The following is a 57671-nucleotide window of genomic DNA, read 5'->3' as shown; positions in this document are numbered from 1 at the left end:
CAGGTTGTTATCGGTCATGCCAGAGAAGTAATGATCGCTTCTGACGCGGTGTTACTTGCTTCTGGGACAGCTACCCTAGAAGCCATGTTATGTAAGAAAAATATGGTCACCGCCTATAAACTTAGCGGTTTAACTTATCAACTGATGAGGTGGTTATATAAAGCCAAATATTTTGCTTTGCCTAATGTGTTAGCCGGTGAAAAGTTGATCCCTGAGTTATTACAAAACGACGTGACGCCAGAAACAATTAGTGAATTATTATTACCAATGTTAACTATACAAAATGACGATGCGCAACAAGCATTAATTACTAAATTCGAATCCTTGCACCAATCACTTAAAAAAGATGCTGACGTCCAGTCTGCCAGCGCTGTGGCTAATTTGATTGAGCAACAGCCATGAGCCAATTAACAGCCACGAGTCAGCTATTGGCTGGAGTGGATGAAGTAGGGCGAGGACCACTAGTGGGCGACGTAGTAACCGCGGCCGTTATCCTTGATCCACAACATAAAATTGCGGGGCTGGCCGATTCGAAGAAATTATCTGAAAAGAAACGTGATATTTTAGCTGCCGAAATTAAACAATATGCTTTAGCTTGGTCAATTGGCCGCGCCAGCCCGCAAGAAATTGATGAACTCAATATTTTGCATGCCACAATGCTTGCCATGACCCGTGCGGTGCAAGGTTTGTCGATCCAGCCGACTCATGTAATGGTTGATGGTAATCGTTGTCCAAAATGGGATTATTCAAGTGAAGCCATAATTAAAGGTGATGGTTTAATTGCCGAAATATCGGCAGCCTCTATTATTGCAAAAGTAACGCGAGATAAAGAAATGTTAGTTTTGGATGAGCAATACCCAGAGTACGGTTTTGCCAAACATAAAGGTTATCCCACGGCCTATCATCTAGCTAAGCTCGCCGAGCTTGGACCATTACCTCAATATCGAATGAGTTTTAAGCCGGTGCAGCAGTCCCTTGTTATGCGCGACGGCCAGTTAGCAGGCTCTTAAATGACAGAACAATTACCGCAAACAGAAGTTAACTTTGTACATTTACGTGTGCATAGTGATTATTCGATGTTGGATGGGCTGAATAAGGTCAAACCACTTATCGCCCATGTTAAAAAGCTTGGTATGCCTGCGGTGGCTATTACTGACCAGATGAATATGTGTGGTTTAGTTAAGTTTTACCGTCAGGCTCATGCTAATGGTATCAAGCCTATTATCGGCGTGGATTTTTGGGTGCAAAGCGACGAATTAGAAGGTGCTTTGTTCCGCCTTACTTTGTTAGCAATGGACAACAAAGGCTACAAAAATATTACTCTGTTGGTTTCCAAAGCGTATTTGCGGGGCAGTATTAAAGACAGAGCCGTGATCGACAGAGATTGGTTAGTCGAACACACCGAAGGCGTGATTATATTATCAGGAGGTAAATCAGGCGATTTAGGCATGATGCTGACTAAAGGTAATATGGATATTGCTCAGAATATCACTCAGTTTTATCAACAACATTTTGAAAATCGCTTTTATTTGGAATTGACCCGAACCGGAAGAGCCGGTGAAGAAGACTATATTCATCGGGCGGTAGATTGGGCACAACAGTTCGACTTGCCAGTGGTGGCCACAAACGAAGTGTGTTTTGTGGACAGACAATATTTTGATGCACACGAAATTCGTGTGGCTATCCATGATGGTTTTACATTAAACGATCCCCGCAGACCTAAAGAATACTCCGAACAGCAATACTTACGCACAGCTGAAGAAATGGTAGAGATATTCTCTGACATCCCTGAAGCCATACAAAATACAGTAGAAATTGCCAAACGCTGCAATGCCACAGTACAACTAGGTACTTACTTCCTACCTGACTTCCCCACTGACGGCATGGATATCAAAGACTTTTTGGTCAAGGTATCTGAGGAGGGGCTAGAAAGACGCTTAGCGTTTCTGTTCCCAGATGAGCAAGTGCGTATAGCAAAACGCCCTGAATATGATGAGCGCTTAGAGATCGAGCTTAAAGTAATAAACCAAATGGGTTTCCCTGGTTATTTCTTGATCGTAATGGAGTTTATTCAGTGGAGTAAGGACAATAATATTCCTGTTGGTCCGGGCCGTGGGTCTGGTGCCGGTTCACTGGTGGCTTATGCATTGGATATCACCGATCTTGATCCTCTTGAATATGATTTGTTATTCGAACGATTCTTGAACCCTGAACGGGTATCTATGCCGGATTTCGATGTCGATTTTTGTATGGATAGACGTGATGAGGTTATTGATCACGTGGCCGAAATGTATGGCCGTGATGCGGTATCGCAAATTATTACCTTTGGTACTATGGCGGCAAAAGCCGTGGTGCGAGATGTAGGGCGAGTTTTAGGTCATCCGTATGGCTTTGTTGATCGTATTTCCAAACTTATTCCGCCCACTCCGGGCATGACCCTAGAAAAAGCTTTTGTTGAAGAACCTCGTTTACCTGAATTATACAATCAAGACGAAGACGTCAAAGAACTTATCGACATGTGTCGAATTCTAGAAGGTTGCACCCGTAACGCCGGTAAACATGCCGGTGGTGTGGTGATTGCGCCAACAGTGATTACTGATTTTGCTCCGCTTTATTGTGATGATGAAGGTAAAAACCCGGTCACTCAATTCGATAAAAACGACGTTGAGACCGCAGGTTTAGTTAAATTTGATTTCTTGGGGCTACGTACACTGACTATTATTCAGTGGGCGATTGATATGATCAAATCGGGCAAGGGCATTGATGTAGATATCGCGTCTATCCCGTTGATTGACCCAAAATGTTTTAGGGTTCTGCAAAATGCAGAAACCACTGCGGTTTTCCAGCTTGAATCCCGTGGTATGAAAGAGTTAATTAAACGCCTCAAACCAGACAGCTTTGAAGATATTATCGCACTGGTAGCACTTTTCAGACCCGGCCCATTACAATCAGGCATGGTTGATAACTTTATCGACCGTAAACATGGACGTGAAGCCGTTTCATACCCTGACGCTGAATATCAGCACGAGTGTTTAAAAGAAATTTTAGAACCCACCTATGGCATTATTTTGTATCAAGAGCAGGTTATGCAGATTGCTCAGGTGATGTCTGGTTATAGCTTAGGTGGTGCCGATTTATTACGCCGAGCTATGGGTAAGAAAAACCTCGAGGAAATGGAGAAACAGCGGGAGTCATTTGAGACTGGAGCCAAAGAAAACGGTATTGATCCTACTCTTGCGATCAAAATTTTTGATCTAGTAGAAAAATTTGCGGGTTATGGTTTTAACAAATCACACTCCGCCGCTTACGCTTTGGTGTCTTATCAAACGTTATGGTTAAAGACCCATTATCCCGCTGAGTTTATGGCCGCTGTTATGTCTGCAGATATGGATAACTCAGACAAAATTGTGACTTTGGTTGATGAATGTAACCGCATGGGCATAACCATCTTGCCTCCCGATGTTAATGCCGGGAGCCATAAGTTTACTGTTGATGAAGAAGGGCGCATTGTTTACGGCATTGGTGCAATCAAAGGTGTCGGTGAAGGCCCTATAGAAGCGATTATTGAAGCTCGGGGTGAAACTGGCAAGTTCAGAGATTTATTTGATTTTTGTGCCAAAATTGACCTTAAACGAATTAATAAGCGCATCTTAGAAAAATTAGTGTTGGCAGGTGCATTAGATAATTTGGGTCCACATCGAGCGTCATTAATGACTTCATTACCTGATGCTTTAGCGGCCGCTGGTCAACATGCTAAGGATAAGACGTCGGGACAATCAGATATGTTTGGTTTGTTGACCACTGAGCCAGAGCAAGTACAACAGGCCTTTGCTGATGTACCGCCTTGGCCTGAGAAAGTCTGGTTAGATGGTGAAAAAACCACCTTAGGCCTATATCTTACCGGGCATCCGATTAATCAGTACCTTAGTGAAATCAAACATTATGCGCCTTGCCGCTTAGTTGACCTTAAACCAACTAATAGAGACCAAACCGCTTTTGCAGTGGGGTTAGTATTAGGTGTTAGAGTGATGACCAACAAACGAGGTCGTCGTTGGGCGTTGGTAACACTCGATGATAAAAGCGCTAGACTGGATGTCAGGTTTTTTCCTGATATGCTTGAGCAATACGAAGAATTGCTGCAAGAAGACAAAATATTAGTGATAAGTGGACAGGTCAGCTTTGATGAGTTCTCTGGCGGCAATACAATGTCGGCTCGTGATGCTATGGACTTAGTCCAAGCCCGTGAAAAAAATGCCAAGGGTTTACAGGTGCATTTAGAATCAAGCTGGTGTAATCCCTCAACAATAGCTAAACTGCAAACAATTTTACAGCCTTATCAAGGTGGAAGTTGCCCAGTTCAGGTACATTATGTGCATCCAGACGCAAAAGTAGATTTAACCTTGGGCGCGCAGTGGTATGTTACTCCCCAAGATGAGTTACTATATGACTTACAACAGCTGTTAGGGAAACCTCAGGTTGACTTAGAATTTCACTAACTCGTTTATACAAGCGAGAATGTAAAAGCCGAAAAGCTGTAAACAATTATTATTAGGTGTTCAATGAGTGTAAATTTTTTAGAATTCGAAAAACCTATCGCCGAATTAGAAGCGAAGATTGAAGAGTTAAGGCTAGTCAATCAAGGGGGAGAATTCGATGTCAATATCGAAGAAGAGATCACTAAACTTCGAGAGAAAAGTGCCGAATTAAGCCGCAAAATTTTTGCCGATCTAGGCGCTTGGCAAGTTTGCCAACTAGCCCGTCATCCAATGCGGCCTTATACCTATGACTATGTCGAGCGAATCTGCACTGAGTTTGATGAGCTAGCAGGTGATCGTGCTTTTGCAGACGATAAAGCCATAGTGGGCGGTTTGGCTAAAATTGATGGGCAGCCAGTGATGATTATTGGTCATCAAAAAGGCCGTGATACCAAAGAAAAAATTAAGCGTAATTTTGGTATGCCTAAACCTGAAGGTTATCGTAAAGCCCTACGTCTAATGGAAATGGCTGAACGTTTCAACTTACCGATCATTACTTTTATCGATACCCCAGGTGCCTATCCAGGCGTGGGCGCAGAAGAGCGTGGTCAAAGTGAAGCTATCGCGCGTAATCTTAAAGTGATGTCGGGCTTAAAGGTGCCTATCATTTGTACTGTGATTGGCGAAGGTGGTTCAGGTGGTGCATTGGCAATTGGTGTAGGCGACAGAGTGAATATGCTGCAATACAGCACTTACTCGGTTATTTCACCAGAAGGTTGTGCTTCTATTTTGTGGAAAAGCGCCGATAAAGCGCCACAAGCTGCTGAAGCTATGGGTGTTAGTGCTGGGAAAATTAAAGAATTAGGATTGATCAACCAGATTGTGAGTGAACCCTTAGGTGGCGCCCACAGAGATCATGACGGTATGGCGGCTAATTTAAAGGCTACGCTTAAACAGCAATTAGCACAGCTTACTAGTTTATCTACTGAAGAATTGTTAGCGCAACGTTATGAACGATTGATGTCTTTTGGTTATTGTTAAATAATCAGAACTATGTAGATTGAAGTTAATTTTATAGAGCCATCTTTTAAGATGGCTTTTTTATTGGAAAACATGATTAAAAATGTCGCTACTCAATATACTCAAAGAACAATTATCTGCTGAGCCGCTTTTGTCGGCGACACATATAGTTGTTGCCTACAGTGGTGGCGTGGACTCCCATGTTTTGTTGCACGCTCTGCATAGTCTAAGACAACAAGAACCGCGTAACTTCCAGCTTAACGCTATTCATATTCATCATGGTTTAAGTCAACATTCAGACCAGTGGCAAGCACATTGTGAACAGGTATGTGCCAGCTTAGATATCGAATTTCAAACCGCTAATGTCGAAGTACAGAGCGCTCCAAGACAAAGTCTTGAAGCGCAAGCCAGAGAAGCGCGATACAACAAGTTAGTTGCATTGGCGCCAGCTAACAGCCAAGTGGTACTTGGACAACATCAAGACGATCAACTCGAAACTTTTTTATTGCAGCTTAAACGAGGGGCTGGGCCTAAAGGTCTGTCAGCTATGAATCGTGCTTGGGTTGTCCATTGTCCATTACAATCAGGCAAACAGGTAGGATTTTACCGACCATTATTAGATACCACTCAACAAATGATTTTAGATTATGCACAGCAGCACAATTTAAAATGGTGTGAAGATGAGTCTAACCAAAATACTGATTTTGAACGTAACTTCTTACGTCATGATGTGTTACCTATTTTACAAAATCGTTGGCCTGAAATTGCGCGCTCGGTAGCTAGAAGTGCCGCTTTATGTGCCGGACAACAAAGTCTATTAGATGAAATTTGTCATGAAAAACTCAAACCATTAAAAGCTTCTGCAGACAGTTTACATCTCCCCGCTCTTAAACAATTGAGTCAATCCTGGTTGCACCAATTAGTGCGTTATTGGTTGTCTGAATTGGGCATTCAAAGTCCATCAGAAGCGGTGTTAAAGCAACTTAAGCCTGAAGTATTGGACGCTGCTGCAGACGCAACGCCTATTTTACAGTGGCAAGGTTGGCAGTTTAGGCGCTTTGATCAGCAGTTATTTGTGATTAAAGCTAAGCCTGTTATTGATAATCAAGTATTGGTTTGGCAAGGGGAGCAGCAGATGCTTCTTCCTGGCGGTATTGGGGTATTGCATTTTGAGCCATGCTCTCAAGCAGATGCCGAAAGTCCGACATTCGACCCCATTGCTGGGGATCTCACCTTGCAATTTGGTGGTTACTCACAACGTTTTACCCCTAAAGGGGCAGGGCACAGCAAACCATTAAAACAATGGTTTAAACAGTGGGGAATTCCCCCTTGGGTGCGCAATCAAGTTGTATTATTGAAACAAAATGAACAACTGTTAGGGATCTTGATACAAGGGGCGTGGCATCCTGCACAAGATTATATTCTAGGTACCAGGGATGCAGTGGTTATTGAGTTTAGTAGCCCCTCAGAACAGAAGGGCTAATTTGAGTTTTATCTGTAAAAATTAAGCAACTGACTGATTAAAACGTGCGCGGGCTATTTTAGTGGCTTCTAACATGTTTTTTAGTGCTGGCGTGACCTCATCCCAGTTTCGGGTTTTTAAACCACAGTCAGGATTCACCCATAAGTTTTCTACAGGTATTTTAGTGCTAGCTTGTTCAAGCAGCGCCAAGATGGCTTCTACACTGGGAATATTAGGTGAATGAATATCATATACGCCTGGCCCTATTTCATTGGGGTATTGGTAACTATCAAATACCCCTAATAACGCCATATCTGAGCGAGATGTTTCTATAGTGATCACGTCCGCGTCCATCTGTGCAATTTGTTTGATGATAGCGTTAAAGTCTGAATAACACATATGGGTATGTATTTGTGTGTTATCTGCCACCACGTTAGAGCAGACTTTAAATGCGTTTACTGAGTTATCTAAATAGGCTTGCCAATGTTGCTTATGCAAAGGTAATCCTTCACGAAATGCAGCTTCGTCTATTTGTATTATTTTGACCCCTGATCGCTCTAAGTCTTGTACTTCTTCACGTATCGCCAGAGCAATCTGCATGCAGGTATCTGCCCGTGCTTGGTCGTCTCGTACAAATGACCAGTTCAAGATAGTGACAGGTCCAGTCAACATGCCTTTAACTGGTTTGTTGGTTAGGGATTGGGCATAGTTAATCCAGTCTACCGTCATGGCTGATTGGCGCGAAACATCACCAAAAATAATAGGTGGCTTGACGCAACGGGAACCATAACTTTGTACCCAACCTAACTGACTAAAAGTAAAGCCGTTTAACTGCTGACCAAAGTATTCCACCATGTCATTACGTTCTGCTTCACCATGCACCAATACATCCAAACCGAGGGCTTCTTGTTTTTGAATACAAGCATGTATCTCAGCTTTAATCTTTTCTTGATATTGAGTCTGGTTTATCTGACCGGTTTTAAATTGTTTACGAACCGCACGAATATCGCCAGTCTGAGGAAATGATCCAATAGTAGTAGTAGGTAAAAGTGGTAAATTTAACTCTTGTCTCTGCTGTACCTGTCTTTGCGCAAAAGGACTACGTTGTGCTTGAATAATGTTATCTATCTGCTCCATGTTTTGGGCAACTTGTGCATCGTTAACTAATGCCGAATGATGACGGGTTTGAATACTAAGTGCATTGTTTTGTAAGGCTTCAGCAATACACTCTCGACCTTGTAATAATGCTTGGTTGATAAGCTGTAATTCATCCAGCTTATCAACAGCAAAGGCTAACCAGTTTTTCACTTCTTCGGGGAGTTTGTTTTCACGCTCTAAAGAAATAGGTACGTGTATTAAAGAGCAGGATGGGGCTATCCAGAGTTTTTGTCCACGGCTGAGTTGTAGAGGCTCTAAAATATCAAGTTTAGCGGTTAAGTCAGATTTCCAAATGTTACGTCCATCGATAATGCCTACTGATAATACTTTATCATTAGGTAGCATCTTCTCTATTCGCGAGACTTCATCAGGTGCTCGCACCGCATCTATATGTAGCCCATCAATAGGTAACTGGCAGGCTAAGGTTAGGTTCTCTTTAAGTTCACCAAAATAGGTGGTGAGTAATAGTTTGGTTTTTCTGCTGATTAATGACTGATAAGCGAATTTAAATGCCCATTGCCAATCATCAGTTAATTCTGTAGCTAAAATAGGCTCATCAATCTGTACCCATTCCACCCCACATTTAGCAAATTCGCCAAGTAACTCAGTGTAAAGGGGCAGTAACTTCTCTAGATAAGCCAATTGGCTACTGCCATCTTTGGTTTTGCTTAACCACAAATAGGTAAGGGGCCCAATGATCACCGGTTTAGGATTATAGCCTTGTTTTCTACTCTGAATAACCTGCTGAATAAGTGGTTTAGGGTTAAGGCTAAAGCGTACTTCGTCATTTAACTCCGGCACTATGTAGTGATAATTGGTATCAAACCATTTGGTCATCTCAGCAGCGCTGATGGCACAACATGAGTCGTTTTTGGGCTGGGCGCCTCTTGCTACAGCAAAGTAGCTTTCAAGTTGACTGCTGTGGTCAGTGTTTTCTAAGTGTTTCACTTTTGCAGGAATATGCCCAAGTAGAAAACTGCTGTCTAAGACATTATCGTATAACGAAAAGTCACCAATCTGTGCGTAATCGAGATACGACTGTTGAGCCAGTCGTTGTTGTTTTACCTGCTCGGCCTTCGCAAGTAGTGTGGGTTCGTCTATTTCTTTACGCCAGTATTTCTCTAAAGCAAATTTAAGTTCGCGGTTTTCACCTATACGTGGAAAACCTAAGTTATGTAATATCGCCATCTTTTATCTCGGTCATTCATTTGGATGGCAAAACAATAGCGAGTCTGATTGATTTAAAATAATGGTTTATTTTCAAGTAACCATGAATTTTATTCATGTATCATGATGTTGTTTTAACCAATTAGGCATGAATATAAATGTTAGAGCGTTCTCATTTAGTCATTATCCGTACTGTTCACGAGTTGGGCACTCTCACTGAGGCTGCAGAAAAACTCTGTTTGTCACAATCAGCATTGAGTCATGCCATTAAAAAACTAGAAAATTATTTTGGGACAGCTGTGTGGATAAAAGAAGGTCGTCGCCTTCGCCTGACCCAAGCGGGTCAGACCTTACTCAACTTGGCGCAAAGGTTGTTACCTCAGTTTGAACACAGTGAACAAATTATTAGTAATATTGCTGGTGGTGGACAAGGCTGTTTAAGAATTGGCATGGAGTGTCATCCTTGTTATCAATGGCTACTGAATATTGTTGGTCCGTTTTTAGAGCAATTCCCAGATGTAGACTTAGATGTAAGGCAACGCTTTCAATTTGGCGGTATGGGGGCACTGTTAGGGTACGATATTGATATGTTAGTCACGCCAGATCCCCTATACAGCCTAGCGTTAGAATATTTACCGGTATTTGATTATGAACATGTGTTGGTGGTGCCAAAATCCCATGCTTTAGCCAATAAACCTTGGGTAGAGCCTTGTGATCTGAGCAACGAGGTTATTATTACCTATCCTGTTGAACCCTCTAGGTTGGATATATTCAGTCAGTTTTGTCACCCTGCTGGCATAGCCATTAAAAAACATGTGCAAATAGAGGCAACGGAGATCCTGTTACAAATGGTAGCTGCGGGTAGAGGGTTTTCAGCATTGCCAAAATGGTTAGTTGAAAGTTATCAAGAAAGTTTAGGTATTTGTCCGCTCAGATTAGGTAAAAAAGGTTTATATAAAACAATTCATCTTGGTTTTAGAAAAAATGAACAGCGCCCCGCATACCTAAATCAGTTTATTCAAATGGCTAGAGAAAATAAAACAGAGTTTTTAACTGCTATTACCTAAGTGGAGTAAATTTTTCTTAGATAAAAGGTTAATCCTGAAGTACGCCAGCCTTATCAATCCGTTCATTGTACTCATTTACCTTAGTTTGTTGAACTTCAGATAATGTGGCTTCTTCTAACGTCTCTAAGCATTTTTCTACACTAAGGGTTTCTTCATCGGATAGTCCGTCTTCCTCGGCTAATATAGCCAGCACTTTTAATAGAGTAATAGTAATGTTGGGATTATTAGGCGATAATTGTGCGGCTTGACACAGCAAATTATAAGCTGGTTTATAGCGCTTGTTTTTGTAGTAGGCGGAAGCCATTTCACCCAATTCTTTTGGGCTATAACGAATGTCTTGTCGCTCTTTTGATTCTTGCTCTAAATATTCGCTCAACACTTTACCTGTAAAAGAGTCATTCTCAACATCATCTTTCATCTGTTCAAGCAAACGCATCGACTGTTCCCATAAGCCAACTTCATGAAAGGCTTTTACTTTATCTAGATTATCTTCAAAATTTTTCAGGGCACTAGCGCGTGAATGTTCTAACATCACTTGTTCTGCCTGCTTTTTATTTTGTCGCAAATTCAGGCGTCTTACTTCGATAATAGTGAGTTGGTCGGCAAGATCTGAGGTGGAGCCAAATTCTTGTTTTAAGCGCTCTATTGATTTTTCAATGCTAACTAATACCTTATCTGATTCAGTATCAGATAAGGTTGCCGCAAGATCTAAACCAGAGCGAATAACATTTAATTGTAGATCAGGTGAATCATGAATTGAGTTTTTTGCGTATTTAGCGATATTTTTGGTGGCTAAATATTGCCCAACTTTATCATGATTTAATCTTGCTAAATTCCACGATTTTCTATTACGTTCAATACTTCGGGGAGCTAATTTTGTGGCCTCTTGAATAATTTCGTAACCTTGCTGGTAGTCTTCATTATCAATATGATATTCCGCCAGTAGATCGTAGGTAGCAAATTTTGTATCGTCTCTTTGTAATAACTCTGTTGTTAGTTCGGTGGCTTCATCAATCTTGTTTTGTTTGAGTAAGGTGGCCGCTAACCCAAGCTGAACCCAAGCGTACGAATAACTTTTAGCTAGTTTCTGATAAAATTCTTGGGCTGCTTGATACTCTTTTATATTAAATAAGCTTTTGCCAATTAATCGATTAATATGCGGATAATACATGGTCAAAGAGGGATCTTCTAACTGGCGTTCGGCGTAGTAGATAACCTTTGGGTATTCATTTTGGTCAAAATAATAACGCAAGGCGTAAAGTTTTTTCTCGATAGTGAGGATGTGATGAATACGTTTTATTACTTTGGAACGATCCAAAGGTTTGACCCAAAAATCAGTGGGCTCCATTTCCACTACGCAGTTGACTAAACCTTGGCTGGTGTCCGCGCTTAGGAAAATGACACAAGTGGTTTTGGTGATGTAACCTTTGTACTTCATTTCTTCTAGTAAGTTAAAACCATCTTTGTCACTTTTGACGTCAAAGGCAATCAATACCATGTCGAAACGTGTTGTTTGACATAATCTTAAAGCAGAGTAAGCATTGTGGGCACTTTTTACCTGTTTAATACCCGCATCAAGTAAAGCGCCCCTAATCACAGTATGCACCAAAGCCTGAGCATCTATTATCAGCACTTCAATATCGGCATTCGGCTTCTGCGCAGGTATTTTGAGCAAGTATTCAGTCCTTTGTTTTTTGTTATATCAATCAACAGTTTAAACTCAATAGCTAATCTATTATTGTCGGTAGTGATTGTCTAGTAAATAATCACGATCCCTTAAAATACGCAGTTTTTCACTTTAGAAACAAAAACGTATTTGAGCCTATTGAGAGTGCCGCTTAAATACAAACTTGGTTTCGAGTTTTTCACCATCATTGTCTATTACCACAAAGACATGCATCTCATTGTGACTAATCAATTTGTAGGTATAACCTTCAAAATAAACGGCATTGTCAGTTAGCCTTACCAACTTAAAGTCCATACTCTGATCTTTTTCTTCCCAACCAATGAGATCTTGACCAAAATGTTTAAGTTGTAACAGTAAACTGCCTTGATGTTCTGATATTGTCATTAACTCATAAAACTTCACTTGGTTGTTTTCAGTAAACTTGAAAGAAGCCATCATCGAGCCCGCCATGGGGTGTGACCAAATCTCTTCAAACTGACCTCCCCAAATTTGGCCTTGCCAGTAGCCGGATATCCACTTTAGATCTTCAATCGAAGCTGCTGGTGAGTTTTGTTGTTCGGCTAGGTATTCGGTTTGAGGGGGAGTCGTGTTTTCCGCGAAAGCTGTGTTTAAAGGGCCAATGAAAGTTAGTAAAAATAAGCAACGAACATAAAAGGTAAACATAATTAATCTCACAAAAAATGAATGGTAACTATATGACGAATTAGCAAAGTTGGTTACGACAGATTTCAAATAAAGTGGTTGGCTTTTTAATAGATATTTTAGACTAATGTGCTTTGCATACTGGCATCTTTAGCATTTCTGATTTAAATCTCTTTGGATCAGTCGCTTACACATTAGTGATAATCCTAATCCAAGCTCGACTTTTTTGTCGAATATTTTAATGAACAATAAAAAAGCGCCTTTCGGCGCTTTAAGCTAGTTGGACATTTTTAAACTGAATACTATTTTGCGAACTTTTTACGTGCCGCAAAACCAAGTAAGCCGGTAAGCAATAATGCCATTGTTTGTGGTTCTGGAACTGCAGTAGCGCCGGCACCAACAATAATCTGTATTGAGGTACTTGCCGCTAGTCCACCGTTTGCGTCAAAAGCAGATAAGGAAATGTCATAAATGCCATCTACTGTAGGATCAAATCCTGGAATATACCAATGTGGCTTCCAGGAATTTTGTGCAACATTGTTTGACGAAATTAGTCCTGCGTAAGTTGCAGCGTCATTGCTTGCAGATTCAACTCCTGCACTTTGGGCTGTTGTGTTGTTACCAATCGAATGATCCCAAGCTACAACGCCACTACTAGGGTTAGGGTTAACATCATTGATTGGATCAAAAGTGAAAAAAGCAGCCGTTGCAGAAGGATCTGTGTCAAGTCCCAAGATGTAAGTGTAGCCATTCAAAAATCCACCATTACCATCAAAATTTGAATTGATTGACCATTCGAAGCTCCAAACACCCGTTGGGGAAGATTGAGTTGGGGCAACACCTACATCAAAACTATAAGTACCGTCACCGTTACTATTAAAAGTATTTTCTGCGGCTCCTGTGGCATTGTGGCGTATCTTACCGCGCAAACCTAACTCAAAACCATTCGCCTGATCAACAGTAAAACCGCCATTAGAGATGCCACTACCCATGATAACGTTTGAGGTTAGGTTAGTATCGTAAAGAAGAGTTGCAGATGCGGATGCAGACAACATACTTCCAAGAAGTAACGCTGCAATTTTTAATTTTTTCATGTTTTTTCCTTAAGTTTTTATAATTATAAATTAAAGTTCAATACCACTTAACTGAGACCGATCAAAATCAATGGAAACAAGCAAAAAACACACCATAAAAATTAAAACTTTATATTTTAATAGGTTAGAAATAATACATGCACTTTTTTTAAATAAAATGTAAATTTTCCCGACAGTTTTACTGCTAATAAAGCAGTTTTTTAAAAAACATCTACATTCTTCAAAACTATTTTGGGGGCGCTCGGAAGTCAGTTGGAGTTATTACAACATTAAGTAATCGGATAACAGATCTTCTAGACGTTTCGCAAACTAATTCAAATGACACAACATCTTTAATTTCAGGAATGAAGCGTTTTTTGGGCAAGCTCTTTAAGGCATTTTGGGATGAAAAATAATACCATGACATTTTTCGAAGATTTGAATATGCCTATCTTTGTGTCTATATTACTCGCGACTAGCAGCGGGTAGACAGATGGTTACAATACCAAATAACCATCAATAATGAATAAGCGGCCCGAGGGGTATTGGGATAAAGATTGTTAGATAAATTACCAGAGGAATCAATAATATATGTTAGTACGTTATTTTTTATTTTTTATCTTTATTCATTCGATGAACGCGATTGCGAATACTGAAACTATGCAAGTATACAGATGGACGGATAATTCTGGGGTAATCCATTTATCTGAATTCCCCCCTGAAGATAAAAATAATTCATTTAATGTAGAAAAAATTCAAGTACCAATCCCAGTTTCTGAGCCTCCCAAAGGACAAAGTAACAGTGCACGGATGGCAAATATTAAGAAGTATATCGACGATAGAAAAGTAGCTAGAGAATTACAGATAAATACTGTCAATACTGCAAAAACAAATAAAAATAATTGTAAACTCGCACAAGAGAACTTAGCACTTTATCAAAGTGGTCAAAGAATTAGAACAAGTGTTAATGACAGTAGTGCAATTCAAATATTATCGGAACAAGAGCGCATCAAACGCGTCAAACGATCAGAAAAAAATGTCCAATCTTATTGTCGTAAATAGTGAGACAGCTCTATCCAAGATGATGAAGTCTTGATTTCGTTGGCTTATTTATTCCTCTATATTCAAACTACTGATTTCTTGTTCTGTTTGAGCCACTAGTTGCTCCATGGTTTTACCATGAGGGACGGGTCTTTTACTCTGGGGATCCACTTGAACAAACACAATATCATCAGCGAGGCAGATGGTATTTTTAGTAGCTTTATTACGTACCAAGCAAGAAACGGTAATAGAAGTACGGCCGACATTTTTGGTTTCCAGACCAAATTCCACCACGTCACCCTGAATAGCTGGGGACTCAAAGCTAATTTCACCTATATGTTTAGTCACCAAACAATTGGTTTCTAACTGACATATCGCATAAATCGCAGCTTCTTCATCAATCCATTCCAAAGCGCGGCCACCAAATAACGCATTGGCATAATTCAAATCATTGGGCATAACTAATCGGCGGGATAAAAAGCGCATGGGTATTCCTAAATAAATTTTAATGCAATTAGGCATTATATTACCTACTAAACCAGTCAGCTGAAATTAATGCTTCAATCTAAGGTAGAATAAAGGCTAGCAGGGCGTTTTGAAAAACCTTACTAAGCTTAGATAATCTTTGATTGGCGCAGTTTGCCAATGACGCCAGTGTCATAATCTAACAACTCAGTTAACACTTCATCAGTATGTTCCCCTAGATTCGGTGGTGCCTGATGGTAAACAATAGGGGTACGCGACAAATTGATGGGGTTGCTGACAGTGGGTACTTTGCCATTTTCTGGGTGGGTGAGTTCATTTAACATTTTACGGTGTTTTATTTGTGGGTTATCGAATACGTGGGCAATGTCGTTGATGGGGCCACAGGGCACGCCTTTTATTTCTAACTGTTGTAACCAAAAGTCATTGGTTTTTGCTTTTATAAGTGTAGTCAATTGTTCAACCACAATCTCTCTATTGTTTACCCTTGCCTGATTAGTGGTAAATCGCGGATCTTCGAGCAACGCTTGGCATTGTGCCACCTCACAAAAATCTGCAAATTGTGAGTCGTTACCTACTGTTAAAATGATAAAGCCATCTGCGGTTTGAAAAGTTTGGTAGGGCACTATGTTGGGGTGAGCATTACCCATACGTTTTGGGGTTTCATGACCCACTAAGTAGTTCATGCTTTGATTGGCCAAACAGGCCACTTGTACATCGAGCAAAGCCAAGTCGATTTGTTGGCCTAACCCTGATTTTTCACGCTCTATAATCGCCGCTTGTATAGCTGTGGTGGCATACATACCGGTAAGAATGTCAGTCAAGGCTACGCCAACTTTTTGCGGGCCACCGCCAGGTAGGTGGTCGGGTTCGCCGGTCACACTCATCAATCCGCCCATGCCTTGTAATAAAAAGTCGTATCCGGCTCTTTGGGCATAAGGACCGTCTTGACCAAAGCCGGTTATCGAGCAATAAATTAACTTTGGGTTGATCGCCGATAAGCTCGCATAATCAAGGTGGTATTTTTGCAAACTGCCAACTTTGAAGTTTTCTATTAACACATCACAACTAGCGATCAGTTGATGAATAATTGCTTGTCCTTGTGGTTGCCTGATATCGACGGTAATCGACCTTTTACCTCTATTAGTCGATAAAAAATAAGCTGATTCTGTCGTGGCTTCACCTTGTTGATTTTGTAGAAAAGGAGGGCCCCAATGCCGAGTATCATCACCCTCTATTGGTTTTTCTACTTTGATGACTTCTGCGCCTAAGTCGGCCAACATTTGTCCGGCCCAAGGCCCAGCCAATATGCGACTCAGTTCAAGTACGCGGATATGTGAAAGTGGTGACGACATAGTTTGCTCAGAAATTACTAAATACCAGCGTCATCATACAGACCATATTGCCAATCTGCACAAATAAGTCCTCCCTTAACAGTTGTGGTTGCCTAGTTAGACTAATCTTGCATCGTGTATAATTGATATATCACATATTAACAATGGATTCTAAATGAGACCTTGTGATTGGTTTTACGTAGTATTTTTTGACACACTGATAGGCTAATGACTTTTCTTTATCTTGTGCCTGATTAGAAGACGTTAACATAATTACCGACTCAGAATGTCCTTCCCAGTTACTGTACATCTCTAGAAATGCATGCCCGTTCATACGTGGCATATTAATATCTAGAAAGATTACATCAGGTTGTGATGATAAGCCCTTCAAAATTTCTAGTGCTTCCTGCCCGTCATAAGCCTGTATTATTTCAATACTCGGATCGTATTCTTCTATCATATACTTTGCTAAGAAGTGGTCCATTTCGCTATCATCAATTATCATTACTAATTTAACACTCATACTTTTCCCCGTTATCTGAAACGTATTTTTGAGCGATAAATGCGCTCATGTTTTTACTCACTTAAAGGTAGTTCAAGTTTAAAAACTGAACCATCAGAGCAAGCTTCGTAACTTATATTTCCATGTAGGATATCCGCACTTTTTTTCATCATATATAAACCAAGACCAGAACCAAAAGATGTTCTAGGATGAAAGCGTTTAAACATCTTAAATAGGTTATCTCGTTGAGCTTCGGGCACACCCAAACCGTTGTCACGTACTTCTAACACAATATGGTTTTTGGTTTTGTAGCTAGATATCTTAATGAATGAGTTATTTTTATTGACGTCCTGGTATTTAATTGCATTAGATAATAAATTTTCAACGATTAGTACAACACGACTTTTCTTAGTTTTTAAATTGCCTGAAAAACGAAAATTTTGTTGTATATCAAGTCGACCAAAATTATCCATGTTTTTGAATTTTCCGAGTGATTCTCTCGCCAATATGGCAAAACAAATGCTTTCTTCATCTTCCAGTTCATTCTTGGTTTTAGTTAGCTGGAGAATGTCTTTAATGAGATTTTCAAGTTGGGAAAGGGATTTTTGAACAAATTCTGTACTTTCTAGAGCAAGCTCTTTTTTATCATTTTTAATGGCATCGGTAACGATATTAAGTAAACCAATCGCCGATACCAAAGGAGAGCGTAAATCATGAGATGTCCGGTATGAAAACTCCTCCAGCTCTGTATTGGCTTGAAGTATTTTTTCGTCCGCTTCTTTACGGGCAGAAATATCACGCACAATACCGCTGTACAGTGTACGCCCTTGAACATTTACTTCGCTTACTGATAAATCGAGTGGAAAAGTACTGCCATCTTTACGTTGTCCTGCAACTTCTCGACCTGTGCCAATTATTTTTTTCTCAGCTGTTTCATGATAATTCTTGAGATATCCGTCATGTTCACTGTGATACGGCTCTGGCATTAACATTTTGATATTTTGACCAATCACTTCTTCTGGCTTGTAGCCAAAGATTCCTTCGCATGCCTTGTTGTAGTGTTCTACGTTGCCATATTCATCAATAGTGATTAAGCCATCAACAGTATTGTCTAACACTGCCGCTAGGCGTTTTTGGGTTTCTTGTAATTCAGTAATGTCTCGAACTATACCACTGTAGATCCTACGTCCTTTGACATTTACTTCACTGACCGAGAGATCGAGGGGGAAAATACTGCCATCTTTTTTCTTACCTTCAACCTGACGACCTGTGCCAATAATTTTTTTGTCGCCAGTGTTATGATAGTTCTTAAGATAACCGTCGTGCTCTTTGTGATAAGGGGCGGGCATCAATACTTTTACATTTTTCCCAATTACTTGATTAGCAGTGTATCCAAATATCCTTTCGCATGCTCGATTGAAGGTTTCTATAAGGCCTTTTTCATCAATGGTAATCAGTCCGTCTACTGTATTATCAACAATGGCCTGCAATTTTGCTTGGTTATCTTTTAGTGCTTGTTCGGCCTGCTTGCGATCTGAAATGTCGCGAATGGTACCAACGAACATTTTTTCACCAGAAACGGTCATTTCGTTAACCCCAAGTTCCATTGCGAAAATACTACCGTCCTTGCGCTGCGCTTTTACCTCACGACCATTACCTATTACTTTTTTATCACCTGTAACTTGATAATTTTTGAGGTAGCCGTCGTGCTCATCATGGTATGGGGCTGGCATTAGCATTTTAACATTTTGGCCAATAACTTCATCGGGAGTATAACCAAAAATACGTTCTGCTGACCGGTTGAAGCTTTGGATACAGCCTAGATGGTCAATAGTAATAATGCCATCTATTACTGTATTAAGAACAGCTTCAAGCCTTGAATAATGGTCATCTACATTAATTGCTTTGAATGACTTATTTGCCTGTTTTTTAGAAGACATTTTAATATTATTAGAGTGGGGGTTGTTCCAAGCATAGATTAAATTTCGCTCAATCGGAAGTAGACTAAAGTACTAGTTAAGGCTTAAAAAAAGAAAATTATTTGTGTAGATTTTGTGTTGCTTAATAAAACAAAGCCCTCAAAGTGAAGGCTATGTTTAAGTACTTTGAGAGTTACAATTTAATAATATTATTACCTGTGTCGCGATCAATAAAACGTACAAAGGGGTCGATACCGGCAAAATTAGGCGTTTCTTCCACTATTAGTTCTATGACTGTATCGCCACTATCAATGGCGTGAAGTCCTTGATAAATCACTTTGTTTTCGGAAGCAAAATTATTTGGATCTTCACTGAACAAAACAATCTCGACTTCTTGGGCAAAAGGTTGTTCTGTTTCTTGGCCTTTACCATCGGCACTGAACTGTTGTGCTGATACGGTTAAAGTGACTTTGGTTCTGCCATCTTCAAGCTCTTCCTTGGTTACTTCTTTAGCGCGCAAATCGTAAATAGTGATTTGCTCAAACAGGTCTTGAATATAAGCCTGTTCCTGCTCGTTGGATACACTATTTAAGTGTCTGACTAGGTCTAAGGTAGTAGGGTACAAGTCTTCCCTATATTGATATTCGTTTAGCAACGCTTGTAAGGCTTTATTAAGACGCTCTTCACCTATTTTATTAACTAAGGCCATCATTACTATTGAGCCTTTCTGATAGTGAATATATTGTTGATTCTCAGAGCGAAGCAAAGGCATTTCTTCAATACGTTCTGCGCTGCGACCTCTTAAATAACGATCCAATTCATAGGTAAGGAATTTACGTAATCGGGTTTCGCCGTATTTTTTCTTCATCACCATTAATGCGCTGTATTGGGATAAGGTTTCTGACAATATCGCGCTACCTTGCACATTGGCTGCGTTAAGTTGATGACCCCACCATTGGTGGGCTACTTCGTGTGCGGTCACATAATAAACGGGGTCGATGTCTTCCGGGTTTCGTAAATCGGTGATAAAACCAATTTTTTCTGAGTAAGGTACAGTATTCGCAAAACTTTGTGCAAAGCTACGGTAACCAGGAAATTCTATGATCCTTAATTGTTTATGTTGATAAGGACTAAACACTTTTTGGAAATAGTCGAGTGAGTCTTTACTCGACTCAATCATACGATCCACATTCCAATGATGATTTTGGTGATAGTAGACTTCAATATTAACACCAGCATGTTCGACTTTTTTACTCTCAAGTTTAGAAGACATAATGCTGAAAAAGTTAACCATAGGTGCATTCATTTCATATCGATAATAGTTACGCCCGTCTTGCTGCCATTCTTTTTGCAGGTAACCCGGTGCGATGGCAAATTGCTCGCCGCTGGTGGACAGGGTGGCACTAAAGTCAATAAATTCGACGCCTTTGCCAAAGAAACTTTCATTATATCGGCTGCTATCTTCTAACTTGTAAGCCCGCTGAACTGGCTCAAGATCCCTTTTACGTCTTTCGTGCTGATCGGTGATTTGATATGACTCATTGAAGCCAAAAAATGGCAACAAGCTAAAGTTGTCAATAAAGGTACCGTTTTTCACTAAAGTGCTATCTTCACCGCTATTTTTGAACCCATGATGTTCGCGCACCACAGAAAGAACACCACTGCGTTGTTCACCAGGTAACATTGGCTCAGAAAATTCAAACCAAGCAATGTTGTATTTTTTATTGATTTCGCCCAATTCACCTCCGTCAATTTCTACATTAGTCATAGGAGAAAAACGTGGCATATTAACCAAAAACCGCTTAATGGGTTTGTTGGTGCGGTTGATAACTTGCACCTTAGATGTGGCTTCTATACGTCTATCTGCTGGGAATATATCCGCAGCAATATCAACACTGACTATTGTGGGCATAGGTGCATCACGAAATTCAACGTATTCTTTTTCGTAATCGGCTTGGATATCTAATACCTGTTCCTGACCGTAAAATTTATTCAGCACTTTAGTGTTGTAATGAATATAACCACCTGTAGCTAAAAACAACACTAAAGCCGCTGCAGCAACACTTTTACCGGTACTGCCTAAATGATAACTGAGTAAACGTAGTCGCTGTTTGACCGAGGTTTGTGGCCCACGTTGCCACATGCCATAACTGATAATGCCAAGCACCACAGATAAGGCGCCCCAATACAACATATACCAGCTCTGGGTTTGAATAAACCAGCCATAACCATTGAGATCAGAATATTGCAGCATTGGCCCTGCGGCAAAGTTGAACATGTTGTGCTCAATACCTATTTGGCTGAAAGCCAAAGAAACAAAGAAATAACCCACAAAAATCAGCATACCAATATACTTATTCGGACTTAAAGCCTGAATAAAAAACGCTAATACAGTCAACAAACACCAAGGTAATGCACCAAAAAATAATAAACTAATTAGGTATTGGCTTATTTCGATATTTTCATAACCAGCTAATAGTTGATTGATGATAGCGGCGAACATGCCAACTACATGCAAACTCACAATTACCAACATGACTGCTAATAGTTTTGATAGCCAAAAAGTCATATTATGTACAGGCATGCTGTCCACAATATCGCCCATGCCCACAGTACGTTCACGCCATACCACTTCAGCGGTATAGTAAGTGATTATGATAATGGTCATTAGTGAAAAGGACCCCATAATCAATTCCACTAGGGTCTGAGTTAACGGCCAATTAGGCGTGCCAAACATACCGTTTATTTCAAAGAAATTGGCGATAAGTTGGAAGGCAGAAAATAATAATAAGATTAAAAATGCTGGGCTTAAAAACACCTGACGAATTTCAAACTTTGTACGGCTAATAAATTGTGCTAAACCATTATTGGCTGAGGCTTTAATCGCAATATTGTTGGTAGTAGGAATAACGTCTATTTTTTCTTTTTTAGCTTTTTTCTTGAATGAATAACTGGCTAAATTAAGAGGTCTAAATAGTCCCCCCGCTACTAATAAAATAAAGGCTGCTATGCCTAACCATAACAATCTATTTTGTAAAATCATGCCTTCGAGTACTGGCACTAATGAATTTTTTTCAAAAGAAGTCCAATACCGTGAATATTCGCCGAAGGCTCGCAAACCAAAGGGGTCGAGCAGGGCGCGAATAGTGCGTTGTTCTGGTTCGCTAAATACCTGTCCGGCCACTGCATATAAAATAAACAGCCCCATGGCACAGATATACACTGCCATTGCGCTCTTAAATTGCGTAGCAGCGGCATAAAATACCGCGGCAAAAACAAAAATAGTACTAGCTGAAAATATCAGGAAGGGTGTTAAGTACATCATTAGGCCATTGGGGCCAATACGTTCTTGATCTACCCATGGCATTAAGCTACCTATAAAACTTCCAAGAGGCACCATGGCAAATACAACCAGACAAATCAGGTAAGCACCAAAAAATCGACCAAGGTTATATGGCAGAGGTTTTATTGGTTTGGTCAACACAATTTCTGCCATCATGGATGTTTGATTGCGAGTGGCAGTATTTGCCACAAAATTCACCACCATAAACATCGAAAATATACTCAATATCAACATGATCTGAGTCACGGCAAAGGGGCTGTTAAATAATACATTGCCACCTGATCCAATTTGTACCTGTTCAATAGTAATGGCTAAAAAAGGCAGCAAAAAGAACACCAAACAGGTCACAATAAAAGAGGGCTGGCGAGTAAAGTAGCGCCACTCAAAGGCTAACATTTTAGTAAACATATGAGTTTTTCCTTAGGCTGCTTGAGTCGAACGAGAATTGTGTAAGGTAGAAAAATACACATCTTCTAAAGTCGCTGGGGCAGTTTCAAATCCTTCAGGCGCATCAGGTGCTAACACATGTAAAACTGTGCGGCCCGCGAACAAACGTTTTGAGATAACAGGTAAAGTGTTTTCCAATACGGCTGCTTCTTCAATCGACACAGTTTTACGCCAAATTTGCCCATTTAAGTCAGCAGTTACATCTAAGGGGTTGCCTTGTAATAAAATTTGGCCATTGCCAAGCACAGCCATATTCGGGCATAACTCTGATACGTCATCCACTATATGGGTCGACAAGATAATGACTTTTTCCTCACCTAGGGTCACAAGTAGATTATGAAAGCGATTGCGTTCTTCTGGATCAAGACCGGCAGTGGGTTCATCTACTATCAGTAAGTCGGGATCACCCAATAAAGCCTGAGCAATACCAAACCGCTGACGCATGCCGCCAGAAAATCCACTGACTGCTTTTTTACGATGTTGAAATAAATTGGTGTGGGCTAATAATCCATCCACTGCTTCTTTGCGTTCACCTTTGTTAGCAATGCCTTTTAAAATTGCTAGATGATCCAATAATTCATAAGCACTAATACGTGGGTAAACCCCAAAATCTTGCGGTAAATAGCCGAGGCGTTGACGTAGTTCGTTTGGTTGGGTAAGTACATCAATATCGTCAAACTGGATACTGCCTGTATCTGCTTGTTGTAAAGTCGCTATGGTGCGCATCAAACTGGATTTACCCGCACCATTAGGACCAAGTAAACCAAACATTCCTTTGGGAATATCTAAATTAACATTGTTAAGGGCTTTTACCCCGTTGTCGTAAGTTTTTGATATGTCTTTTATTTTTAGCATCGCTTGATCCCTGTTTTTAGTATTTATTGCTGCAAATATGCAGAATTCGTAACACTTAGTCTATAGAAGCAACATTTTCTTACGAAAACCGAGAATTTAATTTAGGAGGCCGCTGATCTGGTTTATACTACGCGGCCTTAATTTTTCATCAGTGTTTACGTTTTTAGAGGTCGTTTTTCATGCGCACAGACTATTGTGGCAATATCAATTCATCTTATCTCGGACAAACCGTCACTTTGTGTGGCTGGGTTAATCGTAGTCGTGATTTAGGTGGGGTTATTTTTCTCGACCTTCGGGATCGCGAAGGTGTAGTACAAGTAGTATTTGATCCTGATTTAGCCGATGTTTTCGAAACTGCAATTAGCCTACGTAATGAGTTTTGTGTGCAGTTAACTGGATTAGTGCGCGCTAGGCCTGAAGGTCAAGTAAACAAAGACATGTCTACCGGCGAAATTGAAATGCTCGGTCAGTCTCTGACTATCCTAAATAAATCTGCTGCATTACCGCTAGATTGGAATCAAGAAAATTCTGAAGAACAACGTCTAAAATATCGCTACCTTGATTTACGTCGTCCATTGATGAGCGATCGTTTGAAATTTAGAGCCAAAGTGACCAGCACAGTACGTGGCTATCTTGAAAACGATGGTTTCTTGGATATCGAAACGCCGATCTTGACTAAAGCTACGCCAGAAGGCGCCCGCGATTATTTAGTACCGAGCCGTACTCACAAAGGTCAGTTTTTTGCTTTGCCTCAATCGCCACAATTGTTTAAACAATTGTTGATGATGTCGGGCATGGACAAATATTATCAGATCGTAAAGTGTTTCCGTGATGAAGATTTGCGAGCTGATCGCCAACCTGAATTTACCCAGATTGATATTGAAACTACCTTCTTAGATGCCGAAGGTGTGATGGCGATAACTGAAGGTTTAATACGGGATTTATTCCAAAAAATGTTGTCAGTCGACTTGGGGGAATTTCCAAGCATGACTTACGCCGATGCAATGCGCCGTTTTGGTAGCGACAAACCTGATTTACGTAACCCACTAGAATTAACGGATATAGCTGATTTACTTAAAGACGTTGAATTTAAAGTGTTCTCTGGTCCAGCTAATGACGCTAAAGGGCGTGTTGCGGTGATCCGTGTTCCAGGTGGGGCCAAGTTATCTCGTAAACAAATCGACGACTACGGTAAATTTGTCGGCATTTATGGTGCTAAAGGTTTAGCGTGGATGAAAGTGAACGACCTTGCAGCTGGTATGGAAGGATTACAATCGCCAATCCTTAAGTTCTTAAATGAAGATGTAGCCAAAGCTATTGTTGAGCGCAGTGGCGCTCAAAGTGGCGACATTCTATTGTTTGGTGCCGACAGCAATACTGTGGTCACTGAAGCGCTTGGTGCATTAAGACTTAAATTAGGTGAAGACTTAGAGTTATTAGAAGGACAGTGGAAACCACTTTGGGTTGTGGATTTCCCTATGTTTGAAGAGTTTGATGGTCAATTCCATGCATTGCATCATCCGTTCACTGCACCAAGAAATATGACCCCAGATGAACTAGCAGCAAACCCAGCAGGTGCCTTGTCAAATGCTTACGACATGGTACTTAATGGTTGTGAGTTGGGTGGCGGTTCGGTTCGTATTCATAAAGAAGATATGCAAGCCAAAGTGTTTTCATTGTTAGGTATCAGTGATGAAGAAGCCGAAGTGAAATTTGGTTTCTTACTTGAAGCCCTTAAGTTTGGTGCCCCGCCTCATGCAGGTTTAGCCTTCGGTTTAGACCGTTTGGTGATGTTGATGACTGGCGCTACGTCTATTCGTGACGTGATGGCGTTTCCTAAAACCAACACTGCGGCTTGTCCTTTAACAAACGCACCGGGTGAAGCCAATCCTGAGCAACTTAAAGAACTTTCAATTCAAACGGTTATTGAAAAAAAAGCGGATTAATTCATTAATACTGTGAGTTCTAATTATCGTATTCCTCAATCTGCCCTGACGGTTGTTTATAATCGCTCTGGGCAGGTGTTGGTGATGCAGAGGAACGATGATCCCGAATTTTGGCAATCTGTGACTGGTACTTTGGAGCAAGGTGAAGATCCTTGTGAAACTGCGCGTCGTGAGGTGTTGGAAGAAACCAGTATTGAAATTACTCGATGTGGCTACGAGCTGATTGATTGCCAAAAAATTAATACCTATGAAATCCGCGATAGATGGAAACACCGCTATCCACCTAATACTCCTTTCAACACTGAACATGTATTCTCGGTTGCTGTAGCCAATGATCAAATCATAGCGTTAACAGAACACTCTGCCTATTTATGGTTAGACAAACAATCTGCTATGGAAAAAGTGTGGTCGGATACTAATCGCGAGGCAATCTCTTTATATGTGCCAGATAGCAATTTATAAACACAATCACCCTAAACCCGCTACTGTGATTTATCGAGTGATAAACTCATGACGATTATTTTGGGTATTGATCCCGGCTCTCGTATTACCGGTTATGGTGTCATAAAAAAAGTTGGCCAGAAATCTGAATATATAGGTAGTGGTTGTATTCGTTTGCAAGGCGACGAGCTGGCGCCAAGGTTAAAACAAATCTTCGATGGTGTAAGAGAAATTATCAACCAATTCCAACCTACTGAGTTTGCTATCGAACAAGTTTTTATGGCAAAAAATCCTGACTCAGCATTAAAATTGGGTCAAGCGAGAGGTGCGGCGATAGTGGCGGCTACTTTTTTTGATTTACCTGTTGCTGAATATTCGGCAAGGCAAATTAAACAATCAGTTGTAGGTAAAGGCAGCGCAGATAAATCTCAAGTACAGCACATGGTGACTTATTTGTTAGGGTTAGCAGCTAAACCTCAAGCCGATGCAGCTGATGCTCTGGCAGTGGCCTTGTGTCACAATCACACCCAACAAAGCCTAATTAAAATGTCAGGTCAAGCGACTAAAACTGTACGTGGTCGCCTGAGATAGGACAATTGCGCTAGCCGTTGCTTTTAATTACAAGGAAATAAAATGATTGGTAATATTCGTGGCATCATTCTCGAAAAACAACCACCTGAAATTTTGATAGAAGCGGGGGGCGTGGGTTATGAAGTTCAAGTGCCCATGACTAGTTTTTATCAATTGCCCGAAATTGGCCAAGAAGCTAATTTATGTATTCATTTTGTGGTGCGTGAAGATGCGCAACTGCTATTTGGTTTTGCCAATAAACAAGAACGTGCAGTTTTTCGTGAATTAATAAAAGCCAGCGGCGTGGGGCCAAAACTGGCGTTAACTATCTTATCTGGTATGAACGCCCAACAGTTTATGCAATGTGTCAGTATGGAAGATGTGACAGGCTTAACCAAACTTCCTGGAGTGGGTAAAAAAACCGCTGAGCGCTTAGTTATTGAAATGCGTGATAGGTTAAGTAAGTTAGCCAAAGAGCAGGGATATACAGAAACAGTACATCTGACACCGGATTTACCTGTAGAAAATACCTTTGTGCGACGTACCGACGCAAAAGAAGAAGCCTTAAGTGCGCTGATTGCTTTGGGATACAAACCCCCACAAGCTATTAGAGTAATAAACGCTGTATATAAAGATGAAATCAGCAGCGAAGCACTTATTCGAGAAGCCTTACGAGCAATGGTTTAATAAAAATATTGCAGTGCATTAAGTCTTTTACAGACGGCTTTCAATAATTTTGTTACTGTATAAAAAAACACTACTTATAACTATTAGTAAAACACAGCATGATTGAAGCAGACCGCATAGTAAAACCTACCGCCAGCCACGAAGATGAAGTTGTTGATCGTGCTATACGACCTAAAATGTTGGCTGATTATACTGGACAAGATCATGTTTGCTCCCAAATGGAAATTTTTATTGAGGCAGCGCGCAAACGTAGTGATGCCTTAGATCACTTACTCATATTTGGTCCCCCCGGATTAGGTAAAACCACATTAGCGAATATTGTGGCAAATGAGATGGGCGTTAATATTAAAACCACCTCTGGACCAGTACTTGAAAAAGCCGGTGATTTAGCTGCGCTTTTGACTAACCTTGAAGAAAACGATGTGTTATTTATTGATGAAATCCATCGTCTTAGTTCAGTAGTAGAAGAGATTCTTTATCCTGCAATGGAAGATTACCAACTGGATATTATGATTGGAGAAGGACCAGCAGCTCGCTCTATCAAATTAGAATTACCACCTTTTACCTTAATAGGTGCAACAACAAGAGCTGGCTCGTTAACCTCACCTCTTAGAGATCGTTTTGGCATAGTGCAGCGTCTTGAATTTTATAATATTAAAGATCTCACCCAAATTGTAAAACGCTCGGCTAATTATTTAAACTTAACTTTGCAGCCAGAAGGAGCAGTGGAGATTGCTAGGCGCTCCAGAGGCACCCCTCGAATTAGCAACCGTTTGCTGCGACGAGTGAGAGACTTTGCTGAAGTACGATCCGATGGAAATATTACCCTAGACGTGGCTAGCCAAGCGTTGGATATATTGGACGTCGATAAAGAGGGCCTTGATTATATGGATCGTAAGCTACTGCTGGCCATCATTGAAACCTTTATGGGGGGTCCTGTGGGACTAGATAACTTAGCAGCGGCCATAGGTGAAGAAAGAGAAACCATTGAAGATGTGATTGAGCCCTTTTTGATCCAGCAGGGCTTTTTGCAACGTACTCCTAGAGGTCGGATCGCCTCGCAACGTGCTTTCTTGCACTTTGGCAAAGATTATTCGCCTGAATAATGGCTGTTGCTTTGATTTATAAATTTTAAGTAAAAAAAAAGCCCACATATTAAATGTGGGCCAAACAACTAGTGTTAAAGGAAATAAATCCAGGGAACATGTCAAATAAACTCAGCGCCGCATCATTTTGCCTCAAGTGGAAAACAATGTGCAGTTCAGGAAACAAGACGTATTCTAGTTATTTAATTTAAATATTCAATTGAATTAAATTAACTTATCAATTAGAAAAACTAATGCATTTAAAGTTTTATTTTTGATTAATTGAGAAATATAATAAATATTATGCATAACATTATGAATTTTAAAGAATATTTATTTTGTTTGATTTTTAAACCATTATTATTACTGTTGCTTGTTATTGTTTTGTTATCTTAATGTTAGTTTGGCTTGGGTGAATAATTATTCGTTTATAAACTAATGATATTGTTTTTGGAGATTTGCATTATTTTCATTAAGTTTATGAATAGAAACGCTTTTCATTGATTTTAAAAAAAATGCAGTTCGCAAATTAATTTTGTTTGATAGCATAAAGATTCACAGCTTGAGATGTTTGTTATTTTTAATTTAAGTGTGTAAAAAGCACGACCTATCTCATTAAACCTATAAAAGTACTTTTATCATGATTAAACATAGTCACAATGTGCGAGTGTATTACGAAGACACTGATGCAGGAGGCATAGTTTATTATGCTAACTATCTTAAGTTTTTGGAGCGTGCTAGAACTGAATGGTTAAGGCAAATGGGTACAGATCAAGACATTCTTTTGGAACGTTCCGTGGGTTTTGTCGTCAAACGTGTTGAAATGGACAATCACGCGCCTGCTCGTTTCAATGAATTGTTGTGTATTCAGTCTGAAATAGTAGAATTGAAGCGTGCGAGTTTAGTGTTCAAACAAATAATAATAAGTCCAAACAAACAATGTTTGGTCAGTGCGTTAATCAGAGTGGCTTGTGTCAATTTATCTAATATGAAACCACAAGCTATTCCCGACAAAATTTTAGGGGAATTTTCACGTGTCATCTGAGATATCTTTTGTAGATCTTATTTTAGAGGCCAGTTTGCTTGTGCAACTGGTTATGTTGTTATTGTTTGGAGCATCTATTGCTTCATGGGCATTTATTTTTGAACGCAGTCGTGCGCTGAATTTAGCTCGGTCTGAGATGAAAAAGTTTGAAGACAAATTTTGGTCTGGGGTTGACCTTAATCAGTTTTATAAAGAATTGGCTGCGCGTCAATCTTTGGAAGGCATGGCTAGTATGTTCTGTGCCGGTTTTAAGGAGTTTGTTCGCTCTCGCAAAAACCCATCCACGCCAGCAGAAGCAACTATGGAAGGCACTTCAAGAGCTATGCGAGTGTCTTTATCTCGTGAAATAGACAGCTTGGAAAGTCGTTTGCCCTTTTTGGCCACGACTGGCTCCATTAGTCCTTATATTGGTTTGTTTGGCACAGTGTGGGGGATAATGAATTCGTTTATCGCTTTAGGTGGTCAACAACAAGCTACTCTTTCCATGGTCGCTCCAGGTATTGCTGAAGCACTGATTGCCACCGCAATGGGCTTATTCGCTGCTATACCAGCCGTAATCGCCTACAACCGGTTTAGTCATCAAGTAGAAAAACTTGAAAATAGCTATGGTAATTTTATGGAGGAGTTTTCGAGTATTTTGTATAGACAAGCATTATCGTCAGCTGCGGATACTTCTCACTCAGCCCAACCCGCTGCTTAGGCTGATTGATTATGTATGTAAGAAAACGTAGACGCCCAGTTTCAGAAATTAATGTGGTTCCCTATATTGATGTGATGTTAGTGCTGTTGATTATTTTTATGGTTACAGCACCACTTGTTACTCAAGGGGTAAAAGTCGATTTACCTAAAGCACAGGCCCAACCCTTGGATGAGGAGTCAAAACCTCCTTTGGTGGCTTCTGTAGATGCCCAAGGGCAATATTTTTTGAATGTGGGGGATAGTCAAAAAGATCCTATGTCAGCTGTCGATTTGGCAACTTTAGTGGCTGCGCAGCTGCGCGTTGAACCAAATACACCTGTAGTTGTTAAAGGTGATGGCGCTGTTGCTTACAGTGAAGTAGTGCAATTGATGGTGTTGTTACAGCGGGCTGGTGCGCCTTCAGTTGGTTTAATGACCACGCCTCCTGAAGGTTAATAGACAAAATGTCTAAGTTGCGTATCGCACTTTCTATTTCGTTATTTCTGCACATAGCAGTAGTGGTTGCTTTGCTAATAAGCGGGCATTTTTCTATGTCCAATGAGACACCTGAGCCTTTTAATCCGCAACCTATTATTGAAGCGAAAGTTATAGATGAAAATCAATTGCAAGAACAAGTGCAAAAGGTCAAGGATGAACAAAAAGCTAAACGCTTAAAAGAAGAAAGCCGCGTGAAAGAGCTTGAGCGTAGAGCTGCAGATGCAGAAAAAAAACGCAAGCAACAAGAATCAGAAGTATCAAAATTGAAAGAAGAAACTAAAAAACAGCAAGTGGATAAGAAAAAAGCTGAACAAGCTGCTGTGGCTGCAAGAGAGAAACAAAAACAAGAGAAGGCTAAAGCTAAACAGCTTGAAGATGATCGTAAACGTAAAGAGCTAGAAAAGAAAAAAGCTGATGATCAAGCTAGAAAAGCTAAGGAAAAACGCCAGAAAGAAGAAAAAGCGTTAAAAGAAGCCGAGCGAAAGCGCCAAGAGGCAAAGGAAAAGGCTGAACAAGAAAAAATTCTTGATGAACAACTACAAGCAGAGCAGGCCACAAGACAGCAAAGAAGAAATAAACAAGTGTTGACAGAAGTGCAAAAATATCAAGCGCTGATTAGACAGACAATTCAGCGCAACTTATTTACTGATGATGCGATGAAAGGTAAATCTTGCCGTTTTAATATTCGTTTAGCATCGAATGGATTGGTGATACAAGTTAAAGAACTAGGAGGCGATCCTCTAGTTTGTAGGGCGGGAAAGGCCGCAATTCTAAAAGCAGTTGAATTACCAGTTTCTAGCGAACCAGATGTGTATGAACAATTGCGCGATATTAATTTTACTTTTGCACCGGAAATATAATGTTTAAAACTATGTCCAAAACTAAGCAATTATTGCTTTCATTTTTTATTTTGTCAGTCAGTTTTCGAAGCTTTGCAGCACTGGAAATTGTTATTACTGAAGGTATAGATTCCTCTCGACCAATAGGAGTGGTGCCGTTCAAATGGATTGGTGAAGGCGTTATGCCAGAAAAACTTACCGATGTGATTGCTGCTGATTTACGTCGCAGTGGCAAATTTAATCCAATTGCTACTAACGATATGCCGCAATATCCAACTGCGGATAAAGATGTGGACTACAGTGCATGGGCATCAAAAGGTATTGAAGCTGTGTTGGTCGGTACCGTTGAGCTATCTGGCATTGATAGATATACGGTGTCTTATGAATTAATCGATGTATTGCGTGGTCAAATTACTGGTGGTCAGTCCCAAGTGTTAAGTGGCGGAAAATTAGTTTCGAGCACTGACCATGTCTTGGCTGTGAGTAGAATGACTATTTCTGGCAATGACTTTAGGCGACATTCTCATCGAATAAGTGATGTGGTCTACGAAAAGTTGACGGGTGAGAGGGGAGCGTTTTTAACCCGTATTGCTTATGTCATAGTACGAGATAAAAATGTTCATGAATTACCCTTTCAGTTAGTTGTGGCTGACTATGACGGTGCCAACGAAACCACTTTGTTGCGTTCACCAGAGCCGTTAATGTCTCCTTCTTGGTCACCTGATGGCACTAAACTAGCTTACGTTAGTTTTGAAAATAAGCGTTCGCAAATATTTATCCAAGATATTTACACCATGAATAGAACCCAAATGACCAGTTTTCCTGGTATTAATGGTTCTCCAAAGTTCTCGCCTGATGGTAAAACCCTAGCTATGGTGTTATCAAAAGACGGTAATTCTGAACTGTATGTGATGAATATTGCTAGTAAGCAGCTGCGTAGAGTGACTAAAAATAGAGCGATTGATACTGAACCAAGCTGGGCTCCAGATAGCCAGAGCTTAATATTTAGTTCAGAACGGGGTGGTAAACCTCAGATATATCGCGTAAATTTAGCATCAGGTAAAGTTCGTCGCTTGACTTTTGAAGGCGAAATGAACTTAGGGGGGACTATTACCCCAGACGGCAAACAAATGGTGATGGTCAATCGTACTCGTGGTAAATATCATATATCACGACAAGATTTGACAAATGGCAATCTACAGGTATTAACTAAAACCTATTTAGATGAATCACCTAGTATTGCCCCTAATGGCAGTATGATTATTTACAGTACATTGCATCAAGGAAAGCAGGTTTTGTCTTTGGTGTCTTTGGATGGCAGATTTAAAGCACTTTTACCAGCAGCCGATGGTCAGGTGAAAGCTCCGACATGGTCACCATTTTTACGTTAAATTTTACATTTTTACTTAAATTCGATAAAAATAGGAAAAAAGAATGCAACTAAATAAAATTTTTAAAGGGTTGGTTATAGCTCTTCCAGTTGTAACTATGATGGCTTGTACATCAACAGATGATAGTGCAGCTAATGCTGCTACTGAAAACGCAAGAATTGCCCAAGAGCAAGCAGTAGCCGATCGTAAAGCGCAAGAAGCACGTGATTCAATGGTTGAGGCTGGTAAAGTTGCACCTATGATGACTCCTGCAGAAGAAATGAAGCAAGAATTAATGGCGTTAGAAAATAATCAGTTGGTTTATTTTGATTTTGACAGAGCCGGTATTAGTTCTAAATATTATGGGGTTTTAGATCAACACGCTGCGTTTTTAGTGAAAAATAGCGGCCAATCAGTAGTGATTGAAGGCCATTGTGATAGCCGTGGTACACCTGAATATAATATTGCGTTAGGTGAGACTCGTGCTAAATCAGTGCAAACCTATTTATTAAACGCTGGTGTGAGCCCTTCACAGATTTCTGTTGTGTCTTACGGTGAAGAAAAACCTGTTAACAATTCTTCATCTGAAGCGGCTTTTGCTGAAAACCGTCGCGGTGTTTTGGTTTATTAATAATAGAAGTCTAATATGATGAAACGCACCTTAGCGATAACTTTGCTAGGGCTATATGGAGCCGCAGTTATTGCGGCTCCTGCGCCTGTGACAGATGTTACCAGTAGCAGTAGCGATCAACGTATCGCAGAGCTAGAAAGAAAATTTTCGTTGCGCACAGATGCACAACATCGCCAGCAAGAACAGCTTGATGTGATGCAGAACGAAGTGAATGAGCTTCGTGGGGCCATAGAAGTACAAAATTATCAGTTAGAGAAAGTTCTTGAACGTCAAAGAGAGCTTTATCTGGAAATAGACAAGCGTATTGCGGCAGTTAATACGCAAACTTCTACATTACCAGCCGAGACCGTCAACACTGCATCTGCAACTTCAGAAGCACCTTTATCTGCGAATGAGAATGAAGCCTATGATAAAGCAGTGAACTTGATCCTTAAAGATAGGTTGTATGATCAAGCAATCCCTGAGTTTCAAACATTTTTACAAAACTTCCCGAACTCGAGTTATGTCCCAAATGCGCATTATTGGTTAGGGCAGTTATTGTTTAATAAACAAGATTGGGCTGGTGCAGGTGCACAATTTCAGTCTTTAATTACTGATTATCCAGATTCGAGTAAAAGAGCTGATGCCACATTAAAGTTAGGAATAACTGAAATGGAACGTGGGAATGCTGCTCGTGCTAAACAACTTTGGGAACAAGTTGTTGCTGAATTTTCTGATTCGTCTTCAGCAAAATTGGCTGAAAAGCGACTCAAGGGACTTTAAAAAATATTATTTCCTGTCGATTTCTATTGTGCGTTAATGTGCATATTAGATATTGACAGGCACTTTATTTAGTTTTTTTTTCTCTATTATGTCTTTTGAAATTCACTATCGTTCGGTTTTTCAGCAAACAGTTGGGATTATTGAAATAATAATGCCATTAGGCTTGCACTGTCATTTCAATTGAGTATTATATGCCGCCTCTCGCAGTGAGGGAGAAAGAAAATTGAAAGTGGGTCGTTAGCTCAGCTGGTAGAGCAGTTGACTTTTAATCAATTGGTCGCTGGTTCGAATCCAGCACGACCCACCACTTTTCTTAAATCACAAGTACTGTGAACACTGCATACAATTTTAATCGATGGGTCGTTAGCTCAGCTGGTAGAGCAGTTGACTTTTAATCAATTGGTCGCTGGTTCGAATCCAGCACGACCCACCATCTTTCTAAAAATCTCCAAGTACCTAAATATTTCCTTTGAGCTGATATAAATCCAGTTTGTCCATTTACTGTCAGCTAAGAAGCTAATTAGTTTTATATAATCTTTGTTGTAGTCAAATACACATCCCTGATGATATGCACCCAAATCTGACTTCCATGTCAGATTGTTCAGCCAGGCGCTGCGGTGCAGCTAAAAATTCTGGCTTCACCCAAATCCGACTTCTCGACAATTGCTCCTGCATTGTTCTACCTTCCGCCATCCATGGCGGTCGCTTGTCGGATTGTTTAACTAGGCGCAGCGGTGCTGCTAAAGAAACTGGTTAAACCCAAACTCGACTTTATCTATGTTTTTGCTGTTTATCCTGAATTCTGGTTATTTAATAATATTGGACATGCAGAGAGATCAATCATAGATTACAATCGGTGCTACAGACTTTAAGGTGAAGTAATTAAATGAATGTACAAGACTATGCAGTAAACGCTGGTGATGTTTTTGTGTTGCCTGAAGCGGTCATAAAGATAAAGCAGTTAATTGATGATGATGCTACTTCTATGGAAGATATTGCAGAAGTGATTAATTATGATCCTGCAATCATGACACAAGTCTTGAAAATTTCTAACAGCGCCCTGTATAAATTTCCAAATACCATTACCACTGTTACAAAGTCGATTCAGGTGATTGGTACCCGTTCTATCTATGATCTTGTATTAGCATACGGTGTGGCAAGTGCTTTTAAACAGATTGATCCTAATGTAGTCGATTTAGAAAAGTTCTGGGAGCAAGGTGTAAGTTGTGCTTTGTTATGCAGATATTTCGCCGAGGAATTAGGCTTAAAAGAGCCAGAAAAATTATTTGTGTGTGGTTTGTTACACAACCTCGGTGAACTGGTTATGGTGCAGTTAAATCCAGAGGTAGCGAAAAAATGTACGGACATATCAAGTGAAAACACCCCCTTGATGTTACAAAAAATGAATCTTGGTTTTTCTTACGTTGATATCTCAACTGAACTATTAAAACTATGGGGTATACCTTCCGATATTTCACAAATTGTGTCAAAAACACATGTTGCTGAACATACTGCAAGTAACAAAGAAGAAAAAATTATTCAATTGGCTTACCTATTAGCGCTTAATAACGTTAATAGTGATATGTATTCAATTCATGCCGATGTGACCGAGGAAATGTACGAAAGTCTAGGGATTGGCTTAGACTGTGTAAACAATGCTCTGGATTTTAGTAATTTGCAGTTAATGAGTGCCTTGGCCTTGTTTAGCCCTTCTTCATTCGCAATGTTCTAAAAGCATTTATCCATAGCAGCTCAAAATTCCGGGCCCGCCGGAGTTTGAGCTGCTATGGGGATAATTACAATTAAGCAAATACTGCCACTACCTGCCTACTAATAGCGACTAACGAACCATGCTTGTCCCAGATGTTGGCTTCTGTATGTGCATATCCATCAGCTGCTTGGCGAGTGTGGGCTTGATAAGCAAACCAATCACTGCCTGATATTTTTTGATGTGGATGTATAAACTCTAGATTCCAACTCATAGTACTGGCCATAGTAGGCCAGCGTAACATTTGTAAAACGGTTGGTGGCCAAATATCAATTAACGCTATTAAATGTGCGTCAGAAAAGTCATTTGGCTGTTCTTTAAAACGCATCCATCCGTGTAAATCACTTTCCTTTTTACCAGTAAATGGCCATCCGCCTTTATTTTTTGCTAAATTGAAATTCCCTATAAATTTTGGTGTCACCTTAGGGATATGCGGCATGAGTTTCGGTTTTTGCGGGTAGTCCATATTGTGTTGCAGATTATTGGGTACGTTAACCTTAGACTCTCGAGCAATACCAAAGCTCGCTTGGCTCATCACAGCCACTTTGTTGTCTTGAACTAAGCGCCCGACAACCTGAGTCACATTTTTGCCTTCCCTGAGAACCTCAACACTAATGGTAAACTCACTATTCGCCTGTATAGGGCCTATAAAGTTAGTGCTTAACGAACGCATCACCTTTTCAGAGTTAACGGCTTCACGCATTGCCTGATAGACCAGAGAGGCTGATATGCCCCCATAAAGTGTCCGTCCTTGCTCCCAACTGCTAGTAACTGATAGTGTAATCTCGTTAATATTTGATTGTGCTTGCTGTTTAACTGAATCTAACAGTTTATCAATATGCATAACTTACTTGGCCTCATTAAATCTATAATTGCTCAGAAACTGGTCAGATCTGTATGCTTTTATCATAATGTTTAGTTGTTCTTCGATGATTTCATGTCTTTATGGTTGTACATAAGTATTTGTTATGTTTACAAAAAGTTAACAATTTAGCTTGAAATTAGTAGCTCTGCACCCGTACCATGAGGTAAGCATAAAATACAGAGTTCCAAGGATACATAGATGGCAAGTGACAAAATACTGAGTAGTGAATCCACAGAAGTTCCACCAGTGGTATCGAATGGTTATCGGAATTATGTGTTGTTCATTTTGACTCTGATTTATGCGTTTAATTTTATAGACCGACAAATAATTGGTATTTTGTCGCCTTTCATAAAGGCTGACTTAGGCCTCGATGACGCGCAACTAGGCTGGCTTAAAGGTATATACTTCGCGTTGTTATATACAGTGTTAGGTATTCCTATTGCTTGGCTTGCTGATAGGTACAGTAGGGTCAATATAGTCGTCATATCACTTACTCTTTGGAGCGGGTTTACCGCTGCATCAGGATTGGCTGGAAATTTCGCACAACTTGCTTTGGCTCGTATCGGTGTGGGTATTGGTGAGGCAGGTGGTAGCCCACCATCACATTCGATTCTTTCTGATTTATTTCCCAAGGAAAAACGTGCTGGCGCTTTAGCTGTTTACTCTTTAGGTATTCCTTTTGGCATTATGTTAGCGTTTTTTGCGTCTGCCTTTTTTCTCAAAGGTGGTGAAGCCGACTGGCGGATGGTTATGATAGCGGTTGGTTTACCTGGAGTGATATTAGCCATATTGCTTAAGTTGACGGTAAAAGAACCTGCTCGTAGCGGTAATATGCAAACAGCTTCAGCACAAGGTAAATCATGGCAATCCATCAAGGCTTTGTTATCTATTAAGTCTTGGTGGGGGATGTGTTTTGCTATTTCTTTTGGTTCTTTTGGTAATTACGCCATATCTACTTGGATGATTGATTTTTATGTGCGCGCTCATGCCGGTTTAGATATCACCCAGTTTCTAATTATATTGGGGGTAATCAATGGTACTGCATATGCCGGCGGTGTTTGGCTTGGTGGTGTATTGGTTGATAAATGGGGTAAAACTAACCGAGGTGCATATGGGCTAGTGCCTGCATTAGCTTTGGTTGTGGGCGCGCCTGCTTATTATATGTCATTGCAGGTTGAGTCTCTCGAATTGTCTATCGCTTTGGTGACTATTTTGCTCTTTACTAGCGGCTTTTATTTAGGGCCTTCTTTTGCACTAGCGCAAACTCTCGCACCGGTAAAAGTAAGAGCTATGTCTACCGCTTTGTTTTTCTTTGTACTAAATATTATTGCATTAGGTGGCGGGCCAACTTTTATTGGAATTCTGAGTAACTTTTATACTGAACAACATGGTGAAGTTGAAGCTTTGAGATTGTCATTATCTTGGCTAGCAGTACCTTACATTGTGTCGATTATTGCTTTCTTTTGGACGGCTAAACATATACCAACTGATTGGAAAGCGGCAGAAATTCGTAATGGTTAAGGCGGGTTTTAGATGACTACTGCAACAACCATTAGTTTACACTTTGCACATGCGAATGGGTTTCCTGGTGGCAGCTACCAGCAAATATTCAATCAATTTCCCGATGACTTTGAGGTACATGCATTACCTAAGTTTGCGCATTCAGAACGTTTTCCAGTCAATGCTAACCTAGCTAATCAGGTCTTGGAGTTAATTGATTATTTAACCCATACGGTGGCAAAACCTGTTTATGTAGTAGGGCACTCAATGGGGGCAGTGGTATCTTTTATGACTGCCTGTGAAAGGCCTGATTTAATCAAAGGGGTGATAATGCTTGATCCCCCAATTGCGTCTGGACTGGCAAGAATCGCTTTTAAGTTACTCAAATATTCACCTTTGATTGATAAATTTTCTCCTGCAGGTAAAGCCAAAGTACGTTGTCAAAGTTGGCCTTTAGGTACCGATTTAGTGGCCTATTTTAAGGGCAAAGCATTATTTAAAAATTTCCAATTGGCATGTATCCAAGATTACGTGGACGCTGCTATTGACGAACGAGAGGGTAAGTTACAACTTAACTTTGATGCGCAGATTGAAGCAAACATTTACCGTAATGTGCCACATAATATCAATCAGTATTATAAGCGACTTTCTGTGCCAGGTTTATTGGTTACAGGTAGTCATTCTGATGTGTGTATTCCGTCCATGCTGGCTACTTTTATTAAAAAGAGCAAGATAGAGCACCTTGTATTTGAAGGCGGTGGGCATATGTTCCCTTTGGAAAAACCCCAACAAGTAGCAAAAATCATTACCGATAGAGTTCGTTTGTGGGAAAGTGAAATATAAAAAAGCCGCTCAAAAGGCGGCTTAATAATAGAAAAGTGCATGGCTATAAGTCCGATTAGTAACCTACTTTTAGCCCTAACATTTCTCGGGTTACTAATACCACGCCTTTTTCTGTGACTCTAAAACCTCTGGCTAAATCTTCTTCGCGACTATGACCTATAGTTGTACCTTCAGGAACAATACAACCTCGGTCAATAATCGCTTTACGTATTCTGCAATTGCGTTGCACTTCAACATCAGGCAGTAATACAGAATCTTCTATTTCGCTGTACGAATGCACCCTGACGTTAGAGAAACAGATGCTGCGACGTAAAGTTGCCCCTGAAATAATACATCCACCGGACACCACTGAGTTAATGGCGGTACCTCTGCGGTTATCTTCTTCCCACACAAACTTAGCGGGAGGTAGTTGTTCCTGATAGGTCCAAATCGGCCACTTTTTATCGTATAGATTGAGTGCAGGAACAGGTGCTACCAATTCCATATTGGCTTGCCAAAATGAGTCTAGGGTACCTACATCGCGCCAATATGCTTCGTTTTCTCCATCACTTTCGAATTGGAATGCATAAACGGAACCTTCTTCGATAATGGAAGGAATAATATCCTTACCAAAGTCTCGGTCAGATCCAGAGGTTTCTGCATCTGCCTTTAATTGTTCAAACAAAAACTCTGTATCAAAAACATAATTACCCATTGAGGCCAAACATTTGCTGGGATCGTTAGGTAAGGGAGTAGGGTGTTCAGGTTTTTCTTCAAAGCCAACCACTTTTAATTTTTCGTCAACCGACATAACACCAAATTGCCCAGCCGCCTCTTCAATAGGTACTGGCATACAACTCACAGTCATTTTGGCACCTGATTCGACATGTTGGGCAATTAAATTTCCGTAGTCCATTCGGTAGATATGATCACCAGATAACACCAAGACATATTTAGGTAATTCGTCACGAATAATATCAATGTTTTGAAAAACTGCATCTGCAGTGCCCTCATACCAGCTATCTGAAAAGCGCTGTGATGCGGGAAGAATTTCTACTGACTCGCCTAGTTCTTTCTTAAAATGTCCCCAACCTCTAACAAGGTGACGGATTAATGAGTGAGATTTGTATTGTGTAACAACGCCAACGTTGCGGATCCCAGAATTGATACAATTAGAAAGTGGGAAATCAATTATTCGGAACTTTCCTCCAAAATACAGGGCAGGTTTTGCACGCCAGTTGGTCAGTTCATAAAGCCTAGATCCTCTACCCCCCGCCAGAATAAGTGCGTAAGTATCGCGTGTTAAATTACTAATATAACGAGATGGTTGTTTTGCCATAAATTCTTACTCCATCAAAAATAAAATTGCTTAATCTTTTGTAGTTAAGCTCATTACTATCTAACTGCTTTCTCCTACCTTGAGTTTACACAACCCACATCTTATCTCAATCCAAAACTCCGATGTTAACGAAAAGTTAGCATGAGTAAATATAAATTGGCTTTATTTCTATTTGCATTAATAATAAGCCAGACTTATGAGGAGTTAATATGTCTAAAGTCGCTATTTTAGCATTTGATCAGGTCGCCACTTTTGAACTCGCCTGTGCCATCGAAATTTTTGCAATATCTCGTCCAGAATATGAAAACTGGTATCAAACGGAGGTGGTATGTTTTGAAAAGAGCCTATTACAAGCAACAGGTGGAATTGCAATTTCTGCTAAAACAATTCAGACATTAGATAGTTACCAAACATTAGTGATCCCCAGTTGGAATACCCGCAGTAATCATGTTCGTTTAGATTTGGCTGAAAAGGTCAATGGGTTCTGTGAACAAGGAGGGCGTATTATCAGTTTTTGTTCAGGAGCCTTTTTGTTAGCCCAGTTAGGTTTATTACAAAATAAACAAGCCACAACACATTGGCGTTATAGTGAAATATTCAAACAGCGTTTCCCCTTAGTTAACTTCGTTGATGATGTGCTTTATACCCACGACCAAAATATAAGTTGTTCTGCAGGTAGTGCTGCAGCTTTAGATTTGGGTATTGATATAGTCAGACAAGATTTTGGTCATGAAATTGCCAACCAAGTGGCCAGACGCTTAGTGATTTCACCGCACAGGCATGGTGGGCAAGCACAATATATAGAAACCCCTGTAGCTAAAAATACCGGTGCATTCAGTCAAACTCTTGATTGGGCCATCAAACATCTAAATCAGCCTCTATCAGTAGATGAGTTAGCGCAGCAAGCAAATATGTCAAGGCGCAGTTTTGACAGGCACTTTAAAAGCGCCTTAGGTGTTAGCCCTAAAGCGTGGATAAATCAACAAAGGATAAATCTCGCCAAACAATTATTAGAAGTCGAGGATTTGTCAATCGAACAGTTGGCCAATAAGGTGGGTTACGATAATGGCATTACCCTGAGATTTAATTTCAATAAATATGTGGGCGTGGCACCCAGTCAATATCAATCTCAGTTTAAGGTGAACTGATGTTAAATATAGAAATTAGTTACGAGTAAAATAATTCACCAAATAACTTGAAATATCAACGATTTACTAGTTAACTGTGTGACTATTAGAGATGCTTTTGGTCATAAAAATACTTAAGCAGTTGTTAAGGGTGGTGAAATGGGACGTTTTACAGTGCATGGTAGTCTCAATTTAGATATTCAAGATAGAATTCTAATGATCGATGGTTGTGGACCTTGGAATTTGGAAGCAGTAAATGAGGCCTATAGTCGTTTTAAGCCTTTAGTTGAATCACTATATGGCAGTCCTTGGGCATCGTTAATTACATTTAGTGGTGAGCCAATTTATGTGCCTGACGCGGCTAATTATATTATTAAAACAATCAAACATGAACGTAGAATGGGTCATGTTGCCAGCGCTATATTAGTTGACGGATCTAATTCGCCAGAGTTTGCAAAACGTCACTTAAGCGAATTACATACAAAAGCGGGTGACACATTCCGTTTTTTTTCGGATAAAGAGCAAGCTGCTTGGTGGTTGCTGCAAAAAATTACTGCCGCGCAAATTGTTTAGAGTCTAAAAAATCCTAAGATTACAGTTGATATTTATCTTTCAAGTCCTGCAATTAATTTACTTCAAAGTATTAGAAAACCACCCATTCATCTAAAAATAATGAATGGGTATCTTTTCCTAAACGCGGCTTTTTTTCCATGCTCGTAATAATAGAAATACGCCAACCACAAAAAACGGAATGCTCAAAGCTTGCCCGGTATTTATCCAAACTTCGCCCGTGTATGCGGCTTGTTTGACTTTGATGAATTCAATACTGAATCTTGCAGTAAATACTAAACATAAAAACGCGCCCAATAGTGCGCCTGATTGCTTGCTAATATTTGAAAAGCGGTATAATAAGATTAACGCTATAAATATGCTCAAATAGGACAATGATTCGTATAGTTGGGCTGGATGCCTTGGCAGTAGGTCAATGCGCGCAAATACCACAGCCCAAGGTACATCAGTCTGGATCCCAATGATTTCGGAATTCATAAAATTAGCAAATCGTACAAAAAAGCCAAATAAGGCAGTAGCGATAGCGAGTCTGTCTAACAACCACAAATATTCTACTTTATATTTTCTTTGGAAAAAATACACCGCAAGGATCACACCTAAGCCTCCGCCATGACTGGCAAGTCCTCCTTCCCATATAGCTAATATTTTAAGCGGGTTACTTAGATAAAACTCTGGATCGTAGAATAAACAATGGCCTAGTCTGGCTCCAACAATGATCCCGAAAACACAATACATCAGCAGTGAATCAAGTAATTCTAGTTTGACTTTTTCTTGCTGGAATATCCACTTCATTACTTGCAAGCCAGAAAAAATCGCGGTGGCAAATAAGGCGCCGTACCAATGTATTTTTAATCCAAATAACTCAATTAATACTGGGTTTACATCCCAAGTAAAAAACTCCATGCAATCTACTACCTTATGACTCTTTGTATATAACTTAAGGGAATTCCAGCATTGTACCCGAATGTATTTTTTCAGACACCTGCTAGTTTATTGTTTGATTGCCTTTTTAGTTCGAAAGCGAGGGGGGTGACCTGTTATTACAACGTAATAAGCTAAAGTGCACAGTAGTGAAAAAATAATCATACTGACACTGACTTTTTGCCAACCATCAACAAATAGCGTGTAAAACAACATACCTACCACCAATAGTGTGGGTGATGCTGTTAATGCAATCATTACTCTGACATTCGCAGGTAATTTTGCAGGTGATTTTGTAGATGATAACGGGCGAGATGAGTTTTGTTCAGTCAAAAGGTTTTCCTTATGTTGTTAGGGCACGTGCGACTTTGGAGTTGGTTTGTCTACCTAAGGCTTGCATCATATTTAATCCAGCCTGAGTTAGCTTTTTAAGATTGATACCTGTTTCGATATTCATGCCATCGAGCATATAGACTAAGTCTTCAGTGGCGACATTGCCAGAGGCACCTTTTGCATAAGGGCAACCGCCCAAACCCGATACTGCGCTATCTACCACCGATATACCTTGTTGCAAGGCAATCAGAATATTGACCAAAGCTTGACCATAGGTATCATGAAAATGCACGGCTAATTTATTTGCTGGTATACAGCTTAAAACAGCCTCTAACATTTGTTGGGTTTTGACTGGTGTGCCGACACCAATAGTATCGCCTAAAGAGATTTCATAGCAGCCCATTTCTAGCAACTGGTGACTAACCTCTGCTACTTTTTGTGGCGTCACGTGGCCCTCATAAGGACAACCCAGCACACAAGAGACATAACCTCGGACCGGAAGATGATGTTTTTGTGCAAGCTCCATCACAGGCATAAAACGCTCAAGACTTTCAGCAATAGAACAGTTGATGTTTTTTTGTGAAAAAGCTTCTGATGCGGCAGCAAATACTGCCACTTCGTCAACTTGTGCCTCAATAGCCGCCTCCAAACCACGTAAATTAGGAGTGAGTGCCGTATATCGAACATTGCTTTGTCGTTTGATTTGTTGAAACACTGCAGCACTGTCAGCCATTTGTGGGACCCACTTAGGCGACACAAAACTACCGGTTTCTATCACACTACAACCTGCTTCAGCTAATTGTTCAACCAAAGTAACTTTAGCAGCCAAGGGCACTAGCCCTTGTTCATTTTGCAGGCCGTCTCTTGGACCCACTTCAACTATTTTGACTGATTTAGGTAGCATCTTTAATGGACTCTTGTGTAGCTTGAAAAGCCAGTAATTCCACACCACCATCTACCAAATCACCGGCTTGGAAGTAAAATTCGCTGACGCAGCCAGCGGCTGGGGCTTTTAAGCTGTGTTCCATTTTCATGGCTTCCATCACCATCAGGGTTTGGCCTTTTTCAACTTGTTGTTGTGGCTCGACCAAAATCGCCACTACCGTACCGTTCATCGGCGCGATAAAACCAGCGTCTGCAGCATTGTCTTGGGTTTCACCTAAATCAGCTTGTACTGATTTAAAACGGATGACATTACCATTACAGAATACTGAGTAGTCATCTTGATGAGCAGTTACATTGGCAAGCGTTCTGTGGCCGTTGATGGTGGATATTAATTGATTATCTTCAATTTTACCTGAGCAACGATAATTTTGCTGATCGACTTTGATATCATAAACAATCTGACTTCCAGCACCTGTTTGGCTGACTTGCACCGAAAAAGTGTTATCGCCCACCAGTAATTCCAAGTTTTGTTGATGTTGCTCATTGGCTCGCCATGCATTACCCAGTGACCAAGGTGAAAATCGATCTTGTAAGCTCGAAGTATGATTGTGTTGACTGTTAAGCATTAAATACAAAGCGGCTACAGGTAATAAAGGTTTAACATCTTGTTCGTCATCTAGCAGTAACACATCATGATTTTTCTCAATAAAACCAGTGTCAATTTGCTGCGCCTTAAAGGGAGCACTGCTGGCTAATTTATACAAAAACTCAATGTTAGTGACAACACCGTCAATATGATATTCGGTTAAAGCTTTAGTTAATCTTGCTAGGGCTTTATCACGGTTTTCATCCCATACAATTAATTTTGCGATCATTGGATCATAAAAAACCGATACCTCATCACCTTGCACCACACCTGTGTCTACTCGGACGTGTTCGGATTCAATCGGTGGCTGAAGTAGGGCTAATTTACCGGTAGCGGGTAAAAATTCATTGTTGGGATCTTCTGCATAAATTCTGGCTTCAAAAGCATGGCCATGAATACTTAAAGCATCTTGTGCCAATGGCAATGGTTCGTTGTAGGCAACGCGCAATTGCCACTCCACTAAATCTTGTCCAGTGATCATTTCGGTGACGGGGTGTTCAACCTGCAAACGGGTATTCATTTCCATAAAATAGAATTGCCCATCACTGTCTAACAAAAATTCTACAGTGCCTGCTCCTGTGTAATTAATTGCTTTTGCGGCTTTTAAAGCGGCTTCGCCCATTTGTGCTCGCAGCGCTTGAGTCATGCCAAAAGCAGGGGCTTCTTCAATAATTTTTTGATGCCGGCGTTGCACTGAACAATCACGTTCAAATAAATAAACGCCATCACCAAAATTGTCACAGAAAACTTGGATTTCCACGTGACGAGGTTCAGTGAGGTATTTTTCAACTAACATCAAATCATCATTAAAACTCGACATAGCTTCACGCTTTGCAGCCGCTAATGCATCGTAAAATTCCGATGCTTGCCATACCTGGCGCATACCTTTACCACCGCCACCGGCAGCTGCTTTGAGTAATACTGGGTAGCCCATTTTGTCAGCGTGAGATTTTAAGCCATCTGTACTTTGGTCGTCACCATGGTAACCAGGTACTAAGGGAACGTTAGCCTTCTCCATGATTTGTTTGGCCGCAGATTTTGAACCCATAGCCTGAATGGCAGCAACCGGGGGACCAACAAATACTATATCGTTTTGTTTACACAAATTGGCAAATGTGGCGTTTTCAGATAAAAAACCATAACCAGGATGGATTGCATCAGCGCCCACTTTTAGGGCGATTTTAATAATTTTTTCGGCTTGTAGATAACTGTCTTTAGAAGGCGATGGACCAACATGAACCGCTTCATCGGCCATTTTTACATGTAAGGCGTGTTGATCGGCATCTGAATATAAGGCAACCGTTAATATGCCCATACGTTTGGCTGTTTTAATGATACGGCAACTAATTTCGCCGCGATTAGCAATCAATAATTTAGTGAACATAGTTTACTCCGTTACCCAATTAGCGCGGCGTTTTTGTAAAAACGCTTTTAGGCCTTCTTGACCTTGGTCAGAGACTCTAAGCTCGGCAATTTTCTCGCTAGTCTTAGCTATAAGGTCGTCACTAATGGGCCTATTGTGTACATCAAAAATAAGCTGTTTGGCTGCGCTGATTGCAGCTGGTGAGTTTTTAAGTATATGCTCAATAAGGTTTTCAATGGTGATGTCCAGTTCTTCCTCTACAACAGCTTCGCTGAGTAAGCCTAAACGTCTAGCACGAGTGGCAGAAAATACTTCGGCAGTAGTAAAATAGCGCCTTGCGATCCTAGCTCCTATAGCATCAATCACATAAGGGCTGATGGTGGCAGGCACTAATCCAAGTTTTACTTCACTCAAACAAAACTTACTTAACTTACTACCAATGGCCATATCACAACAGGCGACAAGCCCCACGGCACCACCAAAGGCTGCACCTTGTACTTTAGCAATAGTAGGTTTATTCATAGTATTAAGAATAAAAAACATCTTTGCTAAAGCATTAGCATCGGCGAGATTCTGCTCATAGCTATAAGTTGCCATGCGCTGCATCCAGTTTAAATCGGCACCCGCACTAAAACTTTTGCCTGCCGCCGCCAGTACCATCACCCTAATATCATCATTTTGATTAATACGACTAAATATGTCGGTCAGTTGCACAATTAACTTATCGTCAAAGGCATTGTGGATCTCTGGCTGATTTAAGGTGACTGTCGCCACCCCTCTATTATCTATATCAAATAGCACTTTATCGGTTTGATTCATAATTCTTTTATCCCCTCATCCTTACATTCTAAAGACGCCAAACCGGGTGTCCTCTATAGGTTTATTTAAACTAGCTGAAATGCACAAACCTAACACCTGGCGGGTGTCAGCAGGGTCAATTACACCGTCGTCCCACAATCGCGCTGAAGCATAATAAGGATGGCCTTGGGTTTCGTAGGTATCAATAATGGGTTGTTTGAATTGTGTTTCTTGCTCTGCACTCCATTGTTCATTCACCCGCTCTTTTTGTTCTCGTTTGACCTGCGCTAATACGCCAGCAGCTTGTTCGCCGCCCATCACAGATATTCGTGCGTTGGGCCACATAAACATAAAGCGTGGATCATAAGCGCGGCCACACATGCCATAGTTACCGGCACCAAAACTACCACCGATCAAAATGGTAAATTTAGGTACTTTGGCACAGGCTACTGCTGTTACCATTTTAGCGCCATGTTTTGCGATGCCGCCGGCTTCGTATTGTTTACCCACCATAAAACCAGTAATGTTTTGTAAAAACACTAAGGGGATTTTGCGCTGGGCACAAAGCTCAATAAAATGTGCGCCTTTTTGCGCTGATTCTGAAAACAAAATACCGTTATTGGCGACTATGCCCACCGGATAACCAAAAATTCGCGCAAAACCGCAGATCAGTGTTTGACCATACAAGGCTTTAAATTCATCAAATTCCGAGTTATCTACTACCCTAGCTATGACTTCTCTTACGTCATAGGGTTGGCGTGTATCTTTTGGGATAACGCCATAAATTTCGTCATTTGAATAGGCAGGCTCAACAGGTTCTAGTACATCAAGTTCTATGGATTTTTTACGATTTAATCGGGCAATGGCGTCTCTGGCAATTTTGAGTGCGTGATGGTCATTGTTGGCTAAATGATCGACCACGCCTGAGGTACGGCAGTGCACATCGCCACCGCCTAAGTCTTCAGCGGTGACCACTTCGCCTGTGGCCGCTTTAACTAATGGTGGTCCACCGAGAAATATTGTTCCTTGTTGTTTGACGATAATAGACTCGTCGGCCATAGCGGGCACATAAGCGCCGCCTGCTGTACAAGAACCCATGACGACAGCAATTTGCGGAATATTTTGCGCTGACAAGTTGGCTTGGTTAAAGAATATGCGGCCAAAATGTTCTCTATCTGGAAACACTTCATCTTGAAGAGGTAAGTTGGCTCCCCCTGAATCAACCAAATAGATACAAGGTAAATTATTTTGCTCCGCTATGGTTTGTGCCCTAAGGTGTTTTTTTACTGTTAATGGATAATAAGTGCCCCCTTTAACAGTGGCATCATTGGCCACAATCATACATTCAATGCCCGACACTCGGCCTATACCCACAATTACACCCGCAGCAGGTACGTTGTCATCATACACTTCATATGCGGCCAGTTGCGATAACTCTAGGAAAGGTGAACCTGGGTCAAGTAGGGTATTGATCCGCTCTCTGGGAAGTAATTTGCCTCGATCAAGATGTCTTTGGTTGGCTTTTTCACCACCACCAAGTTTGATTGTGGCAATTTTATCTTTTAAATCGTCTACTTGCGCCTGCATATGCAAAGCGTTAGCCATAAATTCTTGGCTTTTGGTATTTAGCTTACTGATGATTTTTGGCACAGTATTGCTCCAGTTATTTGCTTTATGAGGTTATTAGGCGTTTTTACACTGACTCTTTAAACAACTCTCGACCAATCAACATTCTACGAATTTCAGAAGTGCCTGCGCCAATTTCGTACAACTTGGCATCCCGTAACAAACGGCCCGCTGGGAATTCGTTGATGTAGCCATTACCACCTAAAAGTTGGATCGCGTCTAATGCCATTTTGGTTGCCAACTCTGCAGAATAAAGGATCGCCCCTGCTGCATCTTTACGGGCGGTTTCACCTCTGTCACAGGAGCGTGCTACGGCATAAACATAAGCTCTGGCAGCATTCATCTGGGTATACATATCAGCTACTTTTCCTTGTACTAATTGAAACTCACCGATAGATTGACCAAACTGTTTGCGGTCGTGGATGTAAGGCACCACTAAGTCCATACAAGCTTGCATAATGCCTAACGGCCCGCCCGATAACACCACTCGTTCGTAATCCAAGCCACTCATTAACACTTTTACCCCGCCGCCTTCTTGACCTAGGATATTTTCTGCAGGTACTTCACAATCTTGGAATACCAGTTCACAAGTGTTAGACGATCGCATCCCTAATTTGTCGAGTTTTTGTGCCTGAGTAAATCCTTTAGAACCTCGCTCAATAATAAAAGCTGTCATACCTTTGGCACCCGCTGATATATCGGTTTTGGCATATACCACGTAGGTATGAGCGTCAGGACCATTGGTGATCCACATTTTGTTGCCATTTAACACATACAGATCGCCGCGTTTGTCGGCTCGTAGTTTCATGCTGACTACATCTGAGCCTGCATTTGGCTCACTCATGGCTAAGGCACCGATATGTTCACCGCTGACTAACTTGGGTAAGTATTTTTGTTTCTGAGCATCACTACCATTTTTGTGAATTTGATTGACGCATAAATTTGAATGAGCGCCGTAACTTAACCCGATGCCAGCCGACGCACGGCTGACTTCTTCCATAGCAATGACATGGGCCAAGTAACCCATATCAGAACCGCCGTATTGTTCGGCTACTGTCACGCCTAATAGCCCCATATCACCTAACTTTGGCCATAATTCATTCGGGAAACTATTATTTTGATCGGCTTTTTCAGCCAAAGGCGCTATTTCACCTTGAGCGAAGTTATATACATGGTCACGCAACATGTCGATGTCTTCACCGAGACCAAAATTTAAGGTTGGATAGGGGGCATTCATGCGGTTTGTCCTTGCTTTAAGGTAGTGAGCGTTAAGGCATTGAGTTCTTCTTGGCAGCGGGCTTCTACGTCTTCTAGTTCAGCCTTTAACATTTCAATGTCTATTAGTTGTTGTTGCATATAAGCGCGCTTTTCAGCTGTCATTTTGAGCATAGCTTCAAGCTGTACTTTTGAATTTTGGTGACTGTCATATAAATTAAATAAGGTTTTAGTTTCCGCTAAGGAAAATCCTAAACGTTTGCCACGTAAAATTAGTTTTAAGCGAACATGGTCTTTTTTCAGATAGATACGATTTTGGCCATTTCGAGTCGGGTTTAATAAACCTTGCTCTTCGTAAAACCGAATAGAGCGCGGAGTTATGTCCATTGATTTGGCTAGTTCGCCTATGCTAAAAGTTTGTTGACTCATTATTTACTCATATATATATAGTTATTATTTGTTAATAAGGTTTACGTTTACGTAAACTGAAAGTAAATGTAAAGTGTTAAGGTTTTAAAATCAATCTTGTAAAGCGGAAATTGGTTAAGTCAGTGATTATGATAAAACACAAAGCGTGCAAATTCCTGTACGCCAGTGATTTACAGGTTTAGTCGATTGAGCAAAAATTTAGGAGTTTTTATGTCTGATAATACAATTGTAATAGTCGCGGCAAAGCGTACACCTATGGGCGGATTTGTAGGTAGTTTGGCTCCTTTGACAGCCACAGAGTTGGGAGCCAGCGCCATCCAAGCGGTGCTGCAAGAAACGCCAGACTCGTCTGCGGTATTGTCACAAATTGATGAAGTGATAATGGGCTGCGTGTTGACTGCCGGTTTAGGGCAATCACCAGCCAGACAAGCTTCTTTAAAAGCAGGGTTGCCATTAGCAACTGGGGTAACATCCATCAACAAAGTTTGTGGTTCGGGTATGAAAGCCCTTATGTTGGCGCACGATCTGATCAAAGCGGGTACTGCAGATGTTATAGTGGCAGGCGGCATGGAAAGTATGAGTAATGCTCCTTATTTATTGCCAAAAGCGCGTTCTGGTTATCGAATGGGACATGGTCAGGTATTAGATCATATGATGCTTGATGGGTTAGAAAATGCCTACGATGGTCAAGCCATGGGATGTTTCGCACAAGCAACAGCCGATGCTGAAGGGATCACCCGTGAACAAATGGATGAATTTGCCTTATCCAGTTTACAAAAGGCCAACAGTGCACAAGATGCGGGTTTGTTCGTTGATGAAATTGCCCCTGTTACAATCCAAAGCCGCAAAGGTGACTTGTTAGTTGATAGTGATGATGGTCCAAAACAAGCTAAACCAGAAAAAATACCCACATTACGTCCAGCTTTTAAAAAAGACGGAACAGTAACCGCTGCTAACTCTAGTTCTATTTCTGATGGTGCGGCTGCTATGTTGGTGATGTCAGCAAAAAAAGCCCAAGCATTAGGTTTAAAGCCTTTAGCTAAAATTGTTGCTCACAGCTCTCATGCCATTGAACCCGAAAATTTCACTGTGGCACCCGTTGGCGCTTTGCAAAAACTGTTTGATAAAACCGGTTGGTCTCACGAAGACGTTGATTTATTCGAAATTAACGAAGCCTTTGCTATGGTCACTATGTTGGCTATTAAAAAGCTAGGATTAAACCCTGATAAGGTTAATGTTAAAGGTGGAGCTTGCGCCCTCGGACATCCTATTGGTGCGTCTGGTGCAAGGGTTATCGTGACTCTGTTACATGCCCTTAAACAGAAAAACCTTAAAAAGGGTATTGCTACTTTGTGTATTGGCGGAGGGGAAGCTACCGCAATAGCGATTGAAATGATCTAATCTAAACCCTAATTTGTATTAGTACAGGTATAGAAGCAGTGTTAGTTTTAACGCTGCTTTTTTTCTTTTAAGGAAGTCGACTATTTTGAATTGGTTATTATCATTATCTCTGAGCATCCTCTCGTTCACTGCAATTGCAACACAACCCCTCATCACGTTCCCTAAGGTAGATAACAATGTTTCCTACTCAAAAGTAGCAGCATTGTCTTTCATGCCTGCGGATGAAAAGATTGCCTATGGTGCCGCCCCTCTGCAATACGCGTTGTTATGGCGAGCTAAACAGCTTGAAAATACAGTCCAGTCACCACTGGTTATTTTGATCCATGGTGGTTGTTGGTTAAGTACATATGACATTCAACATACTTATGCTTTAAGTACTGGTTTAGCTCAAGCTGGCTTTAATGTGTGGTCATTAGAATATCGCCGCAGTGGAGATGTAGGAGGCGGTTGGCCAGGTTCTTATGATGATGTAAAAGCTGGGATCCTCGCATCAAGCAGATACAACAACGGTGAATTTGATTTAGCTGGATCAGTATTAGTGGGGCATTCTGCTGGTGGGCATTTGGCGTTACTTGCCGGTGGCGTGATAAAACAACTTAAAGGTGTGATTGGACTAGCTGCGATTACTGATATCGAAGAATACGCTAATGGTTCAAATAGTTGTCAGCAAGTCACCAAAAACTTTATGCAAGCTATGCCTACAGAGAAACCCTCTGAATACCATATGGCTAATCCGAGTAAGCAGCCATTACATGTAAATACTTTGGTTTTACAAGGAAAAAAAGACAATATTGTTCCAGCATTTGAGTTAGACAAACTGGAGCGAAAAATTATTATGTTAGATGGAGTAGGGCATTTTGATTGGATCCACCCTGGCTCAGCGGCATTTACATTACTGACTCAACAGTTAAACGGATTAGCAAAATGAATTTTGATGAGATAATTGCCTTAGATAAAGCAGATCCTTTAGCTCAAAAGCGTCTTGAGTTTGACTTACCCGTTAACACTATTTATTTGGATGGTAATTCATTAGGGGCGTTGCCTAAGTCAGTAAAATCAAAAGTAGCAGAGGTGGTTAGCCAACAATGGGGAAACGACTTAATTAAGAGTTGGAATAGCCATAATTGGATTGACCTGCCGATCAGGGTTGGTGAAAAAATAGCGCCAATTATTGGCGCGGCTAAAGGCCAAGTAATTTGTTGTGACTCCATTTCTGTGAATCTATTTAAACTTTTGTGTAGTGCCCTTACACTTAATTCAGAGCGAACAGTGGTGTTGTCGACAAAAGATAATTTCCCCACCGACTTGTATATGGTGCAAGGGCTGAGTGACTTGTTAGGGCCAGACTTATGCCAATTGCAAATGGTCGAAGAGCAGGATATTGAGCAAAGTCTAAATGAGTCTGTGGCGGTATTATTGCTGACTCAAGTGAATTTTCGTACAGGCAATTTATTGGATATGGCAAAACTTACCAAACTTGCCCATGAAAAAGGTATTTTGGTGATTTGGGATTTAGCCCATAGCGCTGGTGCTTTGTCTGTGGAGCTAGATAAATGTGAGGCGGATTTTGCTGTGGGTTGTGGTTATAAATACTTAAATGGGGGGCCAGGATCTCCGGCTTTTGTATATGTAGCCAAACGCCATCAATACGCAATTAAACAGCCATTGTCAGGTTGGATGGGGCATTCAAAACCTTTTGCATTTAACCCTGAATATCAAGCCGCATCTAATATTAATCAATTTCAATGTGGAACGCCTAGTGTGATTTCAATGAGTGTCTTGGATGCCGCACTTGATGTATGGCAAGACGTGGATATGTTACAGATTAGAACTAAGTCTGTGGAGCTTGCAGAAGTATTTCTGCAGCTTATTCAAGGGAATGAATGTTTGCATGATTTGCTGCTGTGTTCGCCTAAATTAGCCGAACAAAGAGGCAGTCAGTTGGCTTTCTCTCACCATGATGCATTTGCTATTTGCCAAGCCTTAATTGAAAAAGGCGTTGTTGCTGATTTTCGAGCTCCTAATATAATACGTTTTGGTTTTACACCACTTTATACCTCCTTTGAGGATGTTTGGCGGGCAGTGACAACCTTAACCAATATTGTAGAAAGTGGATTTTATAAAGAACAACGTTTCAATATCACGTTAAAAGTGACATAGATTTATGCAGATATTTAAAGTTTTTTTTCCAACCATTTTGAGAAAGTGAGCGAGAATTTTATGTTGAATGACAAAATAGTGCTCATTACTGGCGCGAGTAGAGGGATTGGCGCAGCAACAACTAGACTTTTTGCGCAAAAGGGTTATGGGGTGTGTATCAATTTCTTAAAAGATGAGATCGCTGCAGAGCAACTTAAAAATGAAATCCTGCAATACCAAGTTAAATGTATCACTGTGAAAGCCGATGTTTCCAAAGCTAGTGAAGTAAAACGATTATTCAAAACTGTAGATGAAGAGTTAGGTTGCTTGTCTGTACTGGTCAATAATGTTGGAATATTAAAAACCCAGTGTCGATTAGATGAAATCGATGAACAAAGATTTAGTCAAGTATTAACCACTAATGTGATGAGTTGCTTTTTGTGCTCGCAACAAGCGGTTAAACGTATGTCCAGCAAATATGGAGGCAAAGGTGGATCTATAGTTAATGTTTCATCTGGTGCCGCTAAAAGTGGCTCTCCTAACGAGTATATTGACTATGCTGCATCAAAAGGAGCAATAGATAGTTTAACAAAAGGTTTAGCAATAGAAGTGGCTGGAGAAGGTATTCGTGTGAATGCTGTTCGTCCAGGCCTTATTCATACTGACATTCATGCATCGGGTGGCGAGCCAAATCGTATCGATAGGCTTAAAGCAAAAATTCCTATGCAAAGAGGTGGGGAACCGGCTGAAGTGGCTGAGGCGATTTATTGGTTAGCATCAGAAAAATCTTCATTTGCGACTGGTAGTTTTATCGATATTGCTGGTGGCTTGTAATAATTAATCTCTGTTGGAGTTGTTTGTTGTTAACTCAGGTTAATTACTGCAAAGCATCCAACATAGTGCGGATTTTGTGATACCTTTGCTGTTGCACCTCGTCTAACTTACTATTTTCAATAGTTTTAATGCATTTTTTAAGTAAAGTATCAGATACAGTTGCGACACCTAATTTTTCCGCTTTGGATGAAATAGCTTGTATCAGATTCAGGGCAATAGAGGCGTTTTTGGGCATGATGGTAAATGCTTGAGTAAACACCTTCATGGCATTGTCTAGATCACCCTTTTGAAAATAACCCACTGCAGTATTGTTTAGGTCTTTAGAACTGAATTTAATTGCTGCTTTTTCTTGTTTTTCTTGATTGATATAGTGCAAAAATATTTCACTTTGATCGGAATTTTTTTTACAACGTTCTTCTATTTGTTCTAACACCGCTTGTGAGCGTTCATGTAAGCCTAGGTCATGGAATATTTTAGCTTTATCTAATAATGCGTCTATGCCTTCGTTTTCCCAACTGTCTTCGTCTAGCTTATAGAGTAAGGATAAAGCGTTATCTTTTTCATCTTCGAGATACAGTAATCGAGCATTGACCACTTTCATTTGCTCTTGGATATCTGCTTTTGGAAACGCCTGCTTAAGTTGCCTAATGTATTCGTTTGCTTGTTTGATTAATCTATCGGTATCAGATGCTTCAGTTGTCATGGCATAGTCGATGCCCGCTCTGGCGACGTTTAGGTAATTTTCTGGCTTATCATGAATAGAATTTTTGGCAAATCGTACAATTTTTTTTGCTGCTTCGAATTGAGTTTCATAATCGTGAGTAATTCGAGATAAGTCCATGGCTGTTTTATGTCGTCGAATATTTCTAGGCGATATTTCAGTGGCCATCATTACGCATTCAAGTGCGGTATCAAAATCATTCTGTTTTATCTGCAAAGCTGTTAGCAGATCATATGCAGCAAGCTGCGAGTCGGGTTTAAAAGCTAAACGTAATACTAATTTTTCTGCGGATTCATCTTCATTGAGACGCAAGTAACTGTTGACTAACCCCAGTTGTGCCCATGTAAACGTTTGTACCTTTAAAATCGCCTGATAAAAGTCTTTGGCTTGTTGAAAGTTGCCGCAGGCCGAGAGCATTTCGCCTTTAATTTTTAGCGCCAAAGGGAAAAATTCTGAATGTTTAGGGTTGCCTAAAAATAATTCTACTTCAGACAAAGCCTGGACATATTGATTTTTATCAATGCATAGATATACACCATGCAAGGCTTTTTTACGGGCTAACACACGACTTAATCTACGATCTAAGTCTTTGACTGTAAAAGGTTTAGCTAAAAAATCATCGGGCTGTAATTCAATAATGCTTTGGACTAAATCGGAATTGGTATCAGCACTAATAAACACAAAAGCGGTGCTTAATGGTAGCTCTCCATTGGTTTTAATTTCATCGTAAAAATAATACCCATCTTGCTCTCGTTTTAAGTTGTAAGAGCAAATGATCAAATCAAATTTATGGCTTCTTAGTGAGGTCAGTGCAGAATTAATTTTATCTACATAAGTAATATCGCTAAACCCCAGCTCTTCTAAAGAATATTTCATATATCCCTTAGCTAAGGCTTGATCGTCTACTATTAGTACTTTGGTATTTTTAGCCAGTTGTGAATTCATTTGCTACCAATATTGCTAACCTACTTAAAGGTTATCGTATCTGGGGCTGAAATAATAAGAACTAAACGCAGATATTGTTTGGTATTAATTAACCAAAGCAAAATCAAACAGAAATATCTTTATAAGAAATTGGAAATAACAGAGCCCGTTTTACAATAAAAAGAATCAATTTATAAATTAATTGACGTTTTTTACATGTTTTTACGCTTATACATATATAGGGAAATGAATTAGGTACCTATATGCATCTTCATTTTGAATGTGAAGAGCTAACCGTTATTTAATGGCCTAACTTTATGGTTTAGGGATTAAAAACAACCAATAAATTTACAAGGATAAAAATGGGATGAAAAAAGTATGTTTTAAAGCAATGATATTATCATTGCTGGTATCGGCCTGCAGTTTGTTTAACCTGGCTAATGCCTCACTTATGTTGAACATAGATTCGAGCAGCGGCAAGTTATTAGGTGCCTCAAATATAAACATCAATGGTGAGTTTTACGATGTCTCTTTTGTTGATGGCATCTGTGCTGCATTATTCAGTGGATGTGATGAACAGAGTGATTTTTTTTGGAAGAGCAGTGAAGAGAGTAAAGTCGCATCACAGGCATTATTAGGTAATGTATTTGTAAACTCAGTTAACGGTTTATTTGATTCGTCACCAGGTTTAACCTTTGGTTGCAGCAGTAACAGGTTCAATGATTGCTTTGTTCTCACGCCTTACCTAAGTGTACCAGTAAGTAATGAGCTCTATGGTTTCGCAGCGTGGAATTAAGCCGGTTCTACTGCGGATCGAACGACTTTTCTTACAACTGGTATTGGATCTGATACTGGAAGGGTAGGGGCCGAATTCTTAACTTACGCAGTATGGAGTAGGTCGCAGGCGGCACAAGTGGTAACAGAACCCTCTACTCTGACTGTTTTTGCCTTAGGGTTAATAGGTTTGGTGTTTCGTCGCTGTAAGAAACAATCTTAAATAAAAATTTCCTGTATACAATCAATAACCGATGATGTGGAGAGTGCTAGTCAGTTGGTTGAAGTTTTCAAAGATAATAAAAAACCCGCACGGTATACCGATGCGGGTTTTTTAATGTGGTGGGTTCAAGCTGATTCTTTAGGAGCACGGCTCCGCCAGCCTGAACAATCCGCCAAGGAAGGCGGATTTGGGAGATGTTCATCAGGGATGTGTTTATGACC

51 protein-coding genes and 2 tRNA genes (1 of these 53 running past the window's edge) are annotated in these 57671 nt (G+C 40.5%); 32 read left to right on the top strand and 21 right to left on the bottom strand.

The annotated features are described in order from the left end of the window. The 5 genes from lpxB to tilS form a co-directional block, all read left to right on the top strand. A protein-coding gene (gene lpxB, locus GARC_RS14015) for a lipid-A-disaccharide synthase (RefSeq protein WP_007621211.1) crosses the window boundary here: on the top strand, positions 1 to 402 show its 3' end. Its footprint begins 759 nt before the window's first position; the window shows 402 of its 1161 coding nt (coding positions 760–1161); its start codon lies beyond the left edge, outside the window; the stop codon is at positions 400 to 402. Further along, positions 399 to 1010 (top strand): ribonuclease HII, encoded by a 612-nt coding sequence (gene rnhB / locus GARC_RS14010; protein ID WP_007621210.1) that lies wholly within the window; start codon positions 399 to 401, stop codon positions 1008 to 1010. The genes lpxB and rnhB overlap by 4 nt, the downstream gene beginning before the upstream one ends. After that, on the top strand, positions 1011 to 4496 hold the full coding sequence (gene dnaE / locus GARC_RS14005) for a DNA polymerase III subunit alpha (protein ID WP_007621209.1): 3486 nt from the start codon (positions 1011 to 1013) through the stop codon (positions 4494 to 4496). A 63-nt stretch (positions 4497 to 4559) separates the two neighbouring features. Then, positions 4560 to 5516: an acetyl-CoA carboxylase carboxyl transferase subunit alpha gene (accA, locus tag GARC_RS14000; protein ID WP_007621208.1), complete on the top strand. Its 957-nt coding sequence runs from the start codon at positions 4560 to 4562 to the stop codon at positions 5514 to 5516. Positions 5517 to 5598: 82 nt separating this feature from the next. Continuing rightward, positions 5599 to 6978 carry a tRNA lysidine(34) synthetase TilS gene (gene tilS / locus GARC_RS13995; RefSeq protein ID WP_007621207.1) on the top strand — a complete coding sequence of 460 codons (1380 nt, stop codon included), beginning with the start codon at positions 5599 to 5601 and terminating at the stop codon, positions 6976 to 6978. 21 nt (positions 6979 to 6999) lie between these two features. Here the strand turns inward: tilS and metE are convergent, their stop codons facing one another. Then, positions 7000 to 9303: a 5-methyltetrahydropteroyltriglutamate--homocysteine S-methyltransferase gene (gene metE / locus GARC_RS13990; protein ID WP_007621206.1), complete on the bottom strand. Its 2304-nt coding sequence runs from the start codon at positions 9301 to 9303 to the stop codon at positions 7000 to 7002. Between the two features lie 137 nt (positions 9304 to 9440). On the opposite strand from metE, the gene GARC_RS13985 reads away from it, so the two are divergent. Beyond that, the gene (locus GARC_RS13985) at positions 9441 to 10349 is read left to right on the top strand and encodes a LysR family transcriptional regulator (RefSeq protein ID WP_007621205.1); all 909 of its coding nucleotides are present in this window, start codon (positions 9441 to 9443) and stop codon (positions 10347 to 10349) included. A gap of 28 nt (positions 10350 to 10377) precedes the next feature. Here GARC_RS13985 and GARC_RS13980 read toward each other — a convergent pair whose 3' ends face one another. The 3 genes from GARC_RS13980 to GARC_RS13970 form a co-directional block, all read right to left on the bottom strand. After that, entirely contained in the window at positions 10378 to 12024 is a 1647-nt protein-coding gene (locus GARC_RS13980) for a response regulator (protein WP_007621204.1), read from the bottom strand. Positions 12025 to 12171: 147 nt separating this feature from the next. After that, positions 12172 to 12699: a DUF6265 family protein gene (locus tag GARC_RS13975; RefSeq protein WP_007621196.1), complete on the bottom strand. Its 528-nt coding sequence runs from the start codon at positions 12697 to 12699 to the stop codon at positions 12172 to 12174. 281 nt (positions 12700 to 12980) lie between these two features. Then, a complete protein-coding gene (locus tag GARC_RS13970; RefSeq protein WP_007621188.1) occupies positions 12981 to 13772 on the bottom strand; it encodes a PEP-CTERM sorting domain-containing protein in 792 nt (263 codons plus the stop codon). 570 nt (positions 13773 to 14342) lie between these two features. Between GARC_RS13970 and GARC_RS13965 the strand changes: the two genes are divergently transcribed. Then, positions 14343 to 14813, top strand: a complete 471-nt coding sequence (locus GARC_RS13965) for a DUF4124 domain-containing protein (protein WP_007621186.1) — start codon at positions 14343 to 14345, stop codon at positions 14811 to 14813. A gap of 48 nt (positions 14814 to 14861) precedes the next feature. Here the strand turns inward: GARC_RS13965 and GARC_RS13960 are convergent, their stop codons facing one another. The 6 genes from GARC_RS13960 to GARC_RS13935 form a co-directional block, all read right to left on the bottom strand. Beyond that, the gene (locus tag GARC_RS13960) at positions 14862 to 15278 is read right to left on the bottom strand and encodes an acyl-CoA thioesterase (RefSeq protein ID WP_007621184.1); all 417 of its coding nucleotides are present in this window, start codon (positions 15276 to 15278) and stop codon (positions 14862 to 14864) included. A 128-nt stretch (positions 15279 to 15406) separates the two neighbouring features. Further along, a complete protein-coding gene (locus GARC_RS13955) occupies positions 15407 to 16630 on the bottom strand; it encodes a CaiB/BaiF CoA transferase family protein (RefSeq protein WP_007621182.1) in 1224 nt (407 codons plus the stop codon). Positions 16631 to 16760: 130 nt separating this feature from the next. Continuing rightward, positions 16761 to 17132: a response regulator gene (locus GARC_RS13950; protein WP_007621179.1), complete on the bottom strand. Its 372-nt coding sequence runs from the start codon at positions 17130 to 17132 to the stop codon at positions 16761 to 16763. Between the two features lie 53 nt (positions 17133 to 17185). Next, the gene (locus GARC_RS13945) at positions 17186 to 19051 is read right to left on the bottom strand and encodes a PAS domain-containing protein (protein ID WP_007621178.1); all 1866 of its coding nucleotides are present in this window, start codon (positions 19049 to 19051) and stop codon (positions 17186 to 17188) included. 172 nt (positions 19052 to 19223) lie between these two features. Beyond that, positions 19224 to 22781 carry an ABC transporter permease/M1 family aminopeptidase gene (locus tag GARC_RS13940; protein ID WP_007621177.1) on the bottom strand — a complete coding sequence of 1186 codons (3558 nt, stop codon included), beginning with the start codon at positions 22779 to 22781 and terminating at the stop codon, positions 19224 to 19226. 12 nt (positions 22782 to 22793) lie between these two features. Then, positions 22794 to 23675, bottom strand: a complete 882-nt coding sequence (locus GARC_RS13935; RefSeq protein WP_007621176.1) for an ABC transporter ATP-binding protein — start codon at positions 23673 to 23675, stop codon at positions 22794 to 22796. 179 nt (positions 23676 to 23854) lie between these two features. On the opposite strand from GARC_RS13935, the gene aspS reads away from it, so the two are divergent. The 15 genes from aspS (at position 23855) to GARC_RS13860 (ending at position 35959) form a co-directional block, all read left to right on the top strand. Then, positions 23855 to 25621 (top strand): aspartate--tRNA ligase, encoded by a 1767-nt coding sequence (gene aspS / locus GARC_RS13930; protein ID WP_007621175.1) that lies wholly within the window; start codon positions 23855 to 23857, stop codon positions 25619 to 25621. A gap of 12 nt (positions 25622 to 25633) precedes the next feature. Next, a complete protein-coding gene (gene nudB, locus GARC_RS13925) occupies positions 25634 to 26083 on the top strand; it encodes a dihydroneopterin triphosphate diphosphatase (RefSeq protein ID WP_085948791.1) in 450 nt (149 codons plus the stop codon). A gap of 48 nt (positions 26084 to 26131) precedes the next feature. After that, positions 26132 to 26653 (top strand): crossover junction endodeoxyribonuclease RuvC, encoded by a 522-nt coding sequence (gene ruvC, locus GARC_RS13920; RefSeq protein ID WP_007621169.1) that lies wholly within the window; start codon positions 26132 to 26134, stop codon positions 26651 to 26653. A 42-nt stretch (positions 26654 to 26695) separates the two neighbouring features. After that, positions 26696 to 27319 carry a Holliday junction branch migration protein RuvA gene (ruvA, locus tag GARC_RS13915; protein WP_007621167.1) on the top strand — a complete coding sequence of 208 codons (624 nt, stop codon included), beginning with the start codon at positions 26696 to 26698 and terminating at the stop codon, positions 27317 to 27319. 98 nt (positions 27320 to 27417) lie between these two features. After that, positions 27418 to 28425: a Holliday junction branch migration DNA helicase RuvB gene (ruvB, locus tag GARC_RS13910; protein WP_007621159.1), complete on the top strand. Its 1008-nt coding sequence runs from the start codon at positions 27418 to 27420 to the stop codon at positions 28423 to 28425. 619 nt (positions 28426 to 29044) lie between these two features. Further along, positions 29045 to 29449: a tol-pal system-associated acyl-CoA thioesterase gene (gene ybgC, locus GARC_RS13905; protein ID WP_007621157.1), complete on the top strand. Its 405-nt coding sequence runs from the start codon at positions 29045 to 29047 to the stop codon at positions 29447 to 29449. Beyond that, positions 29439 to 30149, top strand: coding sequence for a protein TolQ (tolQ, locus tag GARC_RS13900; protein ID WP_007621156.1), 711 nt, complete (start codon positions 29439 to 29441; stop codon positions 30147 to 30149). Before ybgC ends, tolQ begins: the two co-directional genes overlap by 11 nt. An 11-nt stretch (positions 30150 to 30160) precedes the next feature. After that, positions 30161 to 30583 carry a protein TolR gene (gene tolR / locus GARC_RS13895; RefSeq protein ID WP_007621155.1) on the top strand — a complete coding sequence of 141 codons (423 nt, stop codon included), beginning with the start codon at positions 30161 to 30163 and terminating at the stop codon, positions 30581 to 30583. An 8-nt stretch (positions 30584 to 30591) separates the two neighbouring features. Next, positions 30592 to 31485 carry a cell envelope integrity protein TolA gene (gene tolA / locus GARC_RS13890; protein WP_007621154.1) on the top strand — a complete coding sequence of 298 codons (894 nt, stop codon included), beginning with the start codon at positions 30592 to 30594 and terminating at the stop codon, positions 31483 to 31485. Positions 31486 to 31496: 11 nt separating this feature from the next. Next, entirely contained in the window at positions 31497 to 32855 is a 1359-nt protein-coding gene (gene tolB, locus GARC_RS13885) for a Tol-Pal system beta propeller repeat protein TolB (RefSeq protein ID WP_039989682.1), read from the top strand. Between the two features lie 43 nt (positions 32856 to 32898). Further along, positions 32899 to 33465: a peptidoglycan-associated lipoprotein Pal gene (pal, locus tag GARC_RS13880; RefSeq protein ID WP_007621143.1), complete on the top strand. Its 567-nt coding sequence runs from the start codon at positions 32899 to 32901 to the stop codon at positions 33463 to 33465. Positions 33466 to 33480: 15 nt separating this feature from the next. Then, on the top strand, positions 33481 to 34227 hold the full coding sequence (gene ybgF, locus GARC_RS13875; protein ID WP_007621141.1) for a tol-pal system protein YbgF: 747 nt from the start codon (positions 33481 to 33483) through the stop codon (positions 34225 to 34227). 231 nt (positions 34228 to 34458) lie between these two features. Continuing rightward, a tRNA-Lys gene (locus GARC_RS13870) sits at positions 34459 to 34534 on the top strand. A 50-nt stretch (positions 34535 to 34584) separates the two neighbouring features. Beyond that, a tRNA-Lys gene (locus tag GARC_RS13865) sits at positions 34585 to 34660 on the top strand. Between the two features lie 453 nt (positions 34661 to 35113). Beyond that, positions 35114 to 35959: an HDOD domain-containing protein gene (locus tag GARC_RS13860; protein WP_007621139.1), complete on the top strand. Its 846-nt coding sequence runs from the start codon at positions 35114 to 35116 to the stop codon at positions 35957 to 35959. Positions 35960 to 36029: 70 nt separating this feature from the next. Here GARC_RS13860 and GARC_RS13855 read toward each other — a convergent pair whose 3' ends face one another. Beyond that, entirely contained in the window at positions 36030 to 36839 is an 810-nt protein-coding gene (locus GARC_RS13855; RefSeq protein WP_007621138.1) for an acyl-CoA thioesterase, read from the bottom strand. A 219-nt stretch (positions 36840 to 37058) separates the two neighbouring features. Here GARC_RS13855 and GARC_RS13850 point away from each other — a divergent pair, with 219 nt between their 5' ends. After that, on the top strand, positions 37059 to 38381 hold the full coding sequence (locus GARC_RS13850) for a spinster family MFS transporter (RefSeq protein ID WP_007621137.1): 1323 nt from the start codon (positions 37059 to 37061) through the stop codon (positions 38379 to 38381). A 12-nt stretch (positions 38382 to 38393) separates the two neighbouring features. Then, positions 38394 to 39203: an alpha/beta fold hydrolase gene (locus GARC_RS13845; RefSeq protein WP_007621136.1), complete on the top strand. Its 810-nt coding sequence runs from the start codon at positions 38394 to 38396 to the stop codon at positions 39201 to 39203. 55 nt (positions 39204 to 39258) lie between these two features. On the opposite strand, the gene glgC is transcribed toward GARC_RS13845, so the two are convergent. After that, positions 39259 to 40521 (bottom strand): glucose-1-phosphate adenylyltransferase, encoded by a 1263-nt coding sequence (glgC, locus tag GARC_RS13840; protein WP_007621135.1) that lies wholly within the window; start codon positions 40519 to 40521, stop codon positions 39259 to 39261. A gap of 209 nt (positions 40522 to 40730) precedes the next feature. Between glgC and GARC_RS13835 the strand changes: the two genes are divergently transcribed. Together GARC_RS13835 and GARC_RS13830 are read left to right on the top strand one after the other, a co-directional pair. Beyond that, positions 40731 to 41669, top strand: coding sequence for a helix-turn-helix domain-containing protein (locus tag GARC_RS13835; RefSeq protein ID WP_007621134.1), 939 nt, complete (start codon positions 40731 to 40733; stop codon positions 41667 to 41669). 138 nt (positions 41670 to 41807) lie between these two features. Next, positions 41808 to 42221, top strand: coding sequence for an SH3 domain-containing protein (locus GARC_RS13830; RefSeq protein ID WP_007621133.1), 414 nt, complete (start codon positions 41808 to 41810; stop codon positions 42219 to 42221). A gap of 117 nt (positions 42222 to 42338) precedes the next feature. On the opposite strand, the gene lgt is transcribed toward GARC_RS13830, so the two are convergent. From lgt to GARC_RS13790, 8 genes are all read right to left on the bottom strand, one after another. Further along, entirely contained in the window at positions 42339 to 43121 is a 783-nt protein-coding gene (lgt, locus tag GARC_RS13825) for a prolipoprotein diacylglyceryl transferase (RefSeq protein WP_007621132.1), read from the bottom strand. Between the two features lie 87 nt (positions 43122 to 43208). Further along, on the bottom strand, positions 43209 to 43472 hold the full coding sequence (locus tag GARC_RS13820) for a hypothetical protein (protein ID WP_007621130.1): 264 nt from the start codon (positions 43470 to 43472) through the stop codon (positions 43209 to 43211). Between the two features lie 10 nt (positions 43473 to 43482). Further along, positions 43483 to 44376, bottom strand: a complete 894-nt coding sequence (locus tag GARC_RS13815) for a hydroxymethylglutaryl-CoA lyase (RefSeq protein ID WP_007621128.1) — start codon at positions 44374 to 44376, stop codon at positions 43483 to 43485. Beyond that, positions 44366 to 46387: an acetyl/propionyl/methylcrotonyl-CoA carboxylase subunit alpha gene (locus GARC_RS13810; protein ID WP_007621126.1), complete on the bottom strand. Its 2022-nt coding sequence runs from the start codon at positions 46385 to 46387 to the stop codon at positions 44366 to 44368. Before GARC_RS13810 ends, GARC_RS13815 begins: the two co-directional genes overlap by 11 nt. 3 nt (positions 46388 to 46390) lie before the next feature. Then, positions 46391 to 47185: an enoyl-CoA hydratase/isomerase family protein gene (locus tag GARC_RS13805; RefSeq protein ID WP_007621123.1), complete on the bottom strand. Its 795-nt coding sequence runs from the start codon at positions 47183 to 47185 to the stop codon at positions 46391 to 46393. 21 nt (positions 47186 to 47206) lie between these two features. After that, positions 47207 to 48814, bottom strand: coding sequence for a carboxyl transferase domain-containing protein (locus tag GARC_RS13800; protein ID WP_007621122.1), 1608 nt, complete (start codon positions 48812 to 48814; stop codon positions 47207 to 47209). 43 nt (positions 48815 to 48857) lie between these two features. Next, positions 48858 to 50027 (bottom strand): isovaleryl-CoA dehydrogenase, encoded by a 1170-nt coding sequence (locus GARC_RS13795; RefSeq protein ID WP_007621120.1) that lies wholly within the window; start codon positions 50025 to 50027, stop codon positions 48858 to 48860. Continuing rightward, positions 50024 to 50434, bottom strand: coding sequence for a MerR family transcriptional regulator (locus tag GARC_RS13790; protein WP_007621118.1), 411 nt, complete (start codon positions 50432 to 50434; stop codon positions 50024 to 50026). Before GARC_RS13790 ends, GARC_RS13795 begins: the two co-directional genes overlap by 4 nt. Positions 50435 to 50644: 210 nt before the next feature. Between GARC_RS13790 and GARC_RS13785 the strand changes: the two genes are divergently transcribed. The 4 genes from GARC_RS13785 (at position 50645) to GARC_RS13770 (ending at position 54808) form a co-directional block, all read left to right on the top strand. Further along, positions 50645 to 51835 carry a thiolase family protein gene (locus tag GARC_RS13785; protein WP_007621116.1) on the top strand — a complete coding sequence of 397 codons (1191 nt, stop codon included), beginning with the start codon at positions 50645 to 50647 and terminating at the stop codon, positions 51833 to 51835. An 85-nt stretch (positions 51836 to 51920) separates the two neighbouring features. Beyond that, positions 51921 to 52763 (top strand): alpha/beta hydrolase family protein, encoded by an 843-nt coding sequence (locus tag GARC_RS13780; RefSeq protein WP_226989160.1) that lies wholly within the window; start codon positions 51921 to 51923, stop codon positions 52761 to 52763. Next, a complete protein-coding gene (gene kynU / locus GARC_RS13775) occupies positions 52760 to 53995 on the top strand; it encodes a kynureninase (RefSeq protein WP_007621111.1) in 1236 nt (411 codons plus the stop codon). The genes GARC_RS13780 and kynU overlap by 4 nt, the downstream gene beginning before the upstream one ends. A gap of 60 nt (positions 53996 to 54055) precedes the next feature. Beyond that, positions 54056 to 54808 (top strand): SDR family oxidoreductase, encoded by a 753-nt coding sequence (locus tag GARC_RS13770; RefSeq protein WP_007621109.1) that lies wholly within the window; start codon positions 54056 to 54058, stop codon positions 54806 to 54808. A 43-nt stretch (positions 54809 to 54851) separates the two neighbouring features. On the opposite strand, the gene GARC_RS13765 is transcribed toward GARC_RS13770, so the two are convergent. Next, the gene (locus GARC_RS13765; protein WP_007621103.1) at positions 54852 to 56474 is read right to left on the bottom strand and encodes a response regulator; all 1623 of its coding nucleotides are present in this window, start codon (positions 56472 to 56474) and stop codon (positions 54852 to 54854) included. A 346-nt stretch (positions 56475 to 56820) separates the two neighbouring features. On the opposite strand from GARC_RS13765, the gene GARC_RS13760 reads away from it, so the two are divergent. Beyond that, the gene (locus GARC_RS13760) at positions 56821 to 57249 is read left to right on the top strand and encodes a hypothetical protein (protein ID WP_007621102.1); all 429 of its coding nucleotides are present in this window, start codon (positions 56821 to 56823) and stop codon (positions 57247 to 57249) included. A 117-nt stretch (positions 57250 to 57366) separates the two neighbouring features. After that, positions 57367 to 57450 carry a PEP-CTERM sorting domain-containing protein gene (locus GARC_RS27730; protein ID WP_226989162.1) on the top strand — a complete coding sequence of 28 codons (84 nt, stop codon included), beginning with the start codon at positions 57367 to 57369 and terminating at the stop codon, positions 57448 to 57450. Positions 57451 to 57671 lie beyond the last annotated feature (221 nt).

It is taken from the genome of Paraglaciecola arctica BSs20135, from assembly GCF_000314995.1.
Lineage (GTDB): Bacteria > Pseudomonadota > Gammaproteobacteria > Enterobacterales > Alteromonadaceae > Paraglaciecola > Paraglaciecola arctica.
The sequence above is the reverse complement of the archived record's forward strand: the minus strand, read 5'-3'. Positions and strand labels throughout refer to the sequence as shown.

Excerpts from the sequence above, each read along its gene's own strand:
- tolB (WP_039989682.1), top strand. The coding sequence starts at position 31,497 with ATGTCCAAAACTAAGCAATTATTGCTTTCATTTTTTATTTTGTCAGTC.
- ybgF (WP_007621141.1), top strand. The coding sequence starts at position 33,481 with ATGATGAAACGCACCTTAGCGATAACTTTGCTAGGGCTATATGGAGCC.
- GARC_RS13770 (WP_007621109.1), top strand. The coding sequence starts at position 54,056 with ATGTTGAATGACAAAATAGTGCTCATTACTGGCGCGAGTAGAGGGATT.
- GARC_RS13855 (WP_007621138.1), bottom strand. The coding sequence starts at position 36,839 with ATGCATATTGATAAACTGTTAGATTCAGTTAAACAGCAAGCACAATCA.
- ruvB (WP_007621159.1), top strand. The coding sequence starts at position 27,418 with ATGATTGAAGCAGACCGCATAGTAAAACCTACCGCCAGCCACGAAGAT.
- GARC_RS13975 (WP_007621196.1), bottom strand. The coding sequence starts at position 12,699 with ATGTTTACCTTTTATGTTCGTTGCTTATTTTTACTAACTTTCATTGGC.
- GARC_RS13945 (WP_007621178.1), bottom strand. The coding sequence starts at position 19,051 with ATGTCTTCTAAAAAACAGGCAAATAAGTCATTCAAAGCAATTAATGTA.
- GARC_RS13960 (WP_007621184.1), bottom strand. The coding sequence starts at position 15,278 with ATGCGCTTTTTATCCCGCCGATTAGTTATGCCCAATGATTTGAATTAT.
- GARC_RS13950 (WP_007621179.1), bottom strand. The coding sequence starts at position 17,132 with ATGAGTGTTAAATTAGTAATGATAATTGATGATAGCGAAATGGACCAC.
- GARC_RS13955 (WP_007621182.1), bottom strand. The coding sequence starts at position 16,630 with ATGTCGTCACCACTTTCACATATCCGCGTACTTGAACTGAGTCGCATA.
- accA (WP_007621208.1), top strand. The coding sequence starts at position 4,560 with ATGAGTGTAAATTTTTTAGAATTCGAAAAACCTATCGCCGAATTAGAA.
- GARC_RS13845 (WP_007621136.1), top strand. The coding sequence starts at position 38,394 with ATGACTACTGCAACAACCATTAGTTTACACTTTGCACATGCGAATGGG.
- pal (WP_007621143.1), top strand. The coding sequence starts at position 32,899 with ATGCAACTAAATAAAATTTTTAAAGGGTTGGTTATAGCTCTTCCAGTT.
- tolR (WP_007621155.1), top strand. The coding sequence starts at position 30,161 with ATGTATGTAAGAAAACGTAGACGCCCAGTTTCAGAAATTAATGTGGTT.
- GARC_RS13850 (WP_007621137.1), top strand. The coding sequence starts at position 37,059 with ATGGCAAGTGACAAAATACTGAGTAGTGAATCCACAGAAGTTCCACCA.
- GARC_RS13765 (WP_007621103.1), bottom strand. The coding sequence starts at position 56,474 with ATGAATTCACAACTGGCTAAAAATACCAAAGTACTAATAGTAGACGAT.
- GARC_RS13965 (WP_007621186.1), top strand. The coding sequence starts at position 14,343 with ATGTTAGTACGTTATTTTTTATTTTTTATCTTTATTCATTCGATGAAC.
- GARC_RS13940 (WP_007621177.1), bottom strand. The coding sequence starts at position 22,781 with ATGTTTACTAAAATGTTAGCCTTTGAGTGGCGCTACTTTACTCGCCAG.
- tolA (WP_007621154.1), top strand. The coding sequence starts at position 30,592 with ATGTCTAAGTTGCGTATCGCACTTTCTATTTCGTTATTTCTGCACATA.
- aspS (WP_007621175.1), top strand. The coding sequence starts at position 23,855 with ATGCGCACAGACTATTGTGGCAATATCAATTCATCTTATCTCGGACAA.
- GARC_RS13795 (WP_007621120.1), bottom strand. The coding sequence starts at position 50,027 with ATGAATGCCCCCTATCCAACCTTAAATTTTGGTCTCGGTGAAGACATC.
- GARC_RS13815 (WP_007621128.1), bottom strand. The coding sequence starts at position 44,376 with ATGCTACCTAAATCAGTCAAAATAGTTGAAGTGGGTCCAAGAGACGGC.
- lgt (WP_007621132.1), bottom strand. The coding sequence starts at position 43,121 with ATGGAGTTTTTTACTTGGGATGTAAACCCAGTATTAATTGAGTTATTT.
- GARC_RS13835 (WP_007621134.1), top strand. The coding sequence starts at position 40,731 with ATGTCTAAAGTCGCTATTTTAGCATTTGATCAGGTCGCCACTTTTGAA.
- GARC_RS13985 (WP_007621205.1), top strand. The coding sequence starts at position 9,441 with ATGTTAGAGCGTTCTCATTTAGTCATTATCCGTACTGTTCACGAGTTG.
- ruvC (WP_007621169.1), top strand. The coding sequence starts at position 26,132 with ATGACGATTATTTTGGGTATTGATCCCGGCTCTCGTATTACCGGTTAT.
- ruvA (WP_007621167.1), top strand. The coding sequence starts at position 26,696 with ATGATTGGTAATATTCGTGGCATCATTCTCGAAAAACAACCACCTGAA.
- GARC_RS13860 (WP_007621139.1), top strand. The coding sequence starts at position 35,114 with ATGAATGTACAAGACTATGCAGTAAACGCTGGTGATGTTTTTGTGTTG.
- GARC_RS13970 (WP_007621188.1), bottom strand. The coding sequence starts at position 13,772 with ATGAAAAAATTAAAAATTGCAGCGTTACTTCTTGGAAGTATGTTGTCT.
- kynU (WP_007621111.1), top strand. The coding sequence starts at position 52,760 with ATGAATTTTGATGAGATAATTGCCTTAGATAAAGCAGATCCTTTAGCT.
- rnhB (WP_007621210.1), top strand. The coding sequence starts at position 399 with ATGAGCCAATTAACAGCCACGAGTCAGCTATTGGCTGGAGTGGATGAA.
- GARC_RS13805 (WP_007621123.1), bottom strand. The coding sequence starts at position 47,185 with ATGAATCAAACCGATAAAGTGCTATTTGATATAGATAATAGAGGGGTG.
- GARC_RS13810 (WP_007621126.1), bottom strand. The coding sequence starts at position 46,387 with ATGTTCACTAAATTATTGATTGCTAATCGCGGCGAAATTAGTTGCCGT.
- tilS (WP_007621207.1), top strand. The coding sequence starts at position 5,599 with ATGTCGCTACTCAATATACTCAAAGAACAATTATCTGCTGAGCCGCTT.
- GARC_RS13790 (WP_007621118.1), bottom strand. The coding sequence starts at position 50,434 with ATGAGTCAACAAACTTTTAGCATAGGCGAACTAGCCAAATCAATGGAC.
- metE (WP_007621206.1), bottom strand. The coding sequence starts at position 9,303 with ATGGCGATATTACATAACTTAGGTTTTCCACGTATAGGTGAAAACCGC.
- GARC_RS13760 (WP_007621102.1), top strand. The coding sequence starts at position 56,821 with ATGAAAAAAGTATGTTTTAAAGCAATGATATTATCATTGCTGGTATCG.
- dnaE (WP_007621209.1), top strand. The coding sequence starts at position 1,011 with ATGACAGAACAATTACCGCAAACAGAAGTTAACTTTGTACATTTACGT.
- ybgC (WP_007621157.1), top strand. The coding sequence starts at position 29,045 with ATGATTAAACATAGTCACAATGTGCGAGTGTATTACGAAGACACTGAT.
- GARC_RS13935 (WP_007621176.1), bottom strand. The coding sequence starts at position 23,675 with ATGCTAAAAATAAAAGACATATCAAAAACTTACGACAACGGGGTAAAA.
- GARC_RS13830 (WP_007621133.1), top strand. The coding sequence starts at position 41,808 with ATGGGACGTTTTACAGTGCATGGTAGTCTCAATTTAGATATTCAAGAT.
- glgC (WP_007621135.1), bottom strand. The coding sequence starts at position 40,521 with ATGGCAAAACAACCATCTCGTTATATTAGTAATTTAACACGCGATACT.
- GARC_RS13785 (WP_007621116.1), top strand. The coding sequence starts at position 50,645 with ATGTCTGATAATACAATTGTAATAGTCGCGGCAAAGCGTACACCTATG.